This is a genomic window from Candidatus Paceibacter sp., assembly GCA_013360865.1.
Classification (GTDB): domain Bacteria; phylum Patescibacteriota; class Minisyncoccia; order UBA9983; family UBA9983; genus SURF-57.
The window spans coordinates 1-57671 of the sequence record JABWAS010000003.1 but is presented as its reverse complement, the minus strand read 5'-3'; the positions used below and the strand labels follow the sequence as shown (position 1 = coordinate 57671).

Annotated in this window: 52 protein-coding genes, 7 tRNA genes, 1 other RNA gene and 2 pseudogenes (1 of these 62 running past the window's edge); 42 read left to right on the top strand and 20 right to left on the bottom strand. The window is 46.5% G+C overall.

Annotated features, from left to right (window positions below):
- The 6 genes and pseudogenes from HUT38_01035 to HUT38_01010 form a co-directional block, all read left to right on the top strand.
- Positions 1–24 (top strand): annotated as a pseudogene (locus tag HUT38_01035) (DNA-directed RNA polymerase subunit beta); it begins 3112 nt to the left of the window's first position.
- A gap of 27 nt (positions 25–51) precedes the next feature.
- Positions 52–3684 (top strand): DNA-directed RNA polymerase subunit beta', encoded by a 3633-nt coding sequence (gene rpoC, locus HUT38_01030; GenBank protein NUQ57061.1) that lies wholly within the window; start codon positions 52–54, stop codon positions 3682–3684.
- Between the two features lie 63 nt (positions 3685–3747).
- On the top strand, positions 3748–5433 hold the full coding sequence (gene dnaG, locus HUT38_01025) for a DNA primase (GenBank protein NUQ57060.1): 1686 nt from the start codon (positions 3748–3750) through the stop codon (positions 5431–5433).
- Between the two features lie 88 nt (positions 5434–5521).
- On the top strand, positions 5522–6607 hold the full coding sequence (locus tag HUT38_01020) for a sigma-70 family RNA polymerase sigma factor (protein ID NUQ57059.1): 1086 nt from the start codon (positions 5522–5524) through the stop codon (positions 6605–6607).
- A 2-nt stretch (positions 6608–6609) separates the two neighbouring features.
- A complete protein-coding gene (gene tgt / locus HUT38_01015) occupies positions 6610–7770 on the top strand; it encodes a tRNA guanosine(34) transglycosylase Tgt (protein NUQ57058.1) in 1161 nt (386 codons plus the stop codon).
- Positions 7771–7780: 10 nt separating this feature from the next.
- Positions 7781–8719 (top strand): nucleotidyltransferase domain-containing protein, encoded by a 939-nt coding sequence (locus tag HUT38_01010; protein ID NUQ57057.1) that lies wholly within the window; start codon positions 7781–7783, stop codon positions 8717–8719.
- Positions 8720–8754: 35 nt separating this feature from the next.
- Here HUT38_01010 and HUT38_01005 read toward each other — a convergent pair whose 3' ends face one another.
- Both HUT38_01005 and HUT38_01000 read right to left on the bottom strand, forming a co-directional pair.
- A complete protein-coding gene (locus HUT38_01005) occupies positions 8755–10563 on the bottom strand; it encodes a hypothetical protein (protein NUQ57056.1) in 1809 nt (602 codons plus the stop codon).
- A gap of 68 nt (positions 10564–10631) precedes the next feature.
- Positions 10632–10850, bottom strand: a complete 219-nt coding sequence (locus tag HUT38_01000; protein ID NUQ57055.1) for a DUF167 domain-containing protein — start codon at positions 10848–10850, stop codon at positions 10632–10634.
- Positions 10851–10910: 60 nt separating this feature from the next.
- Here HUT38_01000 and HUT38_00995 point away from each other — a divergent pair, with 60 nt between their 5' ends.
- On the top strand, positions 10911–11327 hold the full coding sequence (locus HUT38_00995) for an Hsp20/alpha crystallin family protein (GenBank protein NUQ57054.1): 417 nt from the start codon (positions 10911–10913) through the stop codon (positions 11325–11327).
- A gap of 60 nt (positions 11328–11387) precedes the next feature.
- On the opposite strand, the gene HUT38_00990 is transcribed toward HUT38_00995, so the two are convergent.
- The gene (locus HUT38_00990) at positions 11388–12170 is read right to left on the bottom strand and encodes an SIMPL domain-containing protein (GenBank protein NUQ57053.1); all 783 of its coding nucleotides are present in this window, start codon (positions 12168–12170) and stop codon (positions 11388–11390) included.
- A 237-nt stretch (positions 12171–12407) separates the two neighbouring features.
- On the opposite strand from HUT38_00990, the gene HUT38_00985 reads away from it, so the two are divergent.
- Positions 12408–12731, top strand: coding sequence for an RNA-binding protein (locus tag HUT38_00985; GenBank protein ID NUQ57052.1), 324 nt, complete (start codon positions 12408–12410; stop codon positions 12729–12731).
- A 110-nt stretch (positions 12732–12841) separates the two neighbouring features.
- Here HUT38_00985 and nirK read toward each other — a convergent pair whose 3' ends face one another.
- From nirK to HUT38_00960, 5 genes are all read right to left on the bottom strand, one after another.
- Positions 12842–13930 (bottom strand): nitrite reductase, copper-containing, encoded by a 1089-nt coding sequence (nirK, locus tag HUT38_00980; GenBank protein NUQ57051.1) that lies wholly within the window; start codon positions 13928–13930, stop codon positions 12842–12844.
- Positions 13931–14070: 140 nt separating this feature from the next.
- Positions 14071–14322 (bottom strand): YbaB/EbfC family nucleoid-associated protein, encoded by a 252-nt coding sequence (locus HUT38_00975; protein ID NUQ57050.1) that lies wholly within the window; start codon positions 14320–14322, stop codon positions 14071–14073.
- 176 nt (positions 14323–14498) lie between these two features.
- The gene (locus tag HUT38_00970; protein NUQ57049.1) at positions 14499–15176 is read right to left on the bottom strand and encodes an FAD-dependent oxidoreductase; all 678 of its coding nucleotides are present in this window, start codon (positions 15174–15176) and stop codon (positions 14499–14501) included.
- 20 nt (positions 15177–15196) lie between these two features.
- Positions 15197–16984 (bottom strand): translational GTPase TypA, encoded by a 1788-nt coding sequence (typA, locus tag HUT38_00965; GenBank protein ID NUQ57048.1) that lies wholly within the window; start codon positions 16982–16984, stop codon positions 15197–15199.
- A gap of 73 nt (positions 16985–17057) precedes the next feature.
- Positions 17058–18095 carry a trypsin-like peptidase domain-containing protein gene (locus tag HUT38_00960; protein NUQ57047.1) on the bottom strand — a complete coding sequence of 346 codons (1038 nt, stop codon included), beginning with the start codon at positions 18093–18095 and terminating at the stop codon, positions 17058–17060.
- 159 nt (positions 18096–18254) lie between these two features.
- On the opposite strand from HUT38_00960, the gene HUT38_00955 reads away from it, so the two are divergent.
- Positions 18255–20594 carry a hypothetical protein gene (locus HUT38_00955; protein NUQ57046.1) on the top strand — a complete coding sequence of 780 codons (2340 nt, stop codon included), beginning with the start codon at positions 18255–18257 and terminating at the stop codon, positions 20592–20594.
- A gap of 18 nt (positions 20595–20612) precedes the next feature.
- On the top strand, positions 20613–21320 hold the full coding sequence (locus HUT38_00950) for a hypothetical protein (GenBank protein NUQ57045.1): 708 nt from the start codon (positions 20613–20615) through the stop codon (positions 21318–21320).
- A gap of 28 nt (positions 21321–21348) precedes the next feature.
- Here the strand turns inward: HUT38_00950 and HUT38_00945 are convergent, their stop codons facing one another.
- Together HUT38_00945 and ssrA are read right to left on the bottom strand one after the other, a co-directional pair.
- Positions 21349–21927: a hypothetical protein gene (locus HUT38_00945; protein ID NUQ57044.1), complete on the bottom strand. Its 579-nt coding sequence runs from the start codon at positions 21925–21927 to the stop codon at positions 21349–21351.
- 175 nt (positions 21928–22102) lie between these two features.
- Positions 22103–22455: a transfer-messenger RNA gene (ssrA, locus tag HUT38_00940) on the bottom strand.
- A gap of 486 nt (positions 22456–22941) precedes the next feature.
- Here ssrA and HUT38_00935 point away from each other — a divergent pair.
- A complete protein-coding gene (locus HUT38_00935) occupies positions 22942–23268 on the top strand; it encodes an NYN domain-containing protein (GenBank protein NUQ57043.1) in 327 nt (108 codons plus the stop codon).
- Positions 23269–23277: 9 nt separating this feature from the next.
- On the opposite strand, the gene smpB is transcribed toward HUT38_00935, so the two are convergent.
- Positions 23278–23733: an SsrA-binding protein SmpB gene (gene smpB / locus HUT38_00930; GenBank protein ID NUQ57042.1), complete on the bottom strand. Its 456-nt coding sequence runs from the start codon at positions 23731–23733 to the stop codon at positions 23278–23280.
- Between the two features lie 56 nt (positions 23734–23789).
- Between smpB and hflB the strand changes: the two genes are divergently transcribed.
- A complete protein-coding gene (gene hflB, locus HUT38_00925; GenBank protein ID NUQ57041.1) occupies positions 23790–25661 on the top strand; it encodes an ATP-dependent zinc metalloprotease FtsH in 1872 nt (623 codons plus the stop codon).
- A gap of 57 nt (positions 25662–25718) precedes the next feature.
- A tRNA-Ile gene (locus HUT38_00920) sits at positions 25719–25794 on the top strand.
- A 593-nt stretch (positions 25795–26387) separates the two neighbouring features.
- On the opposite strand, the gene recG is transcribed toward HUT38_00920, so the two are convergent.
- The 6 genes from recG to HUT38_00890 form a co-directional block, all read right to left on the bottom strand.
- Positions 26388–28499, bottom strand: a complete 2112-nt coding sequence (gene recG, locus HUT38_00915; GenBank protein NUQ57040.1) for an ATP-dependent DNA helicase RecG — start codon at positions 28497–28499, stop codon at positions 26388–26390.
- Positions 28500–28551: 52 nt separating this feature from the next.
- Complete coding sequence (locus HUT38_00910; GenBank protein ID NUQ57039.1) at positions 28552–29097, bottom strand: phosphatase PAP2 family protein; 546 nt, start codon at positions 29095–29097, stop codon at positions 28552–28554.
- A 105-nt stretch (positions 29098–29202) separates the two neighbouring features.
- Positions 29203–29424: a hypothetical protein gene (locus HUT38_00905; GenBank protein ID NUQ57038.1), complete on the bottom strand. Its 222-nt coding sequence runs from the start codon at positions 29422–29424 to the stop codon at positions 29203–29205.
- A gap of 78 nt (positions 29425–29502) precedes the next feature.
- Entirely contained in the window at positions 29503–31242 is a 1740-nt protein-coding gene (locus HUT38_00900; GenBank protein NUQ57037.1) for a SulP family inorganic anion transporter, read from the bottom strand.
- Positions 31243–31249: 7 nt separating this feature from the next.
- The gene (locus HUT38_00895) at positions 31250–31756 is read right to left on the bottom strand and encodes a vitamin K epoxide reductase family protein (GenBank protein NUQ57036.1); all 507 of its coding nucleotides are present in this window, start codon (positions 31754–31756) and stop codon (positions 31250–31252) included.
- Positions 31722–32303 carry a DsbA family protein gene (locus HUT38_00890; GenBank protein ID NUQ57035.1) on the bottom strand — a complete coding sequence of 194 codons (582 nt, stop codon included), beginning with the start codon at positions 32301–32303 and terminating at the stop codon, positions 31722–31724. The genes HUT38_00895 and HUT38_00890 overlap by 35 nt, the downstream gene beginning before the upstream one ends.
- Positions 32304–32572: 269 nt before the next feature.
- Between HUT38_00890 and HUT38_00885 the strand changes: the two genes are divergently transcribed.
- The 11 genes from HUT38_00885 to HUT38_00835 all read left to right on the top strand — a co-directional run bounded on the left by HUT38_00885 (position 32573) and on the right by HUT38_00835 (position 40672).
- A complete protein-coding gene (locus HUT38_00885; GenBank protein ID NUQ57034.1) occupies positions 32573–33031 on the top strand; it encodes a hypothetical protein in 459 nt (152 codons plus the stop codon).
- Position 33032: 1 nt separating this feature from the next.
- On the top strand, positions 33033–33665 hold the full coding sequence (locus HUT38_00880; protein NUQ57033.1) for an MBL fold metallo-hydrolase: 633 nt from the start codon (positions 33033–33035) through the stop codon (positions 33663–33665).
- A gap of 138 nt (positions 33666–33803) precedes the next feature.
- The gene (locus HUT38_00875; protein NUQ57032.1) at positions 33804–34136 is read left to right on the top strand and encodes a hypothetical protein; all 333 of its coding nucleotides are present in this window, start codon (positions 33804–33806) and stop codon (positions 34134–34136) included.
- Positions 34120–36570 (top strand): DNA gyrase subunit A, encoded by a 2451-nt coding sequence (gene gyrA / locus HUT38_00870; GenBank protein ID NUQ57031.1) that lies wholly within the window; start codon positions 34120–34122, stop codon positions 36568–36570. The genes HUT38_00875 and gyrA overlap by 17 nt, the downstream gene beginning before the upstream one ends.
- 103 nt (positions 36571–36673) lie before the next feature.
- Positions 36674–37204, top strand: coding sequence for a methyltransferase domain-containing protein (locus HUT38_00865; GenBank protein NUQ57030.1), 531 nt, complete (start codon positions 36674–36676; stop codon positions 37202–37204).
- A 4-nt stretch (positions 37205–37208) separates the two neighbouring features.
- Positions 37209–38528 (top strand): extracellular solute-binding protein, encoded by a 1320-nt coding sequence (locus HUT38_00860; GenBank protein ID NUQ57029.1) that lies wholly within the window; start codon positions 37209–37211, stop codon positions 38526–38528.
- A 12-nt stretch (positions 38529–38540) separates the two neighbouring features.
- Positions 38541–38966: a hypothetical protein gene (locus HUT38_00855; protein ID NUQ57028.1), complete on the top strand. Its 426-nt coding sequence runs from the start codon at positions 38541–38543 to the stop codon at positions 38964–38966.
- A gap of 30 nt (positions 38967–38996) precedes the next feature.
- Positions 38997–39374 carry a hypothetical protein gene (locus HUT38_00850; protein ID NUQ57027.1) on the top strand — a complete coding sequence of 126 codons (378 nt, stop codon included), beginning with the start codon at positions 38997–38999 and terminating at the stop codon, positions 39372–39374.
- A 141-nt stretch (positions 39375–39515) separates the two neighbouring features.
- Positions 39516–39860 (top strand): hypothetical protein, encoded by a 345-nt coding sequence (locus tag HUT38_00845; protein NUQ57026.1) that lies wholly within the window; start codon positions 39516–39518, stop codon positions 39858–39860.
- 1 nt (position 39861) lies between these two features.
- Positions 39862–40125, top strand: a complete 264-nt coding sequence (locus tag HUT38_00840; protein ID NUQ57025.1) for a hypothetical protein — start codon at positions 39862–39864, stop codon at positions 40123–40125.
- Positions 40126–40201: 76 nt separating this feature from the next.
- The gene (locus HUT38_00835) at positions 40202–40672 is read left to right on the top strand and encodes a hypothetical protein (GenBank protein ID NUQ57024.1); all 471 of its coding nucleotides are present in this window, start codon (positions 40202–40204) and stop codon (positions 40670–40672) included.
- 32 nt (positions 40673–40704) lie between these two features.
- Here HUT38_00835 and HUT38_00830 read toward each other — a convergent pair whose 3' ends face one another.
- Both HUT38_00830 and HUT38_00825 read right to left on the bottom strand, forming a co-directional pair.
- Positions 40705–41550, bottom strand: coding sequence for a hypothetical protein (locus HUT38_00830; GenBank protein ID NUQ57023.1), 846 nt, complete (start codon positions 41548–41550; stop codon positions 40705–40707).
- Between the two features lie 16 nt (positions 41551–41566).
- On the bottom strand, positions 41567–42895 hold the full coding sequence (locus tag HUT38_00825; protein NUQ57022.1) for a hypothetical protein: 1329 nt from the start codon (positions 42893–42895) through the stop codon (positions 41567–41569).
- Between the two features lie 136 nt (positions 42896–43031).
- On the opposite strand from HUT38_00825, the gene eno reads away from it, so the two are divergent.
- The 13 genes and pseudogenes from eno to HUT38_00760 all read left to right on the top strand — a co-directional run bounded on the left by eno (position 43032) and on the right by HUT38_00760 (position 50733).
- A complete protein-coding gene (gene eno / locus HUT38_00820) occupies positions 43032–44369 on the top strand; it encodes a phosphopyruvate hydratase (GenBank protein ID NUQ57021.1) in 1338 nt (445 codons plus the stop codon).
- A 121-nt stretch (positions 44370–44490) separates the two neighbouring features.
- A complete protein-coding gene (locus HUT38_00815) occupies positions 44491–46041 on the top strand; it encodes a 2,3-bisphosphoglycerate-independent phosphoglycerate mutase (protein ID NUQ57020.1) in 1551 nt (516 codons plus the stop codon).
- A gap of 29 nt (positions 46042–46070) precedes the next feature.
- A complete protein-coding gene (locus HUT38_00810; GenBank protein ID NUQ57019.1) occupies positions 46071–46400 on the top strand; it encodes a ribosome-binding factor A in 330 nt (109 codons plus the stop codon).
- A 2-nt stretch (positions 46401–46402) separates the two neighbouring features.
- A tRNA-Cys gene (locus HUT38_00805) sits at positions 46403–46474 on the top strand.
- 6 nt (positions 46475–46480) lie between these two features.
- A tRNA-Leu gene (locus HUT38_00800) sits at positions 46481–46561 on the top strand.
- Positions 46562–46604: 43 nt separating this feature from the next.
- Complete coding sequence (locus HUT38_00795; protein ID NUQ57018.1) at positions 46605–47564, top strand: hypothetical protein; 960 nt, start codon at positions 46605–46607, stop codon at positions 47562–47564.
- Between the two features lie 48 nt (positions 47565–47612).
- Positions 47613–47685, top strand: a tRNA-Lys gene (locus HUT38_00790).
- Between the two features lie 12 nt (positions 47686–47697).
- Positions 47698–47780 (top strand) — tRNA-Leu (locus HUT38_00785).
- Positions 47781–47863: 83 nt separating this feature from the next.
- Positions 47864–47934, top strand: a tRNA-Gly gene (locus tag HUT38_00780).
- A 242-nt stretch (positions 47935–48176) separates the two neighbouring features.
- Entirely contained in the window at positions 48177–48362 is a 186-nt protein-coding gene (locus HUT38_00775; GenBank protein ID NUQ57017.1) for a hypothetical protein, read from the top strand.
- A 5-nt stretch (positions 48363–48367) separates the two neighbouring features.
- Positions 48368–48440 (top strand) — tRNA-OTHER (locus tag HUT38_00770).
- A 74-nt stretch (positions 48441–48514) separates the two neighbouring features.
- A pseudogene (locus HUT38_00765) lies at positions 48515–49803 on the top strand (tyrosine--tRNA ligase).
- A 384-nt stretch (positions 49804–50187) separates the two neighbouring features.
- Entirely contained in the window at positions 50188–50733 is a 546-nt protein-coding gene (locus tag HUT38_00760; protein NUQ57016.1) for a GNAT family N-acetyltransferase, read from the top strand.
- A 49-nt stretch (positions 50734–50782) separates the two neighbouring features.
- On the opposite strand, the gene infB is transcribed toward HUT38_00760, so the two are convergent.
- Positions 50783–52237, bottom strand: coding sequence for a translation initiation factor IF-2 (gene infB, locus HUT38_00755; GenBank protein ID NUQ57015.1), 1455 nt, complete (start codon positions 52235–52237; stop codon positions 50783–50785).
- 93 nt (positions 52238–52330) lie between these two features.
- Between infB and HUT38_00750 the strand changes: the two genes are divergently transcribed.
- The 5 genes from HUT38_00750 to HUT38_00730 all read left to right on the top strand — a co-directional run bounded on the left by HUT38_00750 (position 52331) and on the right by HUT38_00730 (position 57502).
- Positions 52331–53821 (top strand): glycogen synthase, encoded by a 1491-nt coding sequence (locus HUT38_00750; GenBank protein ID NUQ57014.1) that lies wholly within the window; start codon positions 52331–52333, stop codon positions 53819–53821.
- A 14-nt stretch (positions 53822–53835) separates the two neighbouring features.
- Positions 53836–55218, top strand: a complete 1383-nt coding sequence (locus HUT38_00745; protein ID NUQ57013.1) for a polysaccharide deacetylase family protein — start codon at positions 53836–53838, stop codon at positions 55216–55218.
- A 191-nt stretch (positions 55219–55409) separates the two neighbouring features.
- Positions 55410–56276, top strand: coding sequence for a metal ABC transporter ATP-binding protein (locus HUT38_00740; protein ID NUQ57012.1), 867 nt, complete (start codon positions 55410–55412; stop codon positions 56274–56276).
- Entirely contained in the window at positions 56266–57027 is a 762-nt protein-coding gene (locus tag HUT38_00735; protein ID NUQ57011.1) for a metal ABC transporter permease, read from the top strand. The genes HUT38_00740 and HUT38_00735 overlap by 11 nt, the downstream gene beginning before the upstream one ends.
- A 1-nt stretch (position 57028) precedes the next feature.
- Positions 57029–57502 carry a TrmH family RNA methyltransferase gene (locus HUT38_00730; protein NUQ57010.1) on the top strand — a complete coding sequence of 158 codons (474 nt, stop codon included), beginning with the start codon at positions 57029–57031 and terminating at the stop codon, positions 57500–57502.
- The last annotated feature ends 169 nt before the right edge of the window (positions 57503–57671 follow it).

The following is a 57671-nucleotide window of genomic DNA, read 5'->3' as shown; positions in this document are numbered from 1 at the left end:
AAGAAAGACGGCGAAGTCAAATAAAATTATTCAAATTAAATTTAAAAATCTATGGATACAAAAGTAACAGATTTTGAATCAATAGTTCTGAAACTGGCTTCGCCTGAGAGGATTTTGTCGTGGTCGCGCGGCGAAGTCACCAAGCCGGAAACCATCAACTACCGGACCCAGCGTCCGGAGAGGAACGGCCTTTTCTGCGAAAGGATATTCGGGCCGGAAAAGGATTATGAATGCTATTGCGGCAAATACAAGAGAATAAGGTACAAAGGCATAGTCTGCGAGAAGTGCGGCGTGGAAGTGACCAACTCCATCGTCAGAAGAGAGAGAATGGGACACATCGCCCTGGCCGCCCCCGTTTCCCACATCTGGTTTTTGAAGGGCGCGCCTTCCAGAATCGGCATGATGCTGGACATAAAATCCACCGATTTGGAGAAGGTGATTTATTTCGCCGGATACATAATAACCAAAATCGTTGACGAGGAAAAAGCGGCGGCTTACAAAAACCTTGAATCCGAATACAAAAACAAACTCAAAGAAGTGGCCGATAAGGACGAGAAAGAAAAGCTCAAAGAATCAATGCTCAAGGCCAAGGGCGAAATTGATTCTTTGGTTTTGCACCGTGTTTTGTCCGAGGTGGAGTATTACAGCCTTTCCATGAAATACGGAGAGATTTTTGAAGCCAGCACCGGCGCGGAGTCTATTTATGAAATATTTAAAAACGTAAACCTGGATGAATACAAAATCAAGCTGGAACAGCAGCTGGAAAACGCCGGAACCCAGGAGAGAGCGCGCCTGGTTGTCAGGATTAATCTTCTGAAGTCGCTCAAGAAGGCGGGTGTCCGCCCCGAGTGGATGTTTTTGACGGTGCTGCCGGTAATCCCGCCGGCGCTTCGCCCGATGGTCGCCTTGGACGCGGGAAGACACGCCACCTCCGACCTCAACGACCTTTACAGGAGAGTCATCAACAGAAACAACCGCTTGAAGAGGCTGGTGGAGATAAGGGCGCCGGAAGTCATCTGCCGCAACGAAAAAAGAATTTTGCAGGAAGCCGTGGACGCGCTTATAGACAACACAATGCGTAAAGGCCAGAACGTCGCTTTGGCCCAGGGCCAGAGAAGGCCGCTCAAATCTCTGGCGGAAATGCTGAAAGGCAAGCAGGGCCGCTTCCGGCAGAACCTGCTCGGAAAAAGAGTTGATTATTCCGGACGCTCCGTCATCGTTGTCGGTCCGGAACTCAAGATGAGCCAGTGCGGCCTGCCCAAACACATGGCCTTGGAACTCTTCCGTCCATTTGTCATTTCCGAACTGATTAAAAAAGAGATCGCCTACAACATCAGAGGCGCGGGAAGGTTGATAGACGAGAAAATTCCCGAAGTGTGGGCTATTTTGGAAGACATAATCAAAGACAAGAGAGTGTTGCTCAACAGAGCCCCGTCTCTGCACCGGTTGAGCATCCAGGCTTTTCAGCCGGTGCTCATAGAGGGCAACGCCATACAGCTTCATCCGCTGGTTTGCCACGCCTTCAACGCCGACTTTGACGGCGACCAGATGGCCGTTCATGTGCCGCTTGGTCCGGAAGCTCAAAACGAGGCCAGAGACATCATCGCTTCCGTCAAAAACCTGCTCAAGCCCGGAAACGGCGAGCCGGTGGTGGAGCCTTCGCAGGACATGGTTGTCGGCTGCTACTGGCTGACCAGGATTAAAGAAGGCGCCAAAGGCGAGGGTTCTTATTACTCCAGCCCGCAAGACGCCATTCTGGCTCACGACTTCGGCCACATTGACACGCGGGCGAAGATAAAAGTTATTCCCGGAACAGCCGCCAAGTACGACGCGTTCAACGGGGAATTGTTTGAGACGACCGTTGGTAAAATGTTGTTCAACGGCATATTGCCGGACGACTTCCCCTACATCAACGACGAGATGAACAAGAAATCTCTTTCCAAACTGGTGGCCCGCTGCATAGAAAGATACGGCATAGACGCCACGCCGGAAATTTTGGACAAAGTAAAAGAGTTCGGCTTCAAATACGCCACCGTCTCCGGAATCAGCTGGGGTTATCAGGACCTGAAAATACCGGAGAAAAAAGAAGAAATATTGGATGGAGCCGAAAAAGAAGCGTTGGAAATAAAAAACCAATATCAGGAAGGACTTTTGACTGACTCGGAGAGGTACAACAAAGTCATTGAAATCTGGCAGGGAGCCAAGAATAAAGTCGAGGAACTGGTTCCGGAAACATTGGACAGAATGGGTCCCGTTTACTCAATGGTCACTTCGGGAGCCAGAGGCAGTTTGAGCCAAATAGGACAGATGACGGGCATGAAGGGCCTGATGGTCAACCCGGCCGGTAAAATCATTGATTATCCGGTGAAGTCCAGCTACAAGGAGGGCCTGGGAATTTTGGAATATTTCATCACTACGCACGGCGCCAGAAAAGGCGAGGCCGACACGGCTCTTAAGACCGCCCGCGCCGGCTATCTGACCAGGAAGCTAATAGACGTTTCCCACGACGTTATCATCAACGAGGAAGAATGCGGAGACAAGCAAGGAATAACCATATCCCGTAAAATGACGGAGGGCCACGGCAAAAAACTTTCCGCCAGAATATTCGGAAGAGTTTTGACGGAAGCAGTCGGCCGATTCAAAAAAGGACATCTTTTGTCCATGGCCGACGCCAAAGAATTGGAAGCCGACAAATCGGTTGAAGAAGTCAGAATATTTTCTCCCATCACCTGCGAATCAAGGCGCGGCGTGTGTCAGAAGTGCTACGGCTACGACCTTGGTTCCAATACGCCGGTGAAAACAGGAGAAGCGGTTGGCATTGTGGCGGCGCAGGCCATCGGCGAGCCGGGCACCCAGCTGACTATGAAGACGTTCCACAAAGGAGGCATCGCCGTCGGAGGCGACATCACCATGGGTCTGCCCCGTATAGAAGAGCTGTTTGAGTTGAGAATTCCGCGCAATCCGGCCGTCGTCTGCGACGTGGACGGAGAAATTATGGACATAAAACAAGCCGAGGAAGAAGACGGCGTGAAGTCGGCCGATAAAATAGTCACCGTTTTGGCGGACAGGGAATCTTCAAAATCAAAAGAGGAGGCGGTTGAGTTCGCCATTCCGTTCGGACGTTTTATCGTCGTCAAAAAAGGCGACAAGGTCAAAAAAGGCGACGTGCTGACAGACGGTTCTTTGGACATAAAACACTACTTCAAAATCGCGGGCAAAGAAAAAACGCAGGATTATATTCTGAAAGAAGTGGACAAGGTTTACGCCATGCAGGGCGCCAACATCAACGAGAAGCACATAGAGGTTATCATCCGGCAAATGTTCTCAAGATGGAAAGTCGTTGATCCGGGAGAAACCAATCTCAACCAGGGAGAAGTTGTAGAGTTTGTAAAAATAATGGAGGAGAACGAGATGGCAGAAAAAGACGGCCGCGTTCCGGCCAAATGCGAGCCGGTGGTAATGCCGATAGCCAAAGTTTCGCTTTCCACGACAAGCTTCCTTTCCGCCGCTTCCTTCCAGGACACCGCGCGCGTGCTCATCAGGACGGCTGTCGCGGGCGAGGAGGACAAATTGAGAGGCCTCAAGGAGAATGTCATAATCGGCCGGCTGATACCGGCGGGAACGGGATTGAGGAAAGATTATATAAAGGAAGAGGAAGAACAGCCACTAGCCACTAGTGATTAGTTATTAGTAAAATTAGCTAGGTGCTAAACTAATGGCTAGTGGCTAATTCCTAGTCCCTAATTTATGTCTACCGTTGAGCAAATTAAATCCCGCCTCGGCATAGTTGACGTGGTTCAGAGCTACGTCAAACTCACTAAAGCGGGCTCGTCTTACAAAGCCTGCTGCCCGTTCCACGCGGAAAAAACGCCCTCGTTTTTCGTTTCTCCCGCCAGGGAAAGCTGGCATTGCTTCGGCTGTTCCAAAGGCGGAGATATGTTCAGTTTCGTGATGGAGATGGAAGGGATTGATTTCGTGGAAGCGCTGAAAATTTTGGCCGACCGGGCCGGAGTGCGGGTGGAGAAAATAAACATTGGGCAGAAAAACGAACGGACGAAACTGCTCCATCTGACGCAAAGCGCCGCGATATTTTACGAAAACGAATTGAGGAAAAATTCCGCGGTCATAGATTACCTTAAAAAACGAGGCGTGAAAGGGGAAATGGCCAAAGCTTTCGGCATAGGCTTCGCTCCGGAAGGCTGGAGGAATCTCTATGATTTTTTGAAGAAAAAAGGCTATGCTGACGCGGAAATGGAAAAAGCGGGAATGGTCATAAAGTCGTCCAAGGGTTATTACGACCGCTTCCGGAGCCGGATAATGTTTCCGCTGGCCAATTCTTCCGGCCAGGTTGTCGGCTTCAGCGGCAGAATTTTTGGCGAACAGGCCGGCAATGAAGGCAAATACGTCAACACGCCGCAGACGGTTTTGTACGACAAGTCCCGCCTTCTTTACGCTTTTGACAAAGCCAAAGGGGAAATCCGCAAAACGAACTCCTGCGTTTTGGTGGAAGGGCAGATGGACGCGATAATGTCGCGTCAGGCCGGGGTGTCAAACACGGTGGCTGTTTCCGGAACGGCTTTAACTTCGTTTCACCTCAACCTTATAAAAAGACTGGCCGACAAAATAATAATGGCTTTTGACAGCGACCGGGCCGGAATCAGCGCGGCGCAAAGAAGCATATCCATGGCCTTGGCGGAAGGTTTGGAGGTGAGGGCGGCCGTCATCCCTTCCGGCAAAGATCCGGCGGACGCCGTTTTGGAAGACCCGGAAAGCTGGCTGGCGGCGGTGGAAAGCGCCCGGAATATTTTTGACTTTCTGCTGGAGGCGGCGGGCGACCGCAAATCGGTGGAAGGTAAAATCCTGCCTTTGATAGCCGGGTTGCCCAGCGAGATTGAGAAAGCGCAGGTGGTCAAAAAAATAGCCGACAAATTCGGCATATCCGAAGAACCGGTCTGGCAGGAGTTGAAGAAAGTAAAACTAGAACCACTGTCAAGGTCTCGCCTTGACAGTCAAGGCGAGACCTTGACAGTGCGCCAAAAAAGCTTCGCGCCCAAAACCCGCCTGGAATTTCTTTCCAACCGGCTGGCCGGGCTGGCCCTGTGGCAAAAAGAATCGCGAAATCCGGAAATAAAAAGCGCGGCCGGACAAGTTCTGGAACGGATAAAAGACTACGTTGACAAATTGCAAGATAATGATATAAATAAAATAATAACGGAAGCGGAAATTTATTTTGACGGTTCCGAGACGCTGAAGGAGGAGATGGAGAAAATGGAAAAAGAGTTATCCAAAGAAAAATTAAAAAACGAACTGGAAGAGATAACGCGACGGATAAGAAAACTGGAAACGGAAAAAGCGGAAAGCGCGGAAAAGGAACTGGAAAGCTGCTTAAATGATTTTCATACTCTTACTAAAAAGTTAAATAATTTTAAATAATAAAAATAATATGAGCGCCAAAAACAAAAAAACGAAAAGTGTTTCCAAAGCGGCAGCCAAGCCCAAGAAAGAGGCGAAGAAAACCGCCATGCCGAAGGTTAAAAAAATTTCCAAAGCCGAGGAAATCAAAATTAAAACAGAAACCCTCTTAAGAAAAGGAAAAATGAGGGGCTTCGTTACTTTCACGGAAATACTGAAGGAGTTTCCGTCCATAGAAGAAGACATCGGCCTTTTGGACAGCTTGTACGACACCTTCCAGGAATCGGGCGTGGACGTTATTGAAAACAAAGACCTGATAGAATCGGAGGCAGAGCAGGATAAAAAGCTGGATATGTATCTGGACAAGGAGTCGGTGGACGCGGTGCAGATGTATTTGCGCGAAATCGGCAAGATACCGCTTATTGACGCGGCCAAAGAAAGGGAACTGGCCAGAAGGATAGAGGAGGGAGACGAAGAGGCCAAAAGCATTCTCATCAAAGCCAACTTGAGGCTTGTCGTTTCTATCGCCAAAAAATACGTCGGGCGTAGTCCGGACTTGTCCATTTTGGACCTCATTCAGGAGGGCAATTTCGGCTTATTCCGCGCGGTGGAAAAGTTCAACTGGAGAAAGGGCTACAAATTCTCCACCTACGCCACCTGGTGGATCCGCCAGGCCATCACCAGGGCCATCGCCGACCAGGCCAGAACCATCAGGATTCCAGTGCACATGATGGAAACAATTTCCAAATACAAACAGGTGTTGAGGCGGTTGTCGCAGGATTTGGGCAGAGAGCCTTTGCCGGAAGAAATAGCGGCGGAGATGAACATGGACGTGGAGAAAATCCACCACATCCAGAAAATAGACCAAAGCACAGTTTCCTTTGAGGCTCCGGTGGGCGACGACGAGGAATCCACACTTGGCGACTTCCTCAAAGACGACAAAATTCTGTCTTCCGACCAGCAGACCGCCCAGGGTATTCTGGCCGACCAGTTTGAAGAAATTTTGAAGGACCTTTCGCCCAAGGAACAGAAGATTTTGAAGATGCGTTTCGGATTGGGCGACGGCATCATCCATACGCTTGAAGAGGTGGGCAAGGAGTTCGGCGTAACCCGAGAGCGTATCAGGCAGATAGAAGCCAAAGCTTTGGAAAAAATCAGGACGCACGAGAAGGCGAACAGACTTAAGAGCTACTAGTTGTGTCTTTTTCCATAAAAAACAAAATAGGGAGAGTTAGGACTGGTGTAATAAAAACCGCTCACGGTGATATAGAAACTCCCAACTTCGCTTTCGTGGCCACTCACGGCGTGATAAAAGCCTTGGATAAAAAAGATTATCTGGCCGCTTCGCCGGAGCTGACCATATCCAACACTTTTCATCTTTTTGTCACCGGCAAATGGAAGGAGATAAAAAAAGCCGGAGGATTGCGTAAAATGTTCGGCGCGAAGAATCCGATTATGACCGACAGCGGCGGCTTCCAGGTATTCAGCCTCGGCTGGGGGAAAGTCCACAAAATCGGCAAAGTAAATTCAGAAAATTCACTATCGACATCGAACGTCAATAGTACTAAAAATCCCGTTAGGATTACAAATAATGGCGTTGTTTTCAATTACGACGGCAAAAAATACGAGCTGACTCCGGCCAAATCAATCTCGCTGCAAAAAGACATCGGCGCCGACATAATTTTCGCTTTTGACGAGTGCACCTCTCCTTTGCACGATTACGAATACAATAAAAGGGCGCTAAAAAGGACTCATGACTGGGCTAAAAAATGTCTCAAGGTCAAAAGAGGCAAAGAGCAACTCTTGTTTGGCATAGTGCAGGGCGGCGTTTTTGAAGATTTAAGAAAGGAAAGTTCCAAAGCCATCGGCTCATTGCCTTTTGACGGTTTCGGTATCGGCGGCTCCTTCGGCGAAAAGCAGATGGGCAAGGTTATAGGATGGTCTTTAAGCGGATTGCCGGAAGACAGGCCGAGACATCTTCTGGGTATTGGCCGGGTAAAAGATATTTTTATCGGCGTCAAAAACGGCATAGACACTTTTGATTGCGTCATACCTACCCGTGAAGCGCGGCATGGCTGCGTCTTCAGTCGCGATGGCCGGCTTGATATTAAAAGAGGCGTGTTTGCCAAAGATAAAAAAGTTATAGAAAGAAGTTGCCTTTGCCAAATGTGCGCCGGAGGCATAAAGCGCAAAGACTTAAACCGGCTGTTCAAGGAAAACAAACCCGAAGCCCAACGCCTAGCCACCTTGCACAACATATATTTCTACAAAACTTTGTTTGCCAAAATCAGAGAAGCCATAAACTCTGGCAAAAAATCGGCGTTGGAAAAAGTGGAGAAAGAGTATAAGAAAGTTTAATATTATAAAGATGTTCAATCAACAAGATCAGATTTTAATTGATAATTTCGTCCGGGAATTATCCGATAATGTTGGGCGGAAGTTTAACGATGATATTGACTTCATTATCCTTTACGGCTCAGCGGCCAGAGGGGAGTTTGTAAAAGGCGCTTCCGATATTGACCTGCTCATTCAGACAAAATCCGACGGAAATGTGGAAGAAATAAAAAATTACGCCACCGAAATTTTTTGGAAACTGGACGAGAAATACGGCACCGAGTTTCAAAAAGTGTGCGCCAAAGAGGCCAAAACCGGCGTGGAAAAAGTTTTTAAATCAATAGAATCCAAAACGCCGCTGTTCGCGCCGCTTTTCGTTTACGGGCCAAACGACTTGGACTGGGTAAACGGCAAGGTGCTTAAAAAGGGTGTCGCTCTAGGAGCCAATCTTTTCGCTTCGCAATACTCCGTTTTCTTGAACTTCAAACGGGACGGAAAAGTTTATTGGGGCAGGGACATTACCAGAGAAATAAAAGTCCAAGGCACGGGTTGGGAAAAGTTAAAAGGAATACTGATCCCGCAATATTTTTCCATTGTTTCCTTAATAATGTGGCCGTTTCCGGTTTTGTGGAAAAAGGGAGTCAAATACGCCATCAAGGCGGTTCTCTACGACGTTGACGCGGTGCTGATATATCTTGATAGGATAGAAAAAAGCAAACTGGAAGATAAAATAAAAATTTTTAAAGACGAAACCTATTCGGAAAAACTAGGCGTTTTTTTGAAAGAATACGTCCGTATGGTTTCGCGTTTCAAAAAAGATTTATTGCCGAAGCAGGCGGGGATAATAAACGAGTCGTTGGGATACAAAATAAACGGCTTCAAAGGCGGCAGATTAAAGGCTTTATTTTATATTTTGCGGGTCATCAAATTCGTGCACGTTTCCAACCTGATTGCCGTTTTTAGCTTAAAATAAAAACGGCTTGAATATTTACAATCACTTGGTTTTATTTATTCAGGATTCTCTACATCAATATATCTTACTTTGTTAAGGATGTTATATCTTAAAATATCCTCATCATGCTTGTTAAACTTGGATTGTAAGCCATAGTTATTTCCCATAAGATAACTATTTTCAGGCGACGGTGTAAATTTTGAAAGTGACTGTCCGGCGTAACATCCGTTTTCACCGCAGTTCAAACCAAGATTGCAGGCGCTACTGCCCCAAACATCAGTAAATTGATTCTTGCAATATTCCCAATTTGAAACCCAGTCGGGATCGGGTGATTGATTTAGGCCATAGGCGGCAGGATTAATTTTTTTCTCTACAATTTCTTTTATTTTTCCCCCGCAGATATTAATGTGTTTTATATCAAAACAAGTGCCCCACCAACTAAAATCAGGCGCAGTATAATTTAAATTATTTACCTCTAAAATAGACTTAATCTCCGCGCCATTATTTACAAATTTTTCCTTAAAACAATCAACCCATCCGGAGTAACGTTCATAACAAGAAGATTGTTTATCAACGCCACCGCACCATTTGGTACAAGAAGCGCTGTCAACGTTAGGATACATGGTGGCTGCTCCTAAATAGGGATCATAGTATGAGTATTCTTCATCGAATAAACCGATAATGTGTCCAAATTCGTGCACAATAGATGTCATTTCCGATTTTATATCATTAACATTGTGGTAAATAATATCACTGGAACCTATCCTGATAGTTTTTGAATCCAGTCGTTTTACAGCTCTACTGGTTCCTGTTCTTGCGCCATCAAATGGGACAACAATTATATTATAATTACCATTATTGCTTAGAAAATCAGGTGTTGGCACAAAACCAGCGCATTTAGCAGACAGTTCCAATCTTATTGTTGAGGAGTTACAACTCTGCGACGGCGGCCAACAACTACCATCACTGAGATTAGCTTCATCTTTGTAAGAAAAAACATTAAACTCGTTCCTAAGTGTTTTAAAAGGTTCAACGCCGGGGAAATTATCACCGCCAAAACTGCCACTAAAGGTTGCGGCAATAACTTTCTCAACATAAGTGTCGTAAGTATTTATCTTTTGATTGAAACCGTTTTCGTAAAAATATATATTGATTTTCCTGTCAGTAGACCCATTACTAAAAATACTTGAACACTGTCCCGTTTTTGTATCCTTAGTTCCAGATGAGGAAACAGGAAATAAATTACTACTGCTTGAGCTTGGGCTGCTTGACTTTATAAAAACTGGCCTGGCCGCTTCGCTGGAATTTTGTATTTGCTTATTGTAAAAAGAGCTACTGCTTTTACTTGAATAGTAGATTTTAGAACTAGATGTTTTTGAAGAAGCGGCAGATGATTCGCTTGAACTTTTTTGCGAAAACGAAGAGGATGTGATTTTAGAACTGTTTGATTGCCATGAGCTTACGACGTTTTTCTTTTTGGAAAAATTGGCTATCACGTATTTGCTTTTATTCATCTCAATTTCGCAGGTTTCGTTAAGAGGCGAATCGCAGCCAGACCAGTTTTTGAAAAAATAATTGATGTCCGGTTTGGCGGTTAATTCGATTATCATTTTTTCGGGGAATATTTTTCTGCATTCTTTGCCGCAACTCATTTTTCCTTCGTTAATTATCACCGTTCCGGAGCCAACACTAGAAACGTCGAGGCGATAATATTTGGGCAAAACAACTTCTTCTTTAGCACTTTTATCGTTCTTGCCGAAGAATCGGGAAAACCAATCAAAAAAACCTGCTTCGGCCGAATTAAAAGAAAAAATTAAAGAGAAAAAAATTAAAAAACCAAAGATAAATTTAGTATTTTTATTCATCTTAATAATTATACCATTTCTTAAATCCTCAAACATTATTCCCGCGCTGATTGCCGTTTTGAAATAACTTACTTTATCTCCACCACCTTATTTTTCCCGGATTGGCCGGAAAGGATGCTGACGCGGGAGGGGGAGACGCCGAAGTAATCGCCCAGCGCGCGGCAGACGGCCCAGTTGGCGCGGCCGTCAACGGGCGGTTCTTTGACGGAAACCACGAATTCCGTTTCGCTTATTTTTTCCACGGACTCTTTTTTGGCCCGGGGTTTGACTTTGACAGAAATTTTCATAGTTTTATTATATTACAAAAAGGTCGCTTTTTATTATAAACCTTAATTTATCATAAAAATATGGCGATAATACCATGGAAGCCGTTTGATATGGACCGCTTTTTTGATGACGAATTTTTCGCCCCTCTTGTCGGCGGAGGGCGGCCGTCAATGGATGTTTACGAGACGGAGAAAGATGTGGTGGCGGAGGTTAGTCTGCCGGGTATTGACCCGAGCAAGGTGGAAATTTCCGTCCGCAACGACGTTTTGGAGATAAGCGGCCATACGGAAGAAAAGAAAGAAGAGAAAGGCAAAGATTATTGGCGGAAGGAAATAAGAACGGGTTCTTTTGATCGAGTGGTCAGACTGCCCGTTGCCGTTAAAGAAGACAAAGTAGAAGCGTCTTATGAAAAGGGCGTGCTGAAAATCGTGATGCCAAAAGCCGAAGAAAAAGCGGAAAAGAAAGTAAGGATTAAAATCAGAGAAAGCAAGAAGTAGCTGATGTCAAACAGTAAACAAAAAAACAACCCCGTTAAGCGGAGTTGTTTTTTTGTTTTATTATCTTATCTCGTAAGTCAGGACAACGTTGACGGTAATTTCCTGCGAGCCTGGTTCTATTTGCGGAGGATTTGAATCAGTGTCTCCGCCCATGCCGAAAGCCGCTTTCTCAAAGCCAAATCTGGGAATGAATCCACCCTCGCTGATGGAAAGAAGCCGCCCGAGTTTGAAGTTTCCGGCTTCGGCCATGCTTTCCGCTTTGGCAATGGCTTTAGCGATGGCGCCGCCGCGGGCCTGATTTTCCAGAACTGCCGGATCGTCTATGGTAAAGGAAAGCTGGGAAACGGAATTGACTCCGCTTTGGATAATTCCTGAAAGAATTTCGCTTGTCTTCTCAAAATTTCTTACTTTGACGGAAACGCTCTGTGTCACCGTGTATCCGACGATTTCCGGCGGAGGACACGGTTCGGCTGTCTTGTTGTTCCTGCCGTTGGGGCAGGTAAAGAACTGATATCTCGGCTCCACGTTGTAAACGGCGGTCTTGATGTCCTTATCTTCCACGCCGCTGGCTTTGGCCACGCCGATGGCCCGGTTGGTTTTCTCCGAGTTTTCTTTTTGCAAAGTCGCGATGTCTTTGCCTCCCTGCGATATCACGCTAAAGGAAAACTGGGCCACGTCCGGAACGGCCGTCGCCTTGTCTTCGGCGGAAACGGAGAAGCTGCGGTAAGAAGAAGGCTGTATGGATTTGGAATATATGTTGGCGAAGACGAGGGTGGAAACGGCCGCTATGACCATGGCCACTATCGCGCTGATGCCCAAATAGTTTTTTATTTTTTTGTCCATTTATTTTTCGCGCCTTGGCGTCTGCCTGACGACAACAAGGCTTATTGATAATTATCGCCTTTTATTCTGCTTTCACCACGCCCTTATTATATGTTTTTAAATGGGACTTGGCAACCGTGCGATGTTGTGCTATACTGGTTTTTGTCTGTCGGTGTTCGTTATTTCCGCCTCGAGCGGACAAGTTCGCGACAAAGGTCTTACCGCAGATTTTTATAAGTATAGTATAAATGCAATCAAGTGAGTACTAAATTGTACGTGGGAGGCCTTCCTTACGCGACCACCGACCAGGAACTCAAAGATTATTTCGCCGGAGCCGGAAACGTCGTTTCCGCCAGCGTTATAATGGACAAAATGACCAACAGGTCAAGAGGATTCGGATTCGTGGAAATGGCTACGGCCGAAGAGGCCAACAAGGCCATTGAATTGTTCAACGAGAAGGATTTCGGCGGCAGAACGTTGATAGTCAACATCGCCAAGCCGAAGGAAGAGGGAAGCGCCAGACCGAGAAGGTCATTTGGCGACAGAGGCGGCAGAGGATACAGATCCGACAACGCTTACTAATCTCCTCAAAATAAAACCCAGCCATATTCGTGGCTGGGTTTTATTTACGAGATTTAAACTTGGAAGCGAGACTTCCAATCGGAAGTCTCGCTTCCAAGTTTCTTCCAAGTTTAATGCCCGCTTTCTTCAAGGTTGCCCATTTCCCCGTCAAAAATTTCTTTGTTTGCTTCGCCCGACGCTTCCATCACGCCCCAGGCGCCTTTGTCCAATCTGGCCAAAGCGTGGTCAACCAGGATGTATTTGCCCGGATAATCAAGTTTGAACTCGGCAATAGTTGCGCCTCCGGCGGGAACGGCCGTAGTCTGCACGTTGGCGAACGGTTCTGAACCGACGGCTCCTTCCGGATAAACTTTATCAAAAATTTCGCCGATTAAATGAAAAGAGGAGATGAGGTTGACGCCGCCGTTGCCGACAAAAAATCTTATTTTCTCGCCGACGTTGGCTTTGATGTTGCCGTTGATTGATTTCGTTTTGCCGTTAAAAACTATGTATTCCGGATGGTTGTCCACCATCTTTCCGGCGTCAAAAACCTGCAATCCTTTTTTACCGAGCCGTCCGGCGCTGTAAAACTCGCCCTGCATTACGTAGAATTCCTTGTCCACCGGAGGCAAGCCTTCTTTCGGTTCCACCAAAATCATCCCATACATTCCGTGCGCCATGTGGGTGCCGACGTTGGGGTAAGCGCAGTGGTAAACGTAAAGTCCGGGATTCAGCGCTTTGAATCTGAACGTTTTAGATTCGCCCGGGGCGACCATAGTGACCGTTGCTCCGCCGCCCGGCCCGTTGACGGCGTGCAGGTCGATGCTGTGGTGATGAAGGCTGGAGGGGTTGTTCTTTAAAGTCAAAGCCACGGTGTCGCCTTCGCGGACGCGGACAAACGGCCCGGGCACCTGCCCGCCGAAAGTCCAGTAATTGAAATACACTCCCGGCGCTATTTCTGCGATGACTTCTTTGGTTTCAATTTCCACTTTGACTTCCGTTGGTTCTTTTCTGTTTATCGGCGGCGGGATGTCGGCCGGGTCGCGGGCGATATCCACCCGCTCAAAATTATTTATATTTTTAAGAAAGGTAAAGACGCTTTTAATCGGCAACTCGGGGCCGCCGGCCGGGCCGAAAGTTTTAAGCATCAGGGGAAATTTAAGCTGGCGGGGCGCTTCTTGCGTGGAGAAGAACAGGAGGAAAACCCCGACAAGCACCACAATATAACCGGCGGGAAACGGAAAGCAATATTATCGTCAGCAAGGCGATGGCCGCCACGACTAAAATGAAGAATCCTATCGTCTGAAGCAGGGAATATATTAGCAGGTAGAACATTTGTTTTTTTCTTATTGGCTTGGCGCTACTGCATCATTGAGGAAAATTTCTGCGCCAATGTTGCTTGGATTTTGCCCACCGCGTCGTTGAAGCAGGCGCGCAAATCTTTCTCCAGTCCGGAGCCTTGTTTGGCCTCCGGTGAAACGGAAAGGTCTTCCACGTTGAAGCTGCCGTTTATTGTTATTTTAACCCCGTTTCTCTCAGCCGTGACCGTCTCCGCCTGGATGGCGTTCTTCATTTTCCGCAATTCATTGAGTTGTTTTAGTTTGTCGAACATATGTTTATTATACTAAGTTTTAATAAAAGTAAAAGCGAACAAAAGCGCAAAAAACTTGTCGCGAGGAATTAACATCATTTGCTCGGCTCGCATAATTTTCTGCTGAAAATTTGCTCTTCTCGCGCCGTCGCGCTGCGAAAGGCGTCGCAAACGATATTAATTCCCCGCGACATGAGCTAGTATCCCGCAAATTCTTCCGACACCATATCTTTTTTCTTAACCCCGTTTTCTTCCAGAAGTTTCATCAAATTTAAATCGCCTACATATTTTCTTATCATTTCCACGTTTATAAATCCGGTTTCTCCCTGCCATTTTTGCGCCGACTTTTCCAGATCTGTCATGGTGGCGACAAGTTTAAAGGCTGGATTTTCTTTTTCCAGATTTTGTAATTCTCTAAGAAAAGCCGTGTCCTCCGGCCGCTTGTTGGAGTAAAACAAAAACAATTTATGGGGCAGTCTTTCCTTGACGGCGTTTTTTAGAATACTGGAAACCGGCGTGATGCCAATGCCGCCAATGAGGAAAACGGCCGGTCGGGAGGCGTCTTTATGGAGGTAAAAAAATCCGTGCGGACCGTTTATTATTATTTCCGAACCAATGGGCAGATTTTTGAGCACCCGCTTAAACGCCGTGTCTCTCATGCGGGTGGCTATCATTATATTGTTTTCATACGGCGCGCTGGCGATGGAGAAAAAGCGGTTGTTGCCCTCGCTGTCCGTCTCCGCCGGTTTGATATGGCTGAATTCCAGATACTGCCCGGCGATAAACTTGAACTTCTCCGGCTTTTCAAAATAAAAAGACATCGTTCCCTCCGCCACTTCCTCTTTTTTGATGAGCTTGGTTTTGTAAGTCGCCATACATCAGTTAGTATAGCATTTTATTTATCCCGCTTCGCGTTTTTGCGTTCGCTTTCTTTGAGATACTGCTTGCGCAGGCGGATGTTTTTGGGCGTGATTTCCAGATATTCGTCTTCGTTCATTATCTCCAGTCCGCGTTCCAGAGAAACTTCCAGCGGTGGAGCGAGAATTATTTTCTCGTCGGCTTGGCCGCCCATGCGCACGTTGGTGAGCTGCTTGCCTTTGACCGGATTGACGGCCAACTCGTCGCCTTTGGAGGTGTTGCCAACTATCATACCTTCATATACTTCCGTCCCCGGGCCGACGTAAAGAATGCCTCTCTGCTGGAGATTGTCCAAAGCAAAAGCGGCGACCTTGCCCGAGGCCATGGAGGTCATGGATCCGACGTCTCTTTTTCTTATCTCTCCGGCGTGGGGTTTAAATCCGACGAACCGGCTGCACATAATGCCTTCGCCGCGGGTGTCTATCATAAACTGGTTGCGATAGCCCAAGAGCCCGCGCGTCGGCGCGTCAAAGACGAGGCGCATCAGGCCGTGCTCTTGCTTCATGTTGGAAAGGATGCCTTTTCTTTTGCCCATCGTCTCTATCACCTGGCCGGACATTGTTTCCGGCAAATCTATGGTGACTTCTTCGTAGGGTTCCAATTTTTCGCCATTTTCTTCTTTAATGATGACTTGCGGCTGGGAAACCTGCAGTTCAAATCCTTCGCGGCGCATATTCTCCAGCAAGACGGCGATGTGCAGTTCGCCCCGTCCGTAAACTTTGAAGAAATCTCCGGAAGAAAAATCAACCCGAAGGCCGACGTTTATCTCCAGCTCTTTTTCCAGCCGTTCTCTTATCTGCCTGGAGGTGACGAATTTGCCGTCGCGTCCGGCCAGCGGCGAATCGTTGACCAGAAAATTAAGTGATATGGTCGGCTCGTCCACGTTGATGGCCGGAAGCGGTTGCAGTTCGGCCGATTCGCAAATAGTTTCTCCGATGTAAATGTCCGGCAGGCCGGCCATCATTACGATGTCTCCGGCTTCGGCTTGAGCGGCCTCTTTTCTTTGCGTACCTTCAAAGGTGAAAATTTTGGTGATTTTTCCGGAACGGGTTTCGCCGGACGGCTTTTTGACGAAAACGTTGGCGCCGGTTTTTATCGTTCCGCCGTGCACCCGGCCGATGGCCATTCGGCCCAGAAAGTTGTCGTAGCCGAGGTTGAACGGCTGCATGGCAAATTGGGACGAAGCGTTGGCGTTGGCCGGTTTGACTTTGGCCAAAACGGTGTCCAGAAGGGGAGACAAATCTTTTGATTCGTCTTTAAGGTCAAGTTTGGCCACGCCCTCGCGGCCGATGGCGTAAACCACGGGGAAGTCCAGCTGCTGGTCGTTGGCGCCCAGCTCCATAAAAAGCTCCAGCACCAGCTCGTGCGTCTTGTGCGGGTCGGCGGCCGGTTTGTCTATTTTGTTGATGACCACTATCGGCTTCAAGCCAAGTTCCAGGGATTTCTTGAGAACAAATCTGGTTTGCGGCATCGGACCTTCCTGGGCGTCCACCACCAAAATAACCGAATCAATGGCGCGCAAAACCCGCTCCACTTCGGATCCAAAGTCGGCGTGGCCGGGCGTGTCCACGATGTTTATTTTCGTTCCTTTATATGAGATGGAAGTGTTTTTGGCGTAAATGGTAATGCCGCGCTCCTGTTCCAGAGCGTTGCTGTCCATGCTTACACCCTCGGCGCCTACGCCGGACTGCTTCATAATAGCGTCGGTCAGCGTCGTTTTGCCGTGGTCAACGTGGGCGATAATGGCTATATTTCTGATTTCCATAAAATATACCCTGACTCCGCAGGGTTATGAAACAATTCTAATAAAAATTTAAGTGTTTGTAAAGAGGCCCTTGTTATTTTTCTATCGTCGTCCAGATGTCCAAAATTCGGGCCAGCGATTCGGCTTTGCCCAGCCGGACGAAAGTGGGGATACCCAGCAGGCAGTTGTCTTTAAGCAAAATGGCCGCGCCGCCGGAATTGCCCTGCTCAACTTTGGCCGAAGTGATGAAATATTTTCCGTCAAATCCGGAGATGATGCCTTCGGTGGCGGTGGCGCCGTCTTTGGAGCCGGTTACCGGGTAGCCGAGCACCACAATCTCATCGCCCAAAGCGGGCTTGGCGGGGCAGAAAGAGGGGAATTGGGAAGTGATGCTTCTTAGGCGGCTGTCCGGATTATTTATGTAAACATAGCCTAGATCGTAGCCCTTGGAGGAAACTCTGATGTCTCCGGAAGAAACGGTCACGGCGCTCTTGTCGGAAAAGGACGCCGAGCAGGAGGTGGCGCCGAAACTGTTGTCGTCGGTCACCACGTGCTTATTGGTAAGAATGGATATGGGCGCGTCGTCAAACTTGATGGCGATGCCAGAGCCGCTGGTCTGGTAATAAAGGCGGCCGGTGTCGGAGTAGCGGAAATCGCACCGGACGATGGATATAATCGGCTGCCATTGGGAGATTATGGAAGCAAGATCGTAAGAAGTATTTTTGGAAACTTTTTCTTCCAGCGCGGAAATTTTGCGGTTGGTTGATTCTTCTCTGGCCTGGAGCTGCTGCTGGGCTGTCAGCGTCCGCGTTTCCGCCTGGGTTATTTTTTCTTCCAGTTTTCTGGCGGCCTCCTCTCTTTTTCTGGCTTCTTCGGCGAGGTTTCTTCTTATACCTTCGGTGTTGCTGACGGATTCTTTTCTTATGTTTTCCAGCTCTTTTATCAGGTTGTTTATTGTTTGAGATTGCAGAGCCAGCGCGTTTTGGGCATCTTCTACCTCGGTTTTAAGCAGCGCTTTTTCAAGCTCGTAATTCCGGAAAAAATTTAAGGCTAAATATCCGCTTTCGGCTAAAATAGCCAGAAAGGAAACAACAAGCAGAATGTATTGCTTCCTTGAAATTTTGCTTAACATTTCGTTAAGATGTTATCATTATTGAAATATCGAGGCAATGTTTAATTAGAGTGTTTTTGTGTTAAACTTAATTAAACATTAATAGACTGTTTATCAGTTTAACTTATGTTTAAAAAATTTTTTAAAAAATCAATTTTGGGCGGAATATTGCCATTGTTTATGTTGTTAATTTTTTTGGTTTCCAGTTTTTGGTTTAAAGCGGGTAATGTGGACGCGGCGCCAAATTATCCCGCTTCCTCAATGGAAACAATAAAGGCAGGTTTTGTTCCTGGCGATTTATTTTATTTCTTTGACAATTATTCAGAAAAGATAAATCTATTATTTACTTTCAGCAAATCAAAAAGGTTTATCAAAAAAATAAATTACGGCGAAGAAAGGTTGGCCGAAATGGAAAAGCTAATTACCGCAGACAAGCTCCAGCGCCTGGAATTATTGGTCGGAAAATACCAAAAACTGGCTGAATTTGTCGCCGGTTACATAAAAAACACTAAAAACGAAAAAGAAGCGGCGGAAATAAAAAAAGCTCTTCTGGAAAAATTAGTAATTCACCGCCAGATTATAAACAAAATACTGGCTGCTCTTCCCGAAGAACAAAAGGGGAATTTCACGAAGATAGTAGCCATGTTTCTTGAAGCGATTAAAGAGGGCACGCCCGCACCTTCCGCCGTGGCCGTTGATTACCTTAGCGAAGCCGAATTTCCGGAAGTGTTAAGAGCCGGAATGGATGTTTCCCAATGGGGTCCGACTTATCTCCAGCCTTATTACAGAAACAAATTCCACGCGGAGAATAATCCTGGGTTGTACAGAACAGGTTTGGTTTTAAGGTCTTATGTTTCCGAAGAAGCGGAAAATTTTGATGATTATTTTTTGAAACTTAAAAATATTGACGAGACAATCCTTTCTTATAAAAAGGCTGGCGCCGACGTGATTTTTACCATATACGGCATGCCTAAGTTTTTAAGCAGCAAATGCGAGAAAAACGGTAGCAATTATGAATGTTCTGAAAACTGGGGCATTGCTCCTCCGCGCGATTATAATGAATGGGCGAATTTGGTTGAAGGCGTAGTCAGACATTACAAAAATGAATTGGGAATTGACTTGCTTTACGAAGTTTGGAACGAGGCCGACCAAAACTATGTTTTTAAAAACGACGACTTCTGGACGGCGACGGAAGAAGAGTATTTGCGTTTGTACAAATACAGCTTTAACGGAGCCGTTAAAGCCGATCCTCAGGTTAAGATAGGCGGGCCGGGCTCGTCGGTGTGGAATCACGATGTCGTTAAAGATTTTCTGAAATACGCCGACAAAGAAGATTTGAGGGTGAGTTTTGTGACGTGGCATATGTACGTCGGCTGGAATGATTTTCGCGGAAGTAAAAACGAGATTATTGAAATAAGCCAGTCGCTTAAAGATTGGCTTGATGAAAGCGGTTTTGACCAAAACACGCCCTTGATACTGGATGAGTTCAATTACGACCCCGGTCTGCAAAAGCCGCTGGAACACGAGACGGAGTTTACCGCTTCTTATTATGTTTATGCCTTGGAAAATATGATTGGCAGCATTGACCGCCAGACCTTTTTCCATTTCAACGACTTCCAGAATAGCGAATTATTCGCCGGGGACCCTGGAGCCATAAGCCGCGACGGAGTGATAAAGCCGGTTTATAACGCGATGAGAATGATGTCCTTGCTTGGCGGAAAAGCTGAAAATCAAACACCGTTTCTCCTGAACGCGGCGAAAAGCGATGATTCGATAAGCGCGCTGGCTTCAAAAACAAGAGATGGCGAGAAGGTTCGGGTTTTGCTGTCCTATTTCGTTCCGGAGATAAACAAGGCGAAGTTTTACGAACTGTTCGGCTCTACGGAAAACAAAAAAGAAGTTTCGCTGGAAATTGAGAACATTCCTTTTTCCGGAAGCGCCAGAATGACCGCGCATGTCATAGACAAAGATAATTCCAACGCCTGCCGCTATAACAAAAAGACAGAACCGGCTAAGGGCAACGCCGAATGTGGATTAAGCGGGGAAATAGAATTGGCCGTCCGGAAGGCGAATCAGGATTCTCAGGCAGCCGCCTTGGCTGAAGTCAGAAATTATTTAAGAAATTTTTACGCGGAAAATCAGATAAATACTATTGAAAAAGCGGCGCGGTTGTGCGCCGGCCAGGCTGACAAAAAATCTTGCCTTAAAGACCAGATAAAAAGATTATGCGCTCCGGCCGGCCTGAATTGCGCCGACGTCGGAGATAAAGTAATTTCGGATGTCGTTGGTATATATAGCAAAACTCGAGACTCTCTTTTCTACTACGGCAACCGTTCCGGTTTTTCCGTTGGCGCCAGGCCGGAAATATCGGAATTTATAAATAAAATAAACAACAACCCCCGTGTTTCTTTGGAGGGTTCAAAAAGAGAAACAAAAATAGAAGTAAGCAAAGACGGAACGTTTAAAACAACTCTGGAAATGAGTCCTTACAGCGTGATTTTATTAGAGCTGGGGAAATAACAACGATTCTATAATAAAATGTCCGGCGCTAAAGATAAAAATATTTACGTAAAGAAGATAGAAAAAATAAGAGATTATAACGTGTGGTTGGTGGACGGGCAGTACGTGAGGAAAGTTATAAACGAAAATTTTGTCGAGTACGATCATCATTATAACCACAGTTTTGTTCCGAAGCGCGAGTTGTGGATTGACGAGGAAACCAATCCGGAGGAAAGAAAATTTTTCATAAACCATATGTTTGTGGAAATGGGCTTGATAAAAGTCGGGGAAGGTTATGACGAAGCCGTGAAGAAAGCCGACTTTTTTGAGAAAAAAGAAAGAGAGGCGGAGAATAATAAAAACCACTTCAGAGCGCCCAAAAACAGGAAGGAATTACTGGAAACAGTGAGAAAGAAAATTTTAGAAGAGAGCGGGGAAAAAATTAAAATCTGGCTTGTTGACGGTAAACTGGTTAGGGATTTTTTTCTGGTTGAATACGCGGAGGGCGGTCATGACAAAGTTTATTCTTTTATTCCTAAAAACGAGATTTGGATAGACGAGGTGCTTTCGCCGGAAGAAAGAAAGTTTATCATTCTGCATGAGTTGCGCGAAAGGTTTTTAATGTCGCTTGGCAAAAAATATTCCGAGGCGCATAAAAGCGCCACTCTGGTGGAGGATTATTATAGAGACCACGAGGACAAACTAGAAGAGAGGATTAAAGAGGAAATACAGAACAGTGATAAATAAAAAACCGATTAGGGAGATGGCAAGATTTTTATCGCGATTCTCCTTCAAAGTCCGGAACTACAATACCCCACTGCGTTGTGGCGGGATTTATCTTTAGATATACGCTTTTGCCGACAGACGGCGGTTTGGTCATCGGCTCGCCTTCTTTTCTGTCTGCGTAGTTAAAGACAACAACATATTTATGGCGAGGATTCGGGCTAATCGTTGTGCTCTGTGGCGCGATACGATCTCCGAGCAGATATCCATCGGAGCCGATATACCCTTGGGCAGTATTTAGAGCGGCCACGGCATAGTAGAACGTGCCGGAGCCTCCTCTGTCTTGCGTGAGAATAAACGCGATGTCTTCTAGTCCATCGCCGTCAAGATCCGTTTTTAGTTCGTTGCCGAAGTGGCGAGTCGTGATTTTAGACGCGGAGCCCGGAATTGCTTCCGTAATAGCGATACCATCACGAAGTTGGATGGTTTTCCCGTCAATGACATAACTAGCGTTTTTATAATCTAACGCGTTAGATTGCTCTTCTTTTTCGGCAGGGCGAGGATTAATAAGAAAATAACCACCGATGACAACGGCGATAATAATAATAATTCCAATAATTAGTTTATTCATATAAAAATTGTAGCATGACTAATCGTGGCATAACAACATTTTGGTTATAGACGGAGATGGGCGGAATCAATTTTCTTATGGAAAATTCCGCGGACTGACATTTAGTCAGTCCGTTCGATTCCGTTTCATCGTGCTCATAAATAAAAATGGCCCTAGGCAAGCTGGAGCATTTTATTTATGGAGATGGGCGGAATCGAACCGCCGTGCAAAAAGCTGTTTTAAATCAGTTCTACAAGCTTAGGTTGTTTGTTCGTTTCGGAAACGGGGTATTAAACAATCAAAATCTCCGAATCCAGAGCCTCTAATTTTTCGGAAAATTTTTGAGGCGGAAATTTTCCTATCCCGATAAATGACATTCCGTCCGGCTTATCGGAAGTGGGCCGGGGGAACGCCGGGTTAAGCGTAAGCTAACGCCGGTTGGCTAAATAAGTTTTTGACGCTTAATTAGATTTCTGAAAGTTTTACGAGTTTTTAGAACACTCGGCTTGCGTGATTTAAACGTACTCTTTGTCCAGGCCGATCATCCCCTACGAAAACATAATACTATAAAATAAGACTGATTGTCAAATTTTTTGATATTATAAATAAAATAGCCCGACAATAAATATTGTCGGGCTAGGGTAGATCAGAAGATAAGTCACAAGCAATCTTTAACTTGACCTCTCTATAACCCTGGTAATTTAACCCCATAAATGAAGTGTTACTAGACTCATTTTGTTATCCGCAAGGTGAGTTGCCCGATTGGCTCCAAATCTTTCTCAAACCCCACCGTTAGCTTATAGTTTATTTTTTTATAGTCAATAGATTTGCATTTTCACAGGTAAATTTTTATTATCTTGACGTCTGACAAAAAGTAATTATTATTAGGACTTACGCAAAATGCACTTTTTAGCAAAAACTTAGCAACTAATGGCTTAAAATCATTATTCAGCACATGGATTTTGCTTAATTCTGCCAAAGTGCGTAAGTCCTATTATTGATAACAGAGTTGTCGATTATAAAAAACTTTTAAGTATGGGTGTTAAGAAAATCGAATTCGAGAGATTGCGAGAAAAGGGAATAGACGTTAAATTAGCTACTGACTTAATAGTAGGAGCAGTTGATAATCAATACGATACTGCTGTTATTGTTAGTTCTGATTCGGATTTGATACCAGCGATTGACTGGGTCCGCCACAGAAATAAAGAGAAAATTGAATATGTTGGTTTTTCCATTACAGACGATAATAATCTAGATAATTCTACAACCCCATTATTGTCTTTAATTAAGAAAACTGACACTCAAAGAATTCTCGTTAAATCAGACCTAAAACCGTTTATAAAACAAGATCTTTTTAATTGAAGAAACAATTTACTCTTTCATCAATCTCCTAACATTTCTTTCCGTTTCTCTTTTTTTGATTTTTTCCCGTTTTTCAAATTTTTTCTTGCCGCGGACGAGGGCGAGCTCCAGCTTCAATTTTTTGCCCAGAGTAAAAATTTTAAGAGGGATGAGCGTCAGCCCTTTTTCTTCCGCCTTGCCCGCCAGATAGTTCAGCTCTTTTTTTGTCAGCAGAAGTTTTATTGTCCTGTTTTCTTCTCCCGCTTTGGCGGAACCGCTGGCGATGTTTTTAGGCTGATAAGGAGAAACGCTTGCTCCCACTAAAAACGCTTCGCCGCCCCGGATTATCACCCGGGAGCCGGCCAGCGAACCTTGTTTATTCCTTAAAGATTTAACTTCCCAGCCAAGCAGCTCCAAACCGGCCTGGAATTTTTCCATAATTTCATAGTCAAAATAAGCCTTCTTGTTTTCCAAAAGCGCGGACATAAACCTATTATAAGTTGATTTTGGCGATTTTAATAGTATAATCCAAACATCAAAACATGAAGCTTTTTTCCAAAAACATCATAATAATCCTGCTTATCCTGATGGTAATGGCGGGATTTTATTCTTTGCTCGTCGGCCAGTTTGCCGATAGAGAGCAGGCGCCCATTTCCCAGCTGGTGGGCGAAATTAACGCCGGCAACGTGCGGGAAATAAAAGTTGAGGGCAATAATCTGGAAGTGACCCTGAAGGACGGCAAAGTCATAGAATCCAAGAAAGAAACGGAAACGGCGCTGACGGAAACACTGGCCAACTACGGCGTTTCCAAAGAGCAGCTGTCTTTGGTAAAAATAGACATAAGTAGTCCATCCGGATTTTTGGTGTGGATGAGCACCATTCTGCCTTTGCTTCTGCCGATACTTATAATAGTGTTCTTTTTCTGGATGGCGGCCCGGCAGGTCAAAAGCGCCAATCTGCAGTCGTTTTCTTTCGGCAAGACGCAGGCGCGGGTGATAGAGCCGGACGACAAAAAAGAAAAAGTGACGTTTAAAGACGTGGCCGGAGCGCACGAAGTGAAGGAGGAGTTGAAAGAAATAGTTGAATTTTTGCGCAACCCCAAAAAATTTCTGGACATTGGCGCGCGTATTCCTAAAGGTGTTCTCTTGATGGGACCGCCCGGTAGCGGCAAGACTTTATTGGCCAGAGCGGTGGCAGGAGAAAGCAATGTCCCGTTTTTCCACGTATCCGGCTCCGAGTTCGTGGAGCTGTTTGTTGGCGTCGGGGCCAGCCGCGTCAGGGATTTGTTCCGAGTGGCCAAAAGTTCCGCTCCGGCGATAATCTTTGTGGACGAAATTGACGCGGTGGGCAGGCACCGCGGAGCGGGCTTGGGTGGCGGCCACGACGAAAGGGAACAAACCCTCAATCAGATCCTGGTGGAAATGGACGGCTTTGAGCCCCACGAAAAAGTGATTGTGATGGCGGCCACCAATCGGCCAGACGTGCTGGATCCGGCGTTGTTGCGGCCGGGCAGATTTGACCGGCGCGTTGTTCTTGATTTGCCGGACATTAAGGAAAGAAAGGAAATATTGGCGATTCATTCCCGAAACAAACCCTTCGCCGAGGACGTGAATCTGGAACTGGTGGCGGAGAGAACGCCCGGCTTCTCCGGCGCTGATTTGCAAAACCTGATGAATGAGGCGGCGATTCTGGCCGCCCGCGAAGAAAGGAAGAAAATCGGCCAGTTTGACCTCATCCGTTCCATAGAAAAAGTTCTGCTCGGACCGGAAAGAAAAAGCCATCTCCTGACCGGAGAGGAAAAGAAAATCGCTTCTTACCACGAAGCCGGCCACGCCTTGGTTTCGTCGGTGCTCAAGCACGCCGACCCGGTGCATAAAGTTTCCGTCGTGTCCCGCGGCAGAGCGGCCGGTTACACTCTTAAACTGCCTTTGGAGGAAAAGCATCTTTACTCCAAGGCCCATTTTACGGACGAGATAGCGGTGGCGCTGGGCGGATACTCGGCGGAAAAAATGATATTTGACGACCTGACGACCGGCGCGGCCGACGACTTGCGACACGCCACGGAAATCGCGAGAGCCTTGGTGATGCGCTACGGCATGTCGGACAAAATCGGGCCGGTGGCTTGGGGCGGCCGAAGCGAACCGGTGTTTTTGGGCAAGGAATTTGTCACGGAAAAAAATTATTCCGAAGATGTGGCTAAAGAAATTGACGCGGAAATAACGAAGATAATTAGCGAATCTCACAAAGAGGCCAAAGAAGTCTTGTCCAAACACAAAGCTGTTTTGGAAGAAATCGCCAGCACTCTTATAGAAAAAGAGACCATTGAAAGCGACGAGTTTAATGCTATAATCTCAAAGCACGGAATCAGGCCGAAGAAAGAAACTCTGGAAAACACCCACGCGGAGATAGGATAAATCCACACAAGCACGGAGCTTATAAAGTCTAGCGAAAATTCAAGTGATGTGTGGTGCGCGCGCATAGCTCAGTTGGTAGAGCGCCAAGCTTATACCTTGGTGGTCCTAGGTTCGAGTCCTAGTGCGCGCACCACATAATCATTTGATTTGAGCGACGACTTTATATCTTATATACCTCTGGGGTCCTAGGCCTGTCCCGTGAGTTTGCAAAGCCAATTCTACGGGATTCGAGTCCTGGTGCGCCCATTTATTTATCTCAAAAATAAAAACCCCAACGAACGAATTGGAGTTTTGTTTAAAAATTTGGCAAGAATAAGCCAAGTAAAGAAACAAGGAGAAAAGAACCTTGCGCGGCTTGTTGATGCCGCGGCGGTGAATTGGTTTTGCGGTATTAGTATATTCACCAGCGCTTATTCTTGCCGGGCAAGCGAGTCGGGTTATGAACCCTTCGCCTGCCGATTATTTTGAGCGAACGGCACAACGACAGATATGTTTTGAATTCTGACGCTGCGCTGACCAGGCGTCAGGGAGGAGATGTTGCGCCGTCCGCTTATTTTAAGGTATTTTTTACCTTATACCATTTTAGGTAAGTATTTGTCAATGCCCAATGAAAAAATCAAGGTTAAACCTTAAAAAGCATCTCAAGGTTTAACCTTGATTTTAAACTTAACCATCAGATACAAAATCCCGCTATCGCAGAAATCTGTAACCGAGTCCAACTAAGAATTATTCAAAATGGATTTTTTTGCCGTTTTTGAGCCGTTCGGCGATTAACGGATATTTTTTAAATTCCGGGTCGTCTTTGATTATTTTTTGCGATTCTTCCCGGGCCGCTTCCACCATTTTGATATTTCTTAAAGCTTCCATACCGACATCGGATATGCCCCATTGTTTGCCACCGCCGAGCTCGCCGGCCCCGCGCAACTGCAAATCGTACTCGGCCAGTTCAAAGCCATTTTTGCCTTCAACAAAAGCCTTCAGTCTTTCCATTGTCTTCTGCGATTTTGATTCCGCGAAAACATAGCAATAAGATTGGTGCTCGCCCCGTCCGACCCGACCCCTTAGCTGATGAAGCTGGGAGAGGCCGAACCTTTCCGCCCCTTCTATTAAAATTATGGTGGCGTTGGGGATGTCTATGCCGACTTCCACCACGGAGGTGGCGACCAGAATATTCGTCTTTCCTTTTTTAAAATCGCTCAGCGCTTCTTCTTTTTCTTTCGGCAACATTTTGCCGTGCAGCATCCCGACCTCAAATTCCGGGAAAATTTCTTTCTTCAGTCTTTTGGCCTCCTCTTTTACCGCTTTAACGTTAAGCGCGTTTATTTTTTCTTCGTCTGGCTCGTCTATTCTTGGGCAGATAACGAACGCTTGCCGTCCGGCGGAAATTTCTTTCCTTATTTCTTCGTAAGCCGAATCTCTGCCACTAGGCGAAATCGCGCGAGTAATTATCTTTTTGCGCCCCTGCGGCAGCTCGTCCAGCAAAGACAAATCAAGGTCGCCGTAGGCGGTCAAAGCCAGGGTGCGGGGAATGGGCGTGGCGGTCATGGAGAGAAGATGGGGAATTTTGTCCGATTTTTGGGAGGCCAGAAGCGCTCTTTGGCCGGTGCCGAAGCGGTGCTGCTCGTCTATTATCGCCAGCGCCAGGTTTTTAAACCTCACGCTTTCCTGAATCAGCGAGTGAGTGCCTATCAGTATCGGTATTTCTCCGTTTTCCACCCATTTAAGCAGCTGGCTTTTTGATATCGGCGTCGGTTGGCCGACGTTTACCTTGGAGGGGAATTTTTTGCAGCCGGAGGATGTGATAAGTCCGATTTTTGCCGGCCGCCGGAGTTGGGAAAAATAGCCGATGAAAGATTTGAAGTGCTGTTCGGCCAGAATTTCTGTCGGGGCCATATAGGCCGTTTGCAGGCCGCTGTTTAAAACCATAAAACTGGCGGCCACTGCCACGGCCGTTTTGCCCGAACCGACGTCGCCCTCCAAAAGACGCGACATCGGATGATTTTTTTGGAAGTCTTCCGCTATCGCCCGGATGGAATTTTCCTGCGAGTTTGTGAGCTGGAAAGGAAAAAGAGAAAACAAATTTTCCAGTTCTTCCGGCGCGCATTTGACGGCGTAAGAGTGTTTCTTCTCAACTTCGGCGCGTTGTTTAAGTCTGGCGAGTTGGATGAAAAATATTTCTTCAAAAGCGAATCTTTTGCGGGCGGCTTGGGCGTCGCTTTCTTTCTGCGGTTTGTGAATGTAGATAAGAGAAGAGGCGAGAGAGGGCAGATGATATTTGGCTAGAACTTTTTCCGGCAGTGGGTCTTGCAGCTCCGTCAGGCCGACTTTTTTAAGAATACGGTCAACGGCGAAGCGCAGCCATCGTGAAGTGATGCCGACAGTTTCCGGATAAATCGGCAGAATCATTGAACCTTCGCCCAACGCTTCGTAAGAACTTATTTTCTCAAAAGACGGGTTGCTGACGTAAAAGCCGGATTTGCCGATGGAAATTTTTCCGGTAAGCGCCACCTTGTCGCCGATTTTAAGCATTTTGGCCACGTAGGGCTGGCGAAACCAGACGGCATTCAACAGGCCGGTGTTGTCGCCCACGGTTATTTCCGATATGGCCATTTTTTTGCGCCAGGTTTTGGAAGTTTCCGCTTCCAGCACTTCGCCGAAGACGGTGGTTTTGTCGCCCTCCGCCAAATCAATGATATTTTTCCTTTCCGAAAAATGTTCGTAGCGGGAAGGGAAGTAAAAAAGCAAATCGCGCGAGGTCTTAAGCCCGAGTTTGGCCAGGCCGTCTTTTTGCCTTTCCGTCAGGCGGAAATTTTCTTCAAAGGGGGAGTTTAAAGTCATGGTTGATTATGGTTTTGGCAAGTGGCAAGGCGAGACCTTGACATGACTTATGTCAAGGTCTCGCCTTGCCACTTTTAAAAGAAGCGTAAATTCCGGCCGTCAGCCAGAACAGCCCCAAAAGATAACCGCCCAGCACGTCGCTCAAATAATGCACGCCAAGATAAACGCGGCTGAAGCCGATAAACAACACCAAAACAAGGCCGAATAATATTTTAAAAAAGCGGAACCGCGGGCTTTTAAATCTTTCCCACAAAAAATAAATTATCAGACCATAAAAAGCTACGGAAAGAACGGCATGAAGACTGGGGAAAGAAAATGAAGTTTCGTCAATAATGCCGTCAATTGGCCGTGGGCGTTGAATAGCGTATTTTAAAATAAAGACGGAGCCGATACTTAAAAATGTTATCAAGGCCAGAGTGAGGGCATAAACCTTTTTCCCTTTGGTAATCAAAACTAAAGCGACGATTATGGCTACCGCCAGAACAATAGACCACTCGCCTAAGTAAGTGACAGTCTTGAAAAACGAAGTCAAAAAAACGCTCCGTATTGATTCGGCGTAACCGGCCGCCCAGAGGTCAATATTTTGTATCAGCGCCATCCAATTATTATACAGCAAAAGGGGACTTTTAAAATGAAAAAACAAAGCCCCGACCTCTGGCGGGGCTGTTTAAGGAGATAAAATATAAAAAATTAAATAGCTAGCTCAACGAAGCATTGTTTCGTACTCATTTATCTGCGTCGCTTCCATGTTTTTTTCCTGGGTGAAACAGAGATCAGTGGGCGATTTGCTTCTTTTTAGCCACACGCAACCGGCATGGGTGGCACAGAATAATCCGGTGTGTGTGCAATATATTGCAGCAACTGAAATAATTTCTTGCGTTCTTTTGGTCCCCCTCTTTCTCTTTGCCACGACGACTGTACTCATATAATAATTCTCCTTATAAAATAAATATTTATATTTATATAACCGGCATTCCGGCTTTTTATTTAAAAGAAAACGTTTCTAGTTATCTACTGTACCACACTGAACGCAATCCTGCAATAGCGCCCCGCCTTTGCCGTCTTTGCCCGCGTTTTTGTCCAGTTTAAAACCAAGCGATTCCAAAGCGTCCGTGGTGCTGTTGAAAATTAAACCCTTGCTTTTCAAGCCTTGGTACCAGGGCTCTCTTTCCAGCGCCGGCAGAATAAACGGCCCCGCGCTGGTCACCATCACCTTTTTCCCTTTGGCCTCGTTGGAAGAAACTATTTCCTCCAGAGCGTCCAGCCCGTCCAAGTCTATGTGGAATAAGTTTCTGAAATTAAGGACGACCGTGTGCGCTCCGTTTATCTTGCTCAAATTGTCCAAATGCGATTGGGAATTGATGTAATTCATCTGGCCGGCCATTCTGTACACCACCACGTCTCCGGAATGTTTTTCTATTTCGTTGAATTTGAGCGTCTGGATGCGGGCGATCATTTTTTTGTCTTTGTTGATGATTATTTCGCTCTGTCCTTTGGAAAGTTGGTTGACGAAAATAAGCAGGGCGATGACCGAGCCGACCAAAATGCCGATTATCGGGTCCTGGGCGACGGTGATGCCGGCCACGGCCAGAGTGAGGCCGAAGGCGGATTTGTCGTGGGTGTAAATGTGTTTGAAGTGCTCCGCTTCCACCATGCGGAAAGCCACGTAAACCAGGATAGAAGCCACCACGGCCATGGGCAAATATTTGAAGTAAGAGAGAAACATCAGCGATATCGCGGCTATCATAATGCTGCTGATGGTGGCCGACATTTTGTGAGTCGCGCCGCTTTTCACGTTAAGCGAAGTCCGGGCCAGTGCGGCGGTGGCCGGTATGCCGCCGAAAAGTCCGGAAGCGATGTTGGCCAGACCGAGACCGAACATTTCCTTGCGGGGCTTGGATTTTGTTTTGGTCATGCCGTCGGCGATTTTGGCCGAGATGAGCGTCTCCAGAATGGCCACGACGGCGATAGCCAACGAGGCCTTTATCAAACCCATATCCGTAAAATTGCCGAAAAACGACGAGAAAGACGGCAGTTGCGCTATCTGCGAGCCGATCTCCCCGAACTTCGTGTGCAGGGTTTGGAACTGCGCTTCTATCATTCCGTTTTCGGAAAGGTAACCCAAAAATATTCCCAGCGGCGCCACGATTATCGGTCCGGGGATTTTGGGAACAAGTTTCAAAAACACGAACAGGATGCACAAAGTTATGGCGAAAAGCGCCAACGCCCAGACGTCAAACCGGCCGATGTGCCTTAATGATTCGGCCACGTTGTTGATGAACTTTTCGTGCGCCGGAAGTCCCTGCAGGCCGAGCGCGTAGTTGAGCTGGTTGAGCCCGATGATAAAGGCTACGCCCAAAGTAAACCCATGGATGACGCTGGAGGGGATAAGAATGATGTATTTTTCCAAATGCAGGGCGAAGGAGACGAGGATTATAACGCCGCTGGCCACGGCCAAGGCCGGCAGAGCGCCGACGCCGTGGGTGATGGCGAACATCGCCAAAATCCCGGACAGGGCGCCGGTCGGCCCGACAATGTTGAAGTTGCTGCCGCCGAAAAACGAAGCAATCAATCCGGCCCAGACGCCGGTAATGATGCCCATCAGCGGCGTGGCATTGGCGGCCACGGCCAAAGAAACCGAAAGCGGTATGGATACGAGGGAAACGGTGATCCCTGACTTCCAGTTTCTTTTTAAATTGGCAAAAAGAAACCCAAAACCGGCGCCGGAGTTCATAATAAACAAAAAATCATTATAATCCTGCCGGATTTTCTTGCAATACTCCGGTGTGAATTTCTTTTTTGAGTCGGAAAAATGTCGCCAATCCTATGACGAAAAGAGTGGTGGAGGTGAAAGCGGAGAACAGGCAGTAAGCGCAGAAATATTTTAGAACGAAGGCCTGCACGAAAAAGAACCACGCCGAAGCCGCGAACCCGACGGGGACGAATAAGGAGAGGAAGAAAAGAATTTTTTTATTTTTTGTCTGCAGGTAAATTATGGAAACCAGAAGGACGACAAGATAATATATCGCCCCGAGTAAAGCCACGGAAACTCCGCCGATCTCGGCGAATTTGCTCGTTGTCACCACGTCGCAGCCCTGGAACAAGCCGCAGGGTGGCAATGTGCCGGAGTAATGTTTGGAGGCAAGGTAAGAAGAGTCCAGCAGACCGAAGAAACTGACGACGGCCATCAGTATTCCCGTTTTAGAAAAAAATTTCGCGCCGCTAGCCGTTTTGCTGTAAGAGAGTTTTGAATTCATCGTAGCTTCGGGGGTTGGTTATCTTCTTCCCGTTGAGAAAGAAAGAGGGGGTGGAGTTGACGCCGGCCTTTACGCCGCTTTTGTAATCGGCGTCAACCTTGGCCTTTATTTCTTCGGAATTATAGTCAGCCGCGAACTGTTCCACATTCAAGCCGAGTTGCCGCGCGTAGCCGGTAAAAATTTCTTCGGCCTTGGCGGAATTTTCCCACGCCTTCTGGTTTTCAAAAATCAGGTCGTGCATCTCCCAGAATTTGCCCTGCTTGCCGGCGGCCTCGGCGGCGGCGGCGGAAGTTTTGGCGTTCTTGTGTTGGGGAAGCGGGAAGTGGCGGTAAACGAAAGCGACCTTGTCGCCGGAGTCGGCCACGAATTGTTTGACTATCGGATGATAGGAAGCGCAGGCGGGGCACTGGAAGTCGCTGTACTCAATTATTACATTGGTGGAACTGGCGTTGCCTTTGATTTGGTCGGTGGCGCTTAAGGCGGAAACCGTAAGGTTGGAATCGTTGTCGCCATTATTGCCTGGCTTTACTGAAGCCAGTTTTATCATGCCGAAAACCGAACCGATGACGATAACGCCCACCACCGCCCACAAAACGAAATTTTGCTTTGAATTTTGCATAAGTTTATTGGTTGAATAATTTACTTTTTCTTTTTACCCTTTTTCTTCGGGTTGTGTTTTGCGCAAGTTTTGCACATAAAAGTAGTATAACATAAAAAATATTGCAAGTTTTCGTACAGTTAGCCATATGGGGTGACATTTCTGGTAAATTGAGGTGACAAAGGTTAACCATCTTTACCAGATAACAATTTAATCACATGGCCAACAAAAAGCAGTCAGCGGCGTACGCGCCCAAAGTCAGGAGAAAGTGGTATTTTTTGGTCGAGAAATTGGGGAAAACGGTTGATGAAGTGTGCGGTTTGTATTTCATCTCTCGCAAAACATATTACAAATGGAAAAACATTGATTGCGGTTCAATAATATACGCGTCAAAGAAAGAACGTCCGGAGACAAAAATCAAGGGTGAATTGAAAATATTTATCAGTGAACAAAAGTTGAGATTGAATTACGGTCCGAAGAAAATGAGAATGTTAATTAAAAGAAAATTCAATACCGATGTTTCCGCCACCGCCATATACAAGTTTTACAAGAAAAAGAACTTAATCCGGCGTTCTCTCCTTTTTTTAAAATTGATATTTATAAGGGTGAAAATTCCACAGAATAACAATATTTATGGTACTTTGTCAACTCTATATCGTTTTCTAAAATTTTGCTAAAATGTCATCACTTATGGTAATCACTTATTACGGCGCGGCGTGCTTTAAGGTTCAATCGGGTGACTTTGTGCTGGCTTTTAATCCGCCGGCCAAAGAATCGGAATACAAATCGCCGCGTTTTGGCGCCGATGTGGTTTTTGTCAGCAAAAACGACAAGGATTACAACGGCTGGGAAAATTTGGCCAAAAAAGGCGACGAATCCGCCAAAACTCTTCTTATAGACGGCAAGGGCGAATACGAAACCAGAGGAATACATATAAAAGGTATCGGTTCCAACGGCGGGAAAATAAACACCGTCTACGCGCTATCTTTGGAAGATATCAATATCTGCCACTTGGGCGCCTTTGGCGAAAAAGATATTGACCCGAAGCTCAAAGCCGATGTCGGCGAAGTGGACATTCTTTTTCTGCCTATCGGAGGAAGCGGCGCGTTGGACCCGCAGAAAGCTGCTGGCATAGCCGCCCACATTGAGCCGAAAATTGTCATCCCGATGCATTATAAAGAAGTTCAGCTGAAGCAGTTTTTGAAAGAGTTCGGCAGCGAAGGGGTAAAACCGGCTGACAAGCTTACCATTAAAAGAAAAGATTTGGCGGACAAAAAGACGGAAGTCGTGGTTTTGGAGCCGGCGGTATAGAAATTAAAACACGAAACACGAAGCACGAAATTCGAAACAAATTCAAAATGATGGAAAATCAAAATTCAAAACTTTTAGGATTTAAATATTTGAATTTAGATATTGTTTCGAATTTCGATATTCGGATTTATTAAAGAGATGTCTTTAATTGATAAAATAGAAAATATGCAGAAAAAGCCCGACCATGTAAAACGGCGGATAGTTTTTGTCAGCCTTTTTGTTATTATGTTTATTATAGTAGCCGCCTGGGTTTCCACATTGAGGCTGACGACGGGAGAAAGCCTGAAAAAAGAAACCGCCGTATCGTCGCCGTTTGCCGTATTTAAAGAGATGGTTGAGGATGGGGTGGCGCAAATGGCTGGCGGTTTAAGCGATATGGCAGGAAGTTTGGATGAAGCGGAAACAAACGAGGCGGAAATAACGGAAACAGAAGCGACGGCAGAAGAAGAAATAAATGGAGAACAACAATAATAAAGAAACAAGAGTCGTAAAAAGAGACATCTCGCAGGAAATGCGGGAGTCTTTCATAGACTACGCCGTTTCCGTCATCGTGTCCCGCGCCTTGCCGGACGTACGCGACGGACTCAAACCGGTGCACCGGAAAATTCTTTACACCATGCATCAGGCCGGCTTGAGCCACTCGGCTAAATTTTTGAAGTCGGCGGCCATCGTCGGCGACACGCTCGGTAAATATCATCCCCACGGCGACATTCCCGTTTACGACGCCATGGCCAGAATGGCCCAGGACTTTTTGATGAGATACCCGCTGGTGGACGGCCAGGGCAACTGGGGTTCCATAGACGGCGACTCGCCAGCGGCCATGAGGTACACCGAAGCCAGAATGACTTCCGTGGCCGGCCAGATGCTTGAAGACATCCAAAAAGAAACGGTGGACTTCAAGCCTAATTACGACAACCGATTGATGGAGCCGTCAGTTCTTCCGGCCGCCGTTCCTCAACTTATAATTAACGGCTCTTTCGGCATCGCCGTGGGTATGGCGACCAGTATCCCGCCGCACAACCTCGGGGAAGTTATAGACGCCACTAACCATCTTATAGACAATCCGGAAGCTTCTTTGGACGACCTGATGCAATTCGTCAAAGGGCCGGATTTTCCGACCGGCGGTCTGATATTCAACGCCAAAGACATCCAGCAGGCTTACGCCACCGGCCGCGGCGGCGTGGTCACCCGGGGCGAAGCGGAGATAGTGGAGTCGGACAGAAGCGGTTTCCAGATAATAATCTCATCCATTCCGTATCAGGTTAACAAATCGGAAATGATAATGAAGATGGCCGACCTGGTGCGGGACAAAAAAATAGAAGGCATAAGAGACATCCGCGACGAATCCGACAGGGAAGAAAAAGTGCGAATAGTCATTGACCTGAAAACAGGCATCAATCCGCAGAATGTTTTAAACAATCTGTACAAACACACCGATTTGGAAAAGACTTTCCACTTCAACATGATCGCTTTGGTGGACGGTCTCCAGCCGCAGGTATTGCGTTTGAAGGAAATTTTGCAGCACTTCGTTAATCACCGCGAAGTAGTGGTGCGCCGCAGAACGCAGTATGACCTCAACCGGGCGTTGGACCGCGCTCATATATTGGAAGGTTTGAAGAAAGCGCTGGACCACATTGACGCGATAATCAAAACCATCCGGGCATCCAAAGACAGGGACGACGCCCAGAAGCAGTTGATGGCCAAGTTCAAATTTTCCGACAAACAAGCCAACGCCATTCTGGAGATGAAGCTGCAGTCATTGGCCAATCTGGAGCGGCAGAAAATTGAAGACGAGCTGAAGGAGAAGCAAAAACTCATCAAAGACTTGCGCTCTCTTTTGGCCGACCCGAAGAAAATAATGAAGGTCATCAGAGATGAGCTTACGGAAGTGAGAAACAAATACGCCGACGAAAGAAGGACGAAAGTCATGTCCCGCGCCGCCAAAGTGATGTCGGAGGAAGATCTTGTGGAATCAAAAGACCAGGTGATGACGCTGACCAAGGGCGGCTATGTAAAAAGGACGGACCCAGAGGCTTACCGCGCCCAAAAGAGAGGCGGCATGGGGGTGGCCGATATTGAAACAAAAGAAGAAGATTTTGTGAATATTTTTGTCACCGCAAACACCCATGACGACCTGCTTTTCTTCACCGACAAAGGCAAGGTGTACCAGATAAAAATGTACGAACTATCGGAAGGCAAGCGCGCCACCAAAGGCAAATCAATTATGAACTTTCTGGCTCTTTCCGGCGAGGAAAAAGTCACCTCGGTTTTGGTGGCGCCCAAATCGGCCAAAGAAGCCCAGAACTTCCTGGTGATGGCCACCAAAAACGGCACGGTCAAAAAAGTGGACGCTTCAAGCTTCAAGGACGTGAGGCGCAACGGCATCATCGCCATCCGGTTGGAGAAAGACGACGAGCTGAAGTTCACCCATTTTGTTTCCAAAAACGATTATGTGATTCTGGCCACGAAACTTGGTCAGTCTATAATGTTTAAGGAATCCGATATCCGGGCAATGGGGCGGGCCGCCGGAGGCGTGCGGGGCATCAAGCTGGCGGAAAAAGACGAGCTTGTCGGAGCCGACGTGGCCACGGACGGCAAGAAAGACCAGTATCTTTTGACGATGGGGCAAAACGGCTACGGCAAAAAAACCGGCATAAAAAATTACCGGCTGCAGAAAAGGGGCGGCTCGGGCATCAAGACCTTTAAGGTGACGCCCAAAACCGGACCATTGATGGTGGCAAGAATCGTCGGCCCCGAAGTGGAAGAGATGATTGCCATTTCCCAGAAAGGGCAGGTCATCAGGACTTCGCTGGCGGAAGTGCCGGTGCTGGGCAGGCAGACGCAAGGTGTTAGAATAATGAGGATGAAGCCGGACGACAGCATCGCGTCAATGACATGCTTATAAGTTAAAAGTTTGTAAAGTTGAAAGTTTATAAAGTTTGGATTATCTGAAAAATAAAAAACTTACTTTATGAACTTTATAACTTTAAAAACTTTAAACTAATTTTATGTTCCTCAATCCTTCGGAAATAATAAAAAATTTTGAGTTGAGGCGGGGGATGACGGTGGCCGATTTCGGCAGCGGCTCCGGCCATTACGTTTTGGAAACGGCCAGAAGAATCGGCAACACGGGAACGGTTTACGCGGTGGACATCCAGAAAAATCTTTTGGAGAAAATTAAAACGGAGGCGGGCAAAAACAACCTGACAAACGTGGAAATAGTCTGGGCCGATTTGGAAGGACCGGAAGGATCAAGGCTGGCCAGCGGCGCCGTTGATTTCCTCGTCATTTCCAACATTCTGTTCCAGCTTCGGGATAAAATCGGCCTGGCCAGGGAAGCGAGCCGCGTTTTGAAAAGCGGAGGCAGAGCCGCCGTCATAGACTGGAGCGAGTCCGGAACGGGTGGGCTTGGCCCGGCGCCCTCGGCGGTTGTCGCGCAAAAAGAGGCGGAAAGAATTTTCACCCAGGAAGGTTTTACGGAAGAAAGAGAATTTCCGGCCGGGAGCAATCATTACGGGCTAATATTCAGAAAACAATAAAGCGATGAAAAAAATTAGCTTTTTCCCCATAGCGGTCACGGGCGTCCTCATTTTAGGCGCGGTTCTGGCAGTGATGATCTTCGGCGGGTTCCTGCCCGGCTACAAAAATAAAAACAAGCGGGGCCCGGCCGCCAATCTGGTGATGTGGGGAACTTTGCCCCAGGAAAAAATCTGGCCGGTCGTCTCGGCGATAAACAAAGAAAACAAAGATTTTTTCAACATAAAATACGAGGAAAAAAATCCGGCGACCTACGAAAGCGAAACGATAGAAGCGCTGGCTTCCGGCCGCGGGCCGGACTTCTGGATTGTAAGCCAGGATATGGTTCTGGAAAACAAAGAAAGAATTTACACGGTGCCGTTCGTCAATTATCCGGAAAGGAGTTTTTTGGACAACTTCATTGACGGCGCGGAAATTTATATGGATAAAAGCGGCGGCGGCATAACGGCCGTCCCGTTTCTCGTTGACCCGATGATTCTTTACTGGAACAAAGAAATGTTTTCTTCCGCCGGCATCAGCCAGCCGCCCAAAAACTGGGACGAGTTCGCCCAATATTCCGGAATCTTTACCGAGAAAAACGAGGCCGGCAACGTGGAGGTGTCCGGCGCGGCGCTGGGAGAATTTACTAACGTTCGCAATGCGAAGGACATAATGTCTCTGCTTATGCTGCAGGCGGGCGAGCCGATAGTAAAAGCTGACTCAAGAGGTAACTTGAGAGCGGCGTTGGATGGCGGTGGAAAACAAGTGAGCCCGGCGGAAGCCTCGGTACGGTTCTTCAATGAATTTTCCAATCCATCCAAAAACAGTTATTCCTGGAACAAGGCTCTGCCCAAATCGGACGCGATGTTCGCCCGCGGATCATTGGCAATGTATTTCGGCTTTGCCGGCGAAGCGCCGGGACTTCGAGCCAAAAATCCCCATCTTGATTTTGACATTGCCGAGGTTCCGCAGCTTAAAGACGCAAGGAGTAAGCTGGATTTCGGCAGAATTTACGGACTGGCGATTCTGAAAAATTCCCCGAAAAAGCAGGCTGCTTTCTCGGCCATCGCCACTATGACCTCCGGAGCGAATTCCAAGAGGTTTTCCCAGGCCGCCGGACTGGCTTCCCCCAGAAGAGACGTTTTGGCCGAAAGGAGCTCCGACGCCTACTTTTCCCTGATAAACAAGGCGGCAGTGATGACCCGCGCCTGGATTGACCCGGACGCCCAGGCGACCTATCTGGTTTTCAAAGATATGGCGGAGTCGGCGGCCTCGGGCCGGGCCACCGTTTCCGAAGCTGTTCTGACGGCAAAGAGAAAAATTGACCAGCTGCTGAAGAAACCTTAACTAATCTAAAAAATGATAAAAAGGAAAACAAAAATTTTAAAAGCGGCGATAATCGGAACGGTTTTTATGGCGGCCAATCTCTTTTTAAGCGTTCCCGCTTTCGCCCAGGAAAAATCGGACATTATTCCCTGCGACGGCCTTGATTGCAAGATCTGCGACATATTTGAACTTGTTTCCAACGTGGTTAATTTCGCCGCGTTCACCATCGCCGCTCCGCTGGGCGCGATAATTCTTATTTATGGTGGCATAATGCTTATAACTTCCGGGGGCAACGAGAAGAAAAAGTCATCCGGCACCAACGCTGTTTGGGCCGCCGTGGTCGGTCTTTTTATAACCTTCGCGGCGTGGGTTATGGTAAACACTGTTTTGGGGGCTCTGGCGGACAAAGATTTTTCCGAATCGTGGTACGCCTTCCCCGGTTGCGAAGGCGACGATTAAAGCTAAATTACATTTAAAAACAAACTTTATATGCTAAAAAAGAAAATATTCATAATCGTAGCGGCGACATTCAATTATTTTAATTTTTTTCTGTCCGCCCGCGCCCAAAATTCCTCGGATTGCGAGTTCTACTCCGGTTCGGAAACAAGCGTTCTTTGCAACCCGCTGACTTCCAGTTCTTTCAGCGACTTAGTTAAAACAATCTCCACTTTGGCCATAGAAATAGGCATACCCATAGCGGTAGTGTTTATAATTTATTCCGGATTAAGAATGGTAATGGCCAGAGGCGACGAGAAAGCCTTAACCGACGCCAAAAAAGGTCTGCTTTGGGCGATAATAGGAACAGGTATACTGGTGGGAGCCTGGGTCATAACGGAAGTTTTGCAATCCACAGTCAAGGCGCTTTGAACTGTAGCTGTTTTTGAAATAATGGTTTATTATTATAGAACATCAAGGTTTCTCCTTGATAGCAGCTATCAAGGAGAAACCTTGATGTCAGAATTATTATTAGAAAATTTTGGTCGACCAAAAATATTTAAAAATTAATTTATGAATTTAGTTAAAAAGGTTTTAACTTTCGGACTGCTCGGTCTTCCTTTGGCGGCCGGAGCCGTTTCCAGCTTAGACGATCTTATTGATCTTACCGGCGACATATTGAACAAAATCGTTCCTTTGATAATCGCTATCGCCGTCATTATCTTGTTGATAGCTATTATCGGTTACATAAGAGCCGGAGAAGACGAAGAAAAGAGGAAGAATTACCACAATCTCATCATCTACGCCATCATCGGCTTGTTCGTGATGGTCAGTGTCTGGGGATTGGTCAATATTCTGGAAGGAACTTTTAATCTGGACAACGACTTGCCGGATATAGACGTTCTGCCACAGATATAAAATGAGCGCTGAAACCGTAAAGCTGATAAACAACGTAAAGCACCTTATCCTAAACCCGATAATCGGCTTTATGTTTGCCGTGGCTACGGTTATGTTCATTTACGGCATAACAGAGTATATTCTTGGCGCGGAAAACGAGGACGTAAGAAGCAAGGGCAAGAGACATATGATATACGGAGTGATCGGGATGTTCGTGATGATTTCCGCTTACGGCATAATCAATATTTTGTCTGATTTCTGGTGGGACATTGAATCAATTTATTAAGATTGGGCTGAATGTCTGGTTGCATCAAGGTTCCTCCTTTATAGCAACTATCAAGTAGGAACCTTGATGCCGTATTATGAGGAGAATAATAAAAAATTATCTTAAAAAATTATTAGCCGTAGTCGTTTACTTCCTGCCCGTTTTTGCTTTGGCGCAGGACAACCTCATAGATTACGACGTTGATGTAAGCACAAGATACACCGGAAGAGGAGGCGGCGGAGGTTTGTGGGATTTGCTTTACATAATTTTGGACATTTTGGATATTGTCGTTGTTTTGATTGTCGCCCTGGCCGTCGTTTATTTTCTTATCGGCATTTTAAAATACATCACTTCCGGCGGCGACGAGGATAAAAGGAAAGAGGCGGGCAAAATGATGACGTTCGGCGTCATTGGCCTGTTCGTAATGATAAGCTTCTGGGGGATAGTTAATATTTTGGTAAATACTTTTGACTTGGACGACAGCCCGCCGGACGTGCCGTATCTTTATGACAGCGTTTTGCAGGGAGGAAACGCGAGCAGTAAGGGCGGGGGGATAGATTTAGAATAAATTTCTGAATTATCGGCATAAAAAAGCGGCAGCTAGTTTTTGCTAGCTGCCGTTGTTGTTTGCTTGATGATGGATACTTCCGCATCCATCGTATCGCCCCGGCTGTTTTTTGACATCCAACCGGTGAAAATCGTTTCTCTTACGACCTTTTCTTTTTTTATCTGGTCGTAAGATTCAAATTTATTTGCGACACCGCCCTGGGGCTCTTTCAGCCACAAGACGGAATTTTTCCGGGTATCGCTATTCCAATAATACCCGGCAAAAAATTGTTCCGGAACATCCCTCTCCAGAATAATTTCTCGCTCCTTGCCGTCGCTCTTCGCGAGGTATTTTAGGGACATTTTGTTTTTGTCCCATATTATTGAGGCCACGGGCCTCTGAATTAATGGCTTTTGCCTCTCATAACTTTCTATGAGGGCGGAGGTCGCCTTAATCTCTAAAACCCATTCCACATAAACACGGGGAGGAGGAGTTTCTTTTGCGGATTCCGGATCCAATATCTTGTCGTACTTTTTCTCAATGACTTCAATTTCATCCTTAATCCCTTTCGCCTTTCCGACGCCCGAAGCGGTACTTGTTCCTTCTGTGATATCCTGCAACTCTTTAAGCAGTGGCGCAATTTCTTGCGCCTTTTGTTTTTCAACCACCTGCTTAAACAACCGCTCGCTCTGGGGCGGGATATAACTGCAAACAATCAAATATATCCCATATGCCGCTCCACCGGCGAAAATTAACCCTATTATTTTCCATGTCCCAGGGTATTTGGGCAGATACCCCTTCATGCTTATTTTGTAGCCGCTTGACTTTTGCCACAGCAAAAAAGAAATAAAAGCGATTACGCCAAAAACTATTGCCAATCCCCATATCATTTTGTCCATTTGTTATTCCTCCTTTCTATTCTTCCTCTTCTTCTTTTGGTTCTTCTGGTTCTTGCTTCTTTTTTCCTGTTTTTTTGTTTTTACCGCCTGTGCCGCCTGCGTCTACTCCGATCATGGGAGCGGCGGGTTGAGCTTGACCCAGACTTAGGAAATTGCCGCTAAAACCCTCCAACCCTTCCTTTCGAAATTGTTCTATCAGGATTTGTCCACCGAGAGGGTGTTTGCTGGCTTGTTCAAGTAGTCGTTCAAGATTTTTTGCTTTTGCTACGCCTTCCCGTTCCAGCGCGGCTCCTTCTCCTTCTGCTTCTTGTTTCCTAGCATCAGCTCTAAGTTTGGCCACTTTTTCCGCGGAAGCTGCTGTTTTTTCTTCTAAAGTTCCAGACGGTTGGTAATCTCTGTAAGCGGCATGGAATATTTTCATCCCCGTTGCTTTGAGAAAAATATTATTTTCTTCTTTAACCTTTCCGTTGAAGAAATCTTCTTTTTCCATTTCTTCAAAAGTTTTCAGCTCCTTACCCCTTAGAAGATCGCTTATTACGCCTCCAAACTTGGAACTTAGCACGGTAAACCACCTACCTTTAAGGTAAAACACCGGGATGATGGGATAAACCGCCTCAACCGTAACGTTAAAGTAGATATCAATAGGATACCTGCCCGCAAGTTCAATGTTCCTTACTATTATCGGGTAAGTGTACCTAAAATATAAAGAAGACACTTTTTCCGTCCTGTGGGACAGCCACAAGTCGCCAAAAGAAGTTTCCTCAACGCTGGCGCCTTTTTTCTTTTCTTCATCGGCTGTTGCTTTTGAGATGGCCTTATCCCAACTAAAGTCATAACGAAGAATCTTATCAAAAGGTATAAACAGCCCTACAAGCGCAAGTCCGAGAAATTTTCTAGGCGGTTTTCCTCCTTCTTCGGTTGGACAGATTTGGGGTGTTTTTATTTTTATTATTTTGCCCCCTATGTCCGCCTCTATTTCATCTTCTTTTGTCCCATACCCTTTTATATTGGGTATGATTTTTAAGAAGCTTTCTCCTCTTACCGCCAACTCAATTTCTCCTTCCTTAGGCATTGTAATTATTGTTTTGCTTTGCCCCAGCAAAAAAGCAAGGAGATAAACAAACAACAATATACCCAAAGATAAACCAAACACTGTCCAATGTTTCCAGTCCCAGTTCCAATTTGGATCAGTAAGCCGCTGCAAAATCCAGGCGACGAGATGGTACGCGTAATCCGCTATTTTTGAGAAACCCCCCATAACCAGCAGGGTAATCAAACCAATTACAGCCAAACTTGCAACCAACAGAAAAATTCTCTTCAGGTAAAACTTCCACCAAATGCTCATTTTTCTTCTCCTTTCAGAAAAAAATTCAGGAATCTTTAAATTAAGATGTTAAGGTAATACACATGTAATTATGCATAAATTAAGCAAAAAGTCAAGCCTTAAAAAATGCTTTGATTTTGCTAGAATTAAAAGCCTTATGTCTAAAATAACAAAAATTCACGCGCGGGAGATTCTGGATTCCCGAGGCAATCCGACGGTTGAGGTTGATGTTTATTTAAACAGCGGCGCCGTGGCCTGCGCGGCGGTGCCTTCAGGCGCTTCCACCGGATCCAAAGAAGCGCTGGAACTGCGCGACGGAGACAAAAAAAGATTCCTGGGCAAAGGGGTGCTCAAAGCGGTGGAAAACGTCAATAAAAAAATCGCCAAAAAACTAATCGGCAAAGATGCTGGCAATCAGAAAGAAATTGACGGGATAATGATTGATCTGGACGGCACGGCCAATAAAAACAAACTCGGCGCCAATGCCGTTCTCGGAGTTTCCATGGCGGTTTTGAAGGCCTCGGCCTACGACGCCAAAATGCCGCTTTTTGCTTATATTCAAAAAAATCTCGGAAGCGCTCCGTCAGAGGCGGACTCGCGTTATAAAAAAAATAAGGTTGCGAGAAATGAATATGTAATGCCCGTTCCGATGATGAACATCATCAACGGCGGAGCGCATGCCGACAATTCCGCCGACATCCAGGAATTTATGATAATGCCTGTCGGCGCCAAAAGTTTAAGAGAGGCTGTCCGGATGGGTTCGGAAGTTTTCCATAATCTTAAAAAAGTTTTAAAGGAAAGAAAACTAAACACCAATGTTGGAGACGAGGGCGGATTCGCGCCGACGCTTTCTTCTAACAAAGAAGCGCTGGAGGTGATAATGGCGGCCATCGACGCGGCCGGCTACAAAGCGGGCAAGGACGTGGCCATCGCCATAGACGCGGCGGTCAGCGAACTTTACGAATCAGGCAAATATTTTCTTAAAAAAGACGGGCTGGAGTTAAATTCGGAAGAAATGGTCGGCTATTATGAAAAGCTGGTTGCGCAATATCCGATCGTTTCTATTGAGGACGGATTGGCTGAAGGGGATTGGAGCGGATGGCAGCTGTTGAACAAGAAACTGGGCGGCAAAATCCAAATAGTCGGCGACGACATTTTCGTCACCAATCCGGAGATTATAGGAAAGGGAATCGCGGAAAAAGCGGCCAACTCGGTTTTGATAAAGGTTAACCAGATAGGCACGGTGAGCGAAACGGTAGAGGCGGTAAAGATGGCGCAGAAAGCCGACTGGACGACTGTCATCTCGCATCGCAGCGGGGAAACGGAGGACACTTTCATTGCCGACCTGGCCGTGGGTTTGGGGGCCGGGCAGATTAAAACCGGTTCGCTTTCCCGCACCGACCGCGTGGCCAAGTACAACCAGCTGATGAGGATTGAGGAAGCGCTCGGCAAAAAAGCGAAGTATCTTGGCGGAAAAATACTGGGCAGAAACTAGCATCATTTGCTCGGCTCGCATAATTTTCTGCTGAAAATTTGCTCTTCTCGCGCCGTCGCGCTGCGAAAGGCGTCGCAAACGATGCTAGTTTCTTTTGTTAACTTTGAGTAAAATTAAACCAATGAATCACAAAAAAGTAATTCTTTTGATTCTGGACGGGTGGGGATTGTCGGATGACAAAAAATACAACGCCATCGCCCAAGCCAAGACGCCGAACTTTAATTACCTTTGGAACAACTTTCCTCATTGCGAGCTGGAAGCGTCGGGCAAGGCTGTCGGTTTGCCAGAAGGGCAGATGGGCAACAGCGAAGTGGGGCACATGAACATCGGAGCCGGCAGAGTGGTGTATCAGGACTTAGAAAAAATAAACAAGGCGGTTGAAGAAAAAATACTGGAGAAAAATCCTCTTCTTGCCGCGGCTTTTGAGAAAGCGAAAAAATTTAATTCCACTGTTCACATAAAGGGACTTGTTTCGCCGGGCGGGGTGCATTCCCATATCAGACATCTCTACGCCTTGATTGATTTGGCCAAAAAGTCGGGAGTGCCGAGAGTTTTTATCCACGCTTTTACCGACGGGCGGGACACTCCGCCGCAAAGTGCCGAAAAATATGTGGCCGAGTTGGAGTCAGTTTGCAAAGAATCAGGCATGGCCTGCGTGGCCTCGCTCTCCGGCCGTTATTACGCTATGGACAGAGATAATAATTGGGACAGGACGCAATGCGCTTTTAACGCCATAACTAAAGGGGAAGGAGAAAAGTACGATTCCCCGGCGGAAGCCATAAGAAAGAATTATGAGTCCGGCGTAACCGATGAATTTATCAAGCCGTGTGTTTTCCCGACGCCAGCTGGCAGAACTTGCGAAATCATGGACCATGACGTGATGATATTCTTCAACTTCCGCTCCGACCGGGCCAGACAGCTGGCCCAAAAATTCAACGAGGAATGCCACGCCGAAGATTTCACTTATCTGACAATGACCGAATATGATTCGTCTATGGCTAAAACGGCGCTTTTTTCCGGCGGAGTGATTGAAGAAAATCTGGCGGAAGTTTTATCCAAAAACAACCTGAAGCAGTTTCATGTTGCGGAGACGGAAAAATTCGCCCATGCCACTTACTTTTTCAACGGAGGCAGGGAATATCCGTACGCGGGCGAAGACCGTCTGCTTATCCCATCCAACAAAGTCGCCACTCATGACCTGGCGCCGGAGATGAAAGCCGAAGAAATCGCCGACGCCGTGGTAGAAAAGTCCGCCGGCGGCAAATATGATTTTATTCTGGCCAACTTTGCCAATCTGGACATGGTGGGCCATTCCGGAAAGGTTGAAGCAACTGTCAGGGCGGTTGAAGCAGTGGATGGAAGCATCGGCCGGATTTTTGAAGCGGTGAAAAAATTCGGATATGTTTTGATTGTGACGGCCGACCACGGCAACGCCGAAAAAATGTTTGACGATAAAACCGGCAGTCCGCACACGGCCCACACGGAAAGCCGTGTGCCGCTTATAATTGCCGCCAAAAATATAAAGCTTAAAAACTCGGACAAGCCCTCCGTGTCGGCGGGTAAACCCTCCTCGCGGACGGGTAAACTGGCTGATATCGCCCCGACAATTCTGGAGATAATGGGGATTGAAAAACCGGCGGAAATGAGGGGGGAGAGCTTGGCCTTGAAATAAGGCTTTTAATGTTGCAAAATACAGCAGTGATGGATAGCGCAAAAATAAAGAAAAAAAAGAGGTTGGCGTCTTTGCTGCGCGAGGTGGCCGGCTCTTTTATAAGATTTGAAGTGGACCCGGAGGCGCTGGTGACGGCGACCAAGGTTATTTTGTCCGCGAGCACCGACTACGTGCGGGTTTTGATAAGCGTTTTTCCGGAAAAGAAAGAAAAAGAAATTGTTGACCTTTTAAACAGAAAAAGAAAAGATTTGAGAAAATTTCTGAAAGCGGAAACAAGACTGCAAAACCTGCCGGAGGTGTCTTTTGAGATAGACAAAGGATTGAAGCTGGAAACAAAGATAGAAAATATTTTAAAGTAAACGGCGCGGTGGCGAAGTGGTAACGCTGCGGTCTGCAAAACCGCCATACGCGGGTTCGATTCCCGCCCGCGCCTTTGGATGCCGGTGTGGTGGAATGGTATACACGCACGACTTAAAATCGTGTCCCGAAAGGGATGTGGGTTCGAGTCCCACCACCGGCAATTGTTCGGAACGAACTTTATAAATTATGCTATAATCATTTTTATGAACGAAGAAATCAAAAAAACAGGGCCGAAGGACGTGTTCTTGAACCTTTTGGCTATCATATCGTTTTACGTCTGCGTCGTATTCTTCAGCATAGTCGTATTCAACTTTGTTGATTTTTATTTTCCCGACCCGTTGAGACATATTACCGCCGGAGGGATAAGGGCTAACTTAAGGTGGCCGCTTTCGGTTCTGGCCATCGCTTTCCCTTTCTACGTATGGATATCGTCATTTATCCAGAAAGACCTTGCCGCTAATCCGGAAAAAAAGACTCTTAAAATCAGAAAGTGGCTGCTGTACTTCACTCTTTTTGTGGCGATAATAACCATGGCCGGCGACTTCGTCACGGTAGTTTATCAATTTTTAAACGGCAGTCTGACAATGCCCTTCCTTCTGAAAATTATGACTGTGTTGGTTATCGCCATCGCCGCCTTCTTTTATTACGGCTGGATTTTGAGAAAAGAGACCGCGCCTTCGTCCAATCCCAAAATGAAGGCGCTTATCAGGACAATGGTCGCGTTGGGTGGCATCGCCGTCATCTTCGGTTTTTACACCGTGGGCTTGCCCCAATCGGAGAGATTAAGGCAGTTTGACCAAAGGAGGGTAGACGACCTCTCCAATATCCAATGGCAGGTTGTTGATTACTGGCAGACGAAAGGAAGATTGCCCCAAAATCTGGACGAGTTGAAAAACGACATCACTGGCTTTATCCCGCCCAATGATCCGGAAACCGGTCTGCCCTATGAGTACCGAACGACGGGCAATTTGTCATTTGAACTTTGCGCCGAATTTAAAACTTCCAACAAAGACGAGAATATTAACGGACCAAAGAGAATACCTATTGCCGTTGATGGCCTGGGTATAAACCAAAACTGGATTCACGAGGAAGGCAGATCTTGTTTTCCCCGCACCATAGATCTGGACAGGTTCCCGCCGAGGAAAGCGGCGAAGCTGCAATAAATTTTACTTGATTAAAAACCAAAATCCGCTATTCTAATAGCGGATTTTGCCCTGTTAGCTCAGTTGGTAGAGCAACTCCCTCTTAAGGAGATGGTCGGGGGTTCGAATCCCTCACAGGGCATAATATTTATTTGCTGGGGTGGTGGAATGGCAGACACGCCAGCCTTAGAAGCTGGTGGGGGAAACCCCGTGGAGGTTCAAGTCCTCTCCCCAGCACCTTTATTTTTTGTAGTATTCGTATATAATTTATTTTATTGCAACTGCGCCAAAGCGGGCCTGCCCGCCGAAGCGTAGCGAAGGCGGGTATGGTTTAGTGGTAGAACACGTCCTTGCCAAGGATGAGACAGGAGTTCGATTCTCCTTACCCGCATAAAAATAATGAGAAAACGCGAAGCGTTTGCGAATATATTTTTATAGCCAGGTAAGAGAATCGAAGGCCGGAGTTCCGCTTTGCGGAACGAGGTGGGGTCGCGAAAATTTGCGAAGCAAATTATTTGTGATCGATTCTCCTTACCCGCGTAGCCAATTTGACTTTTTAACCAAAAATGATACTATATGTAACGTATCGTTTTTTGACATTTATTTTTCCTAAACTTTTATAAGGAGAATAAAATGAAGTTTATTGAAAAAATTTTAAGCTTTTTTGTTAATATTTTTGCATCGCTGATTTGTCCGACCTGGAACTGCACCCAAGATGATTTAGACAAAATGATGGTTAAAAAAGGGTACAGGAAAGGTTATGCCGGACACTGGATTATGGTTGATGACATTAACCCTGATCTGGACACTAGAGCTTAGTTCTCCGGGGTGTAGCGCAGCTTAGGAAGCGCGCCGCCCACAATGCGGAGGTCGCAGGTTCAAGTCCTGCCACCCCGATCAATATAAAGGGGCTTAGTTAAAACTAAGCCCCTGTTTTTTTTGCCCGTATTTGCTAGAATTAAAAGCAATTTATGGACATATTTGAGGAATTAAAACAGAGAGGGCTTATTTACCAGGTTTCCAACGAAGAAAAAGTAAAAGAGTATTTGGCAAAAAAAGGCAACAATTTTTACTGTGGTTTTGACCCAAGCGGAGAGAGCTTGCAGGTCGGAAATTTGCTGGTGACAATAACAGCCAAAAGACTGGAACAAGCCGGGTTGAAGCCGATTATTCTTGTCGGCGGCGCGACCGGGCTTGTTGGCGACCCAAGTGGGAAAATGGCGGAAAGGGAACTAAAAAGCGAGGAGGAAGTTGAGCAAAACGCCCAATCAGTGAAAAACCAGCTTGGCCGTTTTTTTGACTTTAAAAAGCAGGCAATATTCGTAAACAATTACGACTGGTTTAAAGATTATTCTTTCATTAATTTCATCCGCGACATCGGCAAGAAGTTTACTATCAGCGAGATGCTTGCCAAAGAAGCGGTAAAAAATCGGTTGGAGTATGGTATTTCTTTTGCCGAGTTCAGCTACTCTCTCATCCAAGCATATGACTTTATGCAGCTTGATGAAAAATACGGCTGCGGATTCCAAATCGCCGGTTCCGACCAGTGGGGGAATATCACGGCTGGAATTGAGCTGGTGAGAAAGACAAAAGGCAAGGAGGTTTTAGGTCTGACTTGGCCGTTAGTGACGGACGCTTCCGGAAAAAAGTTCGGCAAATCGGAAGGCAACGCCGTCTGGTTGGACGCGAAAATGACCTCGCCTTATCATTTTTATCAATTTTGGCTCAACACTACAGACGCCGATGTTGTTAAACTTTTAAAATATTATACATTCTTAAGTCTGGAAGAAATAAAAGCGCTGGAAGAAAAAACAAAAACAGAACCGGAGAAAAGAGAAGCGCAGAAAACGCTGGCTAAAGAGGTAACGGTTTTTGTCCACAGCGAAAAGGCTTGCGCCGTCGCCGTGAAAATTTCCGAAAAACTTTTCGGCGGCAAAATAAAAGATTTGAGCGAAGACGACTTGGAACAAATTTTTACCGACTCATCGGTGGTAAAACTGGAAAAATTTCCGCTGGCCGGCGGAGGCCTCAACATCGCCGATTTCTTGGTGGTGGCAAAAGTGGTTGATTCCAAACGCCAGGCGCGCGAAGATATTCAAAACAACGCCATAGAACTAAACGGCGAAAAAGTCAGCGAATTAAATTCGGCGAAAAAGTCAGCGAATTAAATTACGTTCTCGGCGAAAAAGATTTACTGTCCGGAAAATACATCATCGCCAAAAGAGGCAAGAGAGACTATAAATTCGTGAAGGTAAGATAAACTTCACGCATACCCGCTATCGCAAAATTAGGGGGTAGTTGCTTATAAAAACGGAACCTATTTGAACGATAGGCAAAATAGGTGCCGATATTTAATCTTTACAATAATTTCAATCTATGCTTAACTGAAGTTGTTAATATGAATAACAATTATCATCAACTAGATAAGAATTTAACCGCCCGAATGCCATATTTGGAGGTTATCGGTATTTGCCTGAATAAAAAGTTTTTGTTTAGCCGTGATAATTCTATAATTTTTCTATAAAAAATAATTTACGTAGACTTTTTTAGAAAAATCTCGGCTGAACAAAAGCCGAGATTTTGTTTGGCAAATGCATGGCACTTTTAAAATTTTATAAACATTTTTAAGGAAAGGAGTAGTCTTATGGATGGCAGTGAAGAAAAAGTTGTATTTTTGCCTGGCGAAAAGGTTAATCTTCGTCCGTTGTTAAAAAGCGATGTCGGAAAATTAATGCGGTGGATAAATGATCCGGAAGTAACGCAATATCTTTCGGCTTATTTACCAATGCATGAAGACGAAGAAATATGCTGGATTGAAAATCTTTCCAAGCGGAAGTCTAGCGATATTGTGTTGGGCGTTGAAACTATTGAGAGAACTCTGATTGGAACAGCCGGTCTTCATGGAATAAATTGGAAAGACAGAACGGTCACTCTTGGCATATCTATCGGCGAAAAAAGCTATTGGGGCAAGGGTTTCGGAACGGAAGCTGTGTCACTGCTTATTGGCTTTGCCTTTAATACCCTTAATTTGCGCAAAGTGTGTCTAACTGTTCTTTCCAATAACAAAAGAGCAATAAAGTGTTATAAAGGATGTGGCTTTAAGGTGGAGGGCTGCAGAAAAAGGCAAATATTCAAAAACGGCAGATATTTGGATCAAATCTTGATGTCCGTTTTTAGAAAAATAGGATAAGTTTGTTCAGTAATATCTTTTCTTGAAAATAAAAAGAGGCTGTCTAAAATCAGCCTCTTTTTATTTCCCTATAATCACTATCTCGTCGTCGCGGACGATTTCTATTTTGTTTTCCGTCATGGCGCCGAATTCGTCCTTCGCCAATCTCGGCGTCGCGCCTTTTGATTTTGAAGGTTTTGCCCTCAACCATTTTGCCGGAAACAACTTTTCCGCCGATGACCTGTTTGTTTTTCTGACGGCTGAAAGTTTTTAGTATTTTGGCCGTGCCGATGATTTCCTCCCTTGGAATTTCCGCTTTTCTTCTGGCGATTTCCTCCTTGAGCCAGTCGCTTATTTTGTAAATTATGTCCGAAACGAAAAACGGCGTTTTGTAACGCTCGATTATTTCTTTGGCGGCGGCGTCAACTCCCGTGTTGAAACCGAAAATCACGGAGCCGGAGGAAGCTGAGGCGAATTTGGCGTCATCTTCGTTTATGTTGCCAACGCCGCCCTTGAGCATAGTTAAGACAACCTCGTCGTCTTTGAGTTTGAACAGTTCTTTCTCCAGCGCCTCCAGTGATCCGGCGGTGTCCGTCTTGATTATCATCCGGACATACGCCTTGTCTTTGATTTCCGGAGCCGCGGCGGATTTTTCCGGCAAAGATTTTTTGGTTATTTTTTCTTTAAGCTGGAGCATAAACTGCTCCGCTTCTTTTTTGCCGGCAAAAGTTTTGAATTCGTCGCCTACGGCGGGCAGTCCGCTGAAGCCGGTGATTCTGACGGGAGAGGAAAAAGTCGCCTCCTGCAACGGGCGTCCTTTGAAGTCCTCAAAAATTCTTACAGGGGCGGAAACCTGGCCGGCGACGATGAACTGCCCTTTTCTCATCGCGCCGTTTCTTATAAGCAATGTGGAAGAAATGCCTCTTTTTGGATCAAGTTTTGATTCTATTATCACGCCGGAGGCCGGCTCTTCGGGGTCGGCTTTTAAATCTCCCAGCTCGGCCTGGAGCAGCACCAAATCCAGAAGTTCCGGCACGCCCTGGCCGGTTTTGGCGGAGATGTTGGCGAAGGGGATGTTGCCGCCGTAGCCTTCCAAAAATATTTCTTTTTCGGCCAGCTGGGCTTTGACTCTTTCCGGCTCGGCGCCGGGTTTGTCTATCTTATTGATGGCGACGATGAAAGGCAGGCCGGATTTTTTTATAGTTTCGTAAGCCTCCATTGTCTGCGGCTGGACGCCGTCGTCCGCCGCTACCACCAAAACGGCCACGTCGGCCACTCTGGCTCCGCGCGTTCTCATTTGAGAAAAAGCTTCGTGCCCGGGAGTGTCCAGAAAAGTTATTTTTCTTTTTTCTCCGCCGCTCTCAACTTCAGCCTCATAAGCGCCGATGTGCTGGGTTATGCCGCCGGCCTCTTTGGCGGTGACATTGGCGTTCCTGATGTAATCAAGCAGGGTTGATTTCCCGTGGTCAATATGTCCCATCACCACCACTACTGGCGGCCTGGATGTTAGGTTTTTAGCTGTCATTAATCTAAATTATACTTATTTTTTAAACTTCCGCAAGGTTGGCGGCGCGGCAAACAATGACAATTTTTTTAAAAAAACTATAATAGAAACCATATGTTTAAAAAAGACAGCAAGCTAAAAGTTCTTTTCGTCGCCTCCGAGGCGGCTCCGTTCGCCAAGGCCGGAGGTTTGGGCAGCGCCGTCCATTCTTTAACGAAAGCGCTGGCGAAGTTGGGGCACGACGCGCGCGTAATGCTTCCATTTTACGGTTCAATAGACCGGACAAATTGTCCGACGCGGATGGTTTTTGAGCGGCTGGAAGTGCCCAACAACGATTCGGAAATGATAATATGCAACGTCAAAGCTTTCGCTTCGGAAAATGCCGCCGTTCCCGTTTATTTTCTGGAAAATCAGGAGTATTACGAACAGAGAGCCAACATTTACGGCTACGCCGACGACGCGGCCAGGTGGGCGCTTCTTTGCCGGGGGGCGCTGGAGTTCATCCGTTTTTACAAAGACTGGCGGCCGGACGTTATCGTGGCCTGCGACTGGCAGACCGGCCTCATTCCCAATTACCTTAAAACAAAATACAAGGACAACCCATTTTTGAAAGATATCGCCACGGTTTTCTCCATTCACAATCTTTCTTATCAGGGTGTGTTTGACCATCGTTTCGTCAGCGAGATGGATTACGACGACGGCCATTCGCCCGTGCCGGACATAACGGACCCGCGGCTGCTGAAAATAAATTCCATGAGAAGGGGGATAATTTACGCCGACGCGGTCAACACCGTTTCTCCCACTTACGCCAAGGAAATAACCACGCCGGAATATGGCGAACTGCTGGACGGGCTTCTGCAGGAAAGGAGGTCTCGCCTGTTCGGCATCCTCAACGGGATAGATTACGAAACATATAATCCGGAAACCGACCCGAGTGTTGAGATCAAATACAACCCCAAAAAACTGGGCGAGCGGGCCAAGAACAAAACCGCGCTGCGCCACAAGTTCAACCTTCCGGATAAACCGGATGATGTTTTTCTCCTCGGTTTGGTGTCCAGACTCACCGAACAGAAAGGAGTGGACCTGTTGATGGAAGCTTTGCCGCCGCTTTTGGAAAATTTTAATTTCCAGCTCGTCGTGGTGGGAACGGGCGACTCAAAATATTTGTCGTTTTTCACCGAGCTGGGAAAAAATTATCCCAACGTCGCCACCCATCTTTCTTTTGACAATGTTTTGCCGAGGATGGTTTTTGCCGGAGCCGACGCCGTCGTCATTCCTTCCAAATTTGAGCCGTGCGGCCTGACCCAGATGGAAGCGATGAGATACGGCGCCATTCCGATAGCGAGGAAGACGGGCGGTCTGGCCGACAGCGTGTCCGATTACGACCCCGTTTCTAAAAAGGGAACCGGTTTCGTCTTTGAAAAGTTTAACGGCTATTCCCTTTTCGGGGCGGTGGTCAGGGCTATTGAAAATCATAAACATCAAAAAATCTGGCAGAAAATCCAGAAGAACGCCATGTCCGCCGATTTTTCCTGGGACAAGTCGGCGGCGGAATACGCCCGTTTGTTCGCGAAGGCGATAAGCTTCCATCGCCAAAAAAATTAATCCGATTCTAAAAAATGAACTGGGCCAATTTTTTGCACATATACCAACCGGCGGTGCAGAAGCCGGAGATAATAAAAAGGATAGCCTCCGAGGCGTATGCCAGAATTTTTTCCGGTCTTTTGGATATAGAGAGGTGTCGCCTGACGCTCAACATCAGCGGCGTTTTGTGCGACCTGCTGGAGAAAAACGGCCGGCAGGATATTTTAAAGCAAATCCGCGAACTGGTTGAAAAAGGAAACGTGGAGCTTGTCGGCAGCGCCAAGTACCACGCCTTCTTGCCCTTGCTGCCGGAGAAGGAAATAGAGCGGCAGATAATTTTAAACGAGGAAACATTAAATAAACATTTCGGGAAGAATTGGAAGAAAGGGGGTTTCTTTCCGCCGGAAATGGCCTACTCCAAAAAGGTGGCGGAGGTGGCCAAAAGACTCGGTTACAAGTGGATAATCATAGACGAGATGGCGTTTCCGGACGGGCGGAAAGCGAATAAAGACGTTGTTTACGAAATTGACGGACTGGACGGATTCGCCGTTTTCTTCCGGCAGAGAAAGTTGAGCTTTAAAATTTTGTCCGCCTCGGCGGAAAGCTCAATGCCCGGCATTTTGCGGACGTTGGAAGGCGAGGCGGGTGAAGAAAACACTTACGCTCTTACGGCCATGGACGGAGAAATTTTCGGCCACCACCGGCCTGGGCTGGAGAGACTTCTTTTTGACCTGATGAAAGAAGAGAAAATAAAGCCGCTGACGATAAGCGAAGTTTTGCTCAATTTTACGAAAAGAGAAACGATTGAGCCGCGCCCTTCAACTTGGGCGGCGGTGCCGCGAGACTTCAAAATCGGCCAGCCCTACTTCCGTTGGAACAACAGAGACAATGAAATCCAGCAATGGCAATGGCGGCTTCTTAATTTGGCGCTGGAATCGGCGGACAAAAACGACGCCGTCATAAGAAAGTATCTTGACCAGACGCTTGCCTCCGACCAGTTTTGGTGGTCTTCCGCCCGGCCGTGGTGGAGCCTGGAGTGGATAGAGCGCGGCGCGCACGACTTAAAAGAAATAATAAAAAATTCCAAGGCGGCCAAAAAAGAAGAAAAAGAAACGGCGGAGGAATTGTATAAAAACATAGTTTTTACCGCTTTCTCCTGGCAGAGGACGGGTTTGGTGGACGAGCTTTCGCGCGGCGAGAACGAGGAGATAAGGCAGCGCCTGGAGGAGAAAGAAAAATTTTTCATGAGCAGGGAAGAGTACGAAGAGATGATAAAGGCGATGGAAGAAAGAATGCGCGAATCGGCGCGCCGCGATGATTATCATCAGGCGGCCATGATCCAGGACAGGATAGCGGAGCTGAAAGTTGAGATGGAGAAAGGCGCGCCCCGCAAAGAGGCCAACGATTTGATGTTTTGACCCCGTCAAATAACTTTTAATTCTTAGGAATTAAAAGTTAAAATTTGATTATTTTTTAATATTTTAAAATTGTTATAATTAAATTGTTTTAATTGATAAAAAATTATCAACCAATAATCAATAAAATTTTATTTGACAGGGAAATGGCAAACGATTATTTTGACAAACTTCTGAAAGGTAAAGAAGAAAAAATGCGACATCTGGGCGCCGACAATTTTGCCGCTCCTGTTCAGTTAAATGAACAAAAACCCGTGCCTGTAATTGCGCCTGAACCTGAAGTCAAGTCGTCGGTTAAAGCCGAAGAAAAGGCGACCGTGCCGGAATCTTTTCCTGTCGCGACAGCGGCTGAAAAGAAAAATATTTTGGAAGTTAATAATTTGAGCGTGAGCTTTGGCGGCGAGATTGTGATAGGGAACTTGAGCTTTAATTTAAAAGAGGGCGAAAACCTGGCCGTCGTCGGCCCAAACGGCGCCGGTAAAAGCGTTTTACTGAAAGCGCTTCTCGGTGTCCTCCCTTACTCCGACGGTTCGGGAAAGGTGGCCGGGCAAATAAAATGGGAGCCAGGCCTGAAAATAAGTTACGTCCCGCAAAAAATTCTGCCGGAGAAAGGTTTGCCTTTGAGTGTTGAAGAATTCTTCAAAATAAAGGGAGCCAAAAAAGATCAGGCCGCCGCTTTGCTGCAGTCAGTTGGTTTAGTCGATAAAAATTTTTTAAAGAAAAGAATAAGCGACATTTCTTCAGGCCAATTGCAGAGAACTCTGGTGGCCTGGGGATTGATAGGCGAGCCGCAGGTTCTTCTTTTTGACGAGCCGACATCGGGCATAGACATTGGCGGCGAGGAGACGGTCTACAATCTTCTCTGGCAGATGGAGAAGGAAAGAAATTTATCCATTATTTTAGTTACGCACGACCTCAACGTGGTTTACAAGTTCGCCAATAAAGTTTTGTGTCTGAACAAAGAAATGGTCTGCTTCGGCGAACCCAAACAGGCGTTGGAGCCAAGCAGCCTGAACAAGCTTTACGGCGGGGAAGTTAATTTTTACACCCATGAGCATTGATTTTTTAAGTTTAATAACGGCGGTTTTTATTGGCGGGGCGGCCGGTTACATCGGTTCGCTGATGGCCACCAGGAAAATGGTTCTGGCGGGAGACGTGCTTAGCCACGTGGCTTTGCCCGGAGTCGGTCTGGCGTTTCTTTACGGCATAAATATGTCGCTGGGGGCGCTGGCCTCTCTTTTAATCGGCACGATTGTTATTTGGGCGCTGGAGATTAAAACCAAACTGGCGGTGGAGACTCTGGTAGGCGTGGTATTTGTGTTAAGTCTTGCCGTCGGTTATCTTATTACTCCGGACGAGGAATTGATCCATGCCTTGTTCGGCGACATTTCCAGAATATCCGCCGCTGACGCGGTATCGGCGGTTGTCGTCGCGATTTTGGTTTTCTTTCTTATCAGGAAAATTTATCCCAAACTTATGCTGGCTTACGTTTCCGAGGATTTGGCGCTGGCCGGCAAGGTGAAAATCTGGAAATATAATCTCATTTATCTCTTGTCCATCGCCCTGATAATCGCCTTCGGCGTCAAGGTTGCCGGAACGCTTTTAACCAGCGCCTTGATAATTCTTCCGGCCGCCGCTTCCAGAAACTTCAGCCGGAGCATGTTTCAATATTCTTACGCGGCGATGATTGCCGGCGCGGTCACGGCTGGTTCGGGCGTCGCGCTGGCCGGAATATTCGGCTGGCCGGTCGGTCCGGTGATAATTTTGGTTAACGCCCTGATATTCGGCTGGTCATTGCTGCTGAAAAAGTAAAGTGAAGAAAGAAATTATTGTAATCTGCCACAATATCAGAAGCCGACATAATGCCGGTTCTATTTTCCGCACGGCGGACGGAGCTGGGGTAAATAAAATTTTTTTGTGCGGCATTACGCCGGCGCCGCCGCATCCCAATATTGAGAAAGTTTCACTGGGGGCAGAAAAATTCGTGGAATGGGAGAAAGCGAAAGACGCCTGGCGGGTGATAGAGAGTCTTAAAAAAGACGGTTTTTTTATTCTGGCGCTGGAGCAGGACAAAAAGGCGGTTTCGTTGGAGGAGTTTAAGCTGCCGGAAAACGCGGGGAAAATAGCTCTTGTTGTCGGCAATGAAGTGGAAGGTTTGCCTAAATCAATTTTAAATCGGACGGACAAAATAATTTATATCCCGATGCGCGGCCAAAAAGAATCGCTCAACGTGTCGGTGGCTTTCGGTATCGCGGCATATAAATTGGTGGAACTAATGCACAGGTGATTTTGCTTGTTTTTTAAAATCATTCTTGCTTTAATAAATTCAGCTAACTATTCTTTAAAAAACAAGAAATTAATTTAACACTAGAGGTTTTGTTGGCCAATTTAGAAGAGTGTTCTTCTAACATTTCTTTAACAAATTTTTTTGGAGGAAATGACAATGAAGACGCTGA

Coding starts and splice junctions, on each gene's coding strand:
- rpoC (NUQ57061.1), top strand. CDS start 52: ATGGATACAAAAGTAACAGATTTTGAATCAATAGTTCTGAAACTGGCT.
- dnaG (NUQ57060.1), top strand. CDS start 3,748: ATGTCTACCGTTGAGCAAATTAAATCCCGCCTCGGCATAGTTGACGTG.
- HUT38_01020 (NUQ57059.1), top strand. CDS start 5,522: ATGCCGAAGGTTAAAAAAATTTCCAAAGCCGAGGAAATCAAAATTAAA.
- HUT38_01010 (NUQ57057.1), top strand. CDS start 7,781: ATGTTCAATCAACAAGATCAGATTTTAATTGATAATTTCGTCCGGGAA.
- HUT38_01005 (NUQ57056.1), bottom strand. CDS start 10,563: ATGAATAAAAATACTAAATTTATCTTTGGTTTTTTAATTTTTTTCTCT.
- HUT38_01000 (NUQ57055.1), bottom strand. CDS start 10,850: ATGAAAATTTCTGTCAAAGTCAAACCCCGGGCCAAAAAAGAGTCCGTG.
- HUT38_00995 (NUQ57054.1), top strand. CDS start 10,911: ATGGCGATAATACCATGGAAGCCGTTTGATATGGACCGCTTTTTTGAT.
- HUT38_00990 (NUQ57053.1), bottom strand. CDS start 12,170: ATGGACAAAAAAATAAAAAACTATTTGGGCATCAGCGCGATAGTGGCC.
- HUT38_00975 (NUQ57050.1), bottom strand. CDS start 14,322: ATGTTCGACAAACTAAAACAACTCAATGAATTGCGGAAAATGAAGAAC.
- HUT38_00970 (NUQ57049.1), bottom strand. CDS start 15,176: ATGGCGACTTACAAAACCAAGCTCATCAAAAAAGAGGAAGTGGCGGAG.
- typA (NUQ57048.1), bottom strand. CDS start 16,984: ATGGAAATCAGAAATATAGCCATTATCGCCCACGTTGACCACGGCAAA.
- HUT38_00960 (NUQ57047.1), bottom strand. CDS start 18,095: ATGTTAAGCAAAATTTCAAGGAAGCAATACATTCTGCTTGTTGTTTCC.
- HUT38_00955 (NUQ57046.1), top strand. CDS start 18,255: ATGTTGTTAATTTTTTTGGTTTCCAGTTTTTGGTTTAAAGCGGGTAAT.
- HUT38_00950 (NUQ57045.1), top strand. CDS start 20,613: ATGTCCGGCGCTAAAGATAAAAATATTTACGTAAAGAAGATAGAAAAA.
- HUT38_00945 (NUQ57044.1), bottom strand. CDS start 21,927: ATGAATAAACTAATTATTGGAATTATTATTATTATCGCCGTTGTCATC.
- HUT38_00935 (NUQ57043.1), top strand. CDS start 22,942: ATGGGTGTTAAGAAAATCGAATTCGAGAGATTGCGAGAAAAGGGAATA.
- smpB (NUQ57042.1), bottom strand. CDS start 23,733: ATGTCCGCGCTTTTGGAAAACAAGAAGGCTTATTTTGACTATGAAATT.
- hflB (NUQ57041.1), top strand. CDS start 23,790: ATGAAGCTTTTTTCCAAAAACATCATAATAATCCTGCTTATCCTGATG.
- recG (NUQ57040.1), bottom strand. CDS start 28,499: ATGACTTTAAACTCCCCCTTTGAAGAAAATTTCCGCCTGACGGAAAGG.
- HUT38_00910 (NUQ57039.1), bottom strand. CDS start 29,097: ATGGCGCTGATACAAAATATTGACCTCTGGGCGGCCGGTTACGCCGAA.
- HUT38_00905 (NUQ57038.1), bottom strand. CDS start 29,424: ATGAGTACAGTCGTCGTGGCAAAGAGAAAGAGGGGGACCAAAAGAACG.
- HUT38_00895 (NUQ57036.1), bottom strand. CDS start 31,756: ATGAATTCAAAACTCTCTTACAGCAAAACGGCTAGCGGCGCGAAATTT.
- HUT38_00890 (NUQ57035.1), bottom strand. CDS start 32,303: ATGATAAAACTGGCTTCAGTAAAGCCAGGCAATAATGGCGACAACGAT.
- HUT38_00885 (NUQ57034.1), top strand. CDS start 32,573: ATGGCCAACAAAAAGCAGTCAGCGGCGTACGCGCCCAAAGTCAGGAGA.
- HUT38_00880 (NUQ57033.1), top strand. CDS start 33,033: ATGTCATCACTTATGGTAATCACTTATTACGGCGCGGCGTGCTTTAAG.
- HUT38_00875 (NUQ57032.1), top strand. CDS start 33,804: ATGTCTTTAATTGATAAAATAGAAAATATGCAGAAAAAGCCCGACCAT.
- gyrA (NUQ57031.1), top strand. CDS start 34,120: ATGGAGAACAACAATAATAAAGAAACAAGAGTCGTAAAAAGAGACATC.
- HUT38_00865 (NUQ57030.1), top strand. CDS start 36,674: ATGTTCCTCAATCCTTCGGAAATAATAAAAAATTTTGAGTTGAGGCGG.
- HUT38_00860 (NUQ57029.1), top strand. CDS start 37,209: ATGAAAAAAATTAGCTTTTTCCCCATAGCGGTCACGGGCGTCCTCATT.
- HUT38_00855 (NUQ57028.1), top strand. CDS start 38,541: ATGATAAAAAGGAAAACAAAAATTTTAAAAGCGGCGATAATCGGAACG.
- HUT38_00850 (NUQ57027.1), top strand. CDS start 38,997: ATGCTAAAAAAGAAAATATTCATAATCGTAGCGGCGACATTCAATTAT.
- HUT38_00845 (NUQ57026.1), top strand. CDS start 39,516: ATGAATTTAGTTAAAAAGGTTTTAACTTTCGGACTGCTCGGTCTTCCT.
- HUT38_00840 (NUQ57025.1), top strand. CDS start 39,862: ATGAGCGCTGAAACCGTAAAGCTGATAAACAACGTAAAGCACCTTATC.
- HUT38_00835 (NUQ57024.1), top strand. CDS start 40,202: ATGAGGAGAATAATAAAAAATTATCTTAAAAAATTATTAGCCGTAGTC.
- HUT38_00830 (NUQ57023.1), bottom strand. CDS start 41,550: ATGGACAAAATGATATGGGGATTGGCAATAGTTTTTGGCGTAATCGCT.
- HUT38_00825 (NUQ57022.1), bottom strand. CDS start 42,895: ATGAGCATTTGGTGGAAGTTTTACCTGAAGAGAATTTTTCTGTTGGTT.
- eno (NUQ57021.1), top strand. CDS start 43,032: ATGTCTAAAATAACAAAAATTCACGCGCGGGAGATTCTGGATTCCCGA.
- HUT38_00815 (NUQ57020.1), top strand. CDS start 44,491: ATGAATCACAAAAAAGTAATTCTTTTGATTCTGGACGGGTGGGGATTG.
- HUT38_00810 (NUQ57019.1), top strand. CDS start 46,071: ATGGATAGCGCAAAAATAAAGAAAAAAAAGAGGTTGGCGTCTTTGCTG.
- HUT38_00795 (NUQ57018.1), top strand. CDS start 46,605: ATGAACGAAGAAATCAAAAAAACAGGGCCGAAGGACGTGTTCTTGAAC.
- HUT38_00775 (NUQ57017.1), top strand. CDS start 48,177: ATGAAGTTTATTGAAAAAATTTTAAGCTTTTTTGTTAATATTTTTGCA.
- HUT38_00760 (NUQ57016.1), top strand. CDS start 50,188: ATGGATGGCAGTGAAGAAAAAGTTGTATTTTTGCCTGGCGAAAAGGTT.
- infB (NUQ57015.1), bottom strand. CDS start 52,237: ATGACAGCTAAAAACCTAACATCCAGGCCGCCAGTAGTGGTGGTGATG.
- HUT38_00750 (NUQ57014.1), top strand. CDS start 52,331: ATGTTTAAAAAAGACAGCAAGCTAAAAGTTCTTTTCGTCGCCTCCGAG.
- HUT38_00745 (NUQ57013.1), top strand. CDS start 53,836: ATGAACTGGGCCAATTTTTTGCACATATACCAACCGGCGGTGCAGAAG.
- HUT38_00740 (NUQ57012.1), top strand. CDS start 55,410: ATGCGACATCTGGGCGCCGACAATTTTGCCGCTCCTGTTCAGTTAAAT.
- HUT38_00735 (NUQ57011.1), top strand. CDS start 56,266: ATGAGCATTGATTTTTTAAGTTTAATAACGGCGGTTTTTATTGGCGGG.